The sequence below is a fragment of the Dysgonomonas sp. UBA7630 genome, assembly GCF_002483985.1.
In the GTDB taxonomy this organism is placed as follows: Bacteria; Bacteroidota; Bacteroidia; order Bacteroidales; family Dysgonomonadaceae; genus Dysgonomonas.
In genome coordinates, this window is the sequence record NZ_DLIY01000022.1 from 1 (window position 1) to 55574 (window position 55574).

The window sequence follows — 55574 nt, forward strand, 5'->3', positions numbered from 1 at the left end:
AAAAAGAGTTATCTTTGTATCGAATATAACCTACTTAAAAGAAAAATAAAAAGCTTTACCGCTTCACTATATGGCAAAAAAAACAGTCAGGAAAAAGAAAACTCAAGATAAAAGAACCTCTTTCATCGAATTCATAAAAAAAGAGCGTACAAAATTCTTATTGGGAGTCTGCCTCTCATTTTTTGGGGCATACATACTACTGGGAGAAATATCATTTTTCTTTACAGGAGCTGCCGACCAAAGTAAGGTAACAAATAAATTTTTTCTTGATCTTATTTCTCACAAACAGGAAATAAGCAACTGGACAGGTGTTGTAGGTGCATTCGTTGCAGAAAAACTTATAAACAATTGGTTTGGAGTATTCTCTTTGCTTATCCCTGTATATCTCATCCTGATGGGCTTGAAACTGATGCGTGTCGTCAATATTTCGGCTATCCGTTCATTCCTGCTTATGGCTTATGCCCTTGTGTGGGGTTCTATTACATGTGCTTTTATTTCGAGACTGATAAACGACGGAAGCAACATCCTTTGGGGTGGTGCTCACGGAATGGAGGTAGAAAGAATACTGGAAGCCGCATTGGGCATACCGGGCGTTATTATGATTATTATTCTTCTACTCATTATATTCCTTATCATTACGAAGAAAGCTTCTATGGAATTCTTCCGTGGACTATTTAAGAACCCACTAAAAAATCCTAATCAGGAGGAAGAAGATATAATTGAAGAGGAAGAAGAGGTATATGAAGAAGAGCTTCCAGCTGAAGAAAAGAAAAGCTGGTTTAGCTTTTTAAGGAGAAAGAAAAAAGAGGATGATCAATCGACTGAAACGGAGGACTTAGGAGAAGACTTCATATTGCCTACAGCTACTGCAAAGGATAAGAAAACAAAGGACAAGCCGGCAACGTCAATGAAGATCGACAACGACTTCGAGATTGTTATTCCTGAGGATGAAGAATTTACTCCCACACAAAATACATTTATTCCTCTCGCAAATCCTCAGCCTGTTACGAATACGGAAAATGTTCCGGACTTCTTACCCGAAGGCGAAGAGATGGAAGAATACGATCCGACCAAAGATCTATCCAATTTCCATTTTCCATCTACAGAATTGCTGAAGATATACGACATGACAGGCAAAGGTGTAGATATGGAAGAACAGAATGCCAACAAAAGTAAAATCATCACCACTCTACAAAATTATGGCATCGAGATCACATCCATCAAAGCAACTGTAGGGCCTACAATCACCTTATATGAAATAGTACCAAAAGCAGGTGTACGTATTTCTAAGATCCGTAACCTCGAAGACGACATAGCTCTTAGCCTCTCGGCTCTGGGTATACGTATTATTGCCCCTATGCCGGGTAAAGGCACAATAGGAATTGAGGTTCCGAACAAAGATCCTCAGATAGTATCGATGCAGTCTGTAATTGCCTCTCGCAAATTTCAAGAATGTGCTTTCGATCTCCCCGTTGCTTTAGGGAAGACAATCACGAATGAGATTTTCATGTTCGACCTATGCAAGATGCCTCACTTACTCGTAGCAGGAGCAACAGGACAAGGAAAATCGGTAGGATTGAATGCCATAATAACTTCGTTGCTATACAAAAAGCATCCGGCCGAAATGAAGATGGTGTTGGTTGACCCAAAGATGGTGGAGTTCAATATTTATTCAAGAATAGAGAAACATTATCTGGCAAAACTCCCTGACGCAGAAAAAGCGATTATCACCGATGTTACCAAAGTGACTCAGACGCTAAACTCTCTGACTAAAGAGATGGATGATCGCTATGAGCTGCTTATGAATGCCGGAGTGCGTAATATAAAAGAATACAATGAGAAGTTCCGCAAACGCCGACTAAACCCATTGAAAGGACATCGCTTTCTCCCCTATCTGGTTATTATCATCGACGAGTTTGGCGACCTGATAATGACTGCCGGAAAAGAGATAGAAATGCCTATCGCCCGTATTGCCCAAAAGGCTCGTGCCGTAGGTATGCACATGGTGATCGCAACACAGCGTCCGACAACAAATATCATTACAGGAACTATAAAAGCGAACTTCCCTGCCCGTATGGCTTTCCGTGTCACTTCGCAGATCGACTCCCGCACTATTCTTGATATGTCGGGTGCCAATCAATTGATCGGACGTGGAGATATGCTCTTCTCACAGGGCAGCGACCTTGTACGTATCCAATGCGCCTTTGTCGATACCCCTGAAGTGGAAGGTATAGCACAATATATCGGAAACCAACAAGGCTATTCGAGCGCATTCGAACTCCCTGAATATATAAGCGAGATGGGCGAAGACAAAGGTGGAAGTATCGACCTCAATGATAAAGACCCACTATTTGAAGAAGCTGCACGCCTTCTCGTAGTTCACCAGCAAGGATCTACATCGCTAATACAGCGCAAGTTCTCCATCGGGTACAACCGTGCAGGCCGCCTGATGGATCAATTGGAAGCAGCAGGGATTGTAGGGCCAACACAAGGCAGCAAGGCTCGTGATGTTCTTATTGCTGACGAATACAGCTTAGAACAGAAGTTAAATTCATTTGGCTAAGCCTCCTTAATGGTCAATATCATTCTGCCGGAAAAAAGACTAGCCAAGTTTAATATTTAAACCTTTAATGAATAACAAAGTCAAAGAAGCTAAACAATATAACCAAAGATGAAAACAAAGTTACTTTCCCTTATATCACTCTTAGTATTCACATTGAGCATTTCTGCACAAGATGCACGCTCGATCTTAGATAAAGCCGCCGAAACATACAACAAAGCCGGAGGGGTTGTAGCAAGCTTTACTTTAGACTCTAAAGACACGAAGGCTAAACTGGTATATAGCTACGATGGCAAGGCTTATATGAAGGGAGACAAGTTCAAGATAGAAATCCCCGATGCTATTACTTGGTTCGACGGTAAAACACAATGGGTGTATGTAAAAGATACTGAAGAGGTAAACATCAGCAATCCTACAGGTGCAGAGCTACAAGGAATAAGCCCTTCTATGCTTTTCAGTATTTATAAGAAAGGCTATAATCTATCCTACAAAGGAGAAAAAAGAATAGGAGGAAAAACTGTTTTGGAGATAGAACTGATTCCCCAAAAGAAGAATGCAGACATCACCAAAATACTGGTACAAATAGATAAAGCCAGCAATGTATTCTCAAAGATCACACTGACAGATAAAGCCGGCATACAAAATATCTTATCTATAAAAAGCTATCAAACAGGAACTAATATTCCCGATGCTACTTTTTCTTTCAATAAGAAAGATTATCCTAATGCAGAAATAGTAGACCTTAGATAACATAGATTGTGTTTATCATTACATAGAAAATACGAACCGAATAACCTTTGAAGATATAAGCAAATTCTATATATTTGTATAAAATATAAACAAAACATATAAAAATATAAGACATGAACGAAAAAGTACGTTGCCTCATTATTGGCTCAGGACCTGCGGGATACACTGCAGCTATTTATGCGTCGAGAGCAAATCTTTCTCCGGTACTATATGAAGGAATACAACCCGGAGGACAATTAACAACAACTACCGAGGTTGAAAACTTCCCGGGATACCCTGAAGGTATTACCGGCCCCGAACTGATGGAAGACCTAAAGAAGCAGGCTACACGCTTTGGCGCTGATATACGCTTTGGTATAGCTACAGCAGCACACTTCTCTTCTCATCCGCACAAAGTGACTATCGATGGCGAAAAAGTGATTGAAGCAGATACTGTTATTATAGCAACAGGAGCCAGTGCCAAATACTTAGGTCTATCAGACGAAACTAAATATGCAGGCATGGGAGTTTCTGCGTGTGCTACATGCGACGGATTCTTCTATCGCAAGAAGGTTGTAGCTGTTGTTGGTGGTGGAGACACTGCTTGTGAAGAAGCAATCTATCTGGCAGGACTAGCCGAAAAAGTGTATCTGATTGTACGTAAAGCACATATGCGTGCATCGAAGGTGATGCAAGACAGAGCTATGCAAAATCCTAAGATAGAGATCTTATTCGAATGCAACGCGACAGGACTTTTTGGCGAAAATGGCGTAGAAGGAGTACATGTAGTAAGACACCTCGGTGAACCAAACGAAGAAAAGTTCGATATCAAGATCGACGGATTCTTCCTTGCTATAGGACACAAGCCTAATACGGACATATTCAAGGCGCAGCTTAACCTCGACCCTGTAGGATATATTATCACAACACCAGGTACTCCGAAAACAGGAGTAGAAGGCGTTTTTGCCGCAGGAGACGTAGCCGACCCTATATATCGTCAAGCTATTACAGCTGCCGGAAGTGGTTGTCAAGCTGCGATAGAAGCAGAAAGATACTTAAGCGAAAAAGGCCTGTAAGGCATCTATATACTAAAAAAGAAAATCCGGATCATACGATTCGGATTTTCTTTTTATATCGTTCTATAAAGAATTACCTTCTCATATTCGGCATTTTGCCACCTTTCATCTGAGTCATCATCTTCATCATCTTACGAGTTTGGTCAAACTGCTTGATAAGCTTATTCACCTCTTGGATAGATGTTCCGCTACCTTTAGCGATACGCTCACGGCGACTTCCGTTCAGGATTTCAGGAGTTGAACGCTCTTTGGGTGTCATCGAATAAATGATAGCTTCGATACTCTTGAAAGCATCATCATCAATATCCATATCTTTAATAGCCTTACCAACTCCCGGAATCATAGACGCCAAATCCTTCAGATTACCCATCTTTTTGATTTGCTGTATCTGTCCGATAAAGTCGTTGAAGTCAAACTGGTTCTTTGCTATTTTCTTTTGTAGGCGACGAGCTTCTTCCTCATCGTATTGCTCCTGTGCTCTTTCTACGAGCGAAACGATGTCACCCATGCCCAATATACGGTCTGCCATACGCTCAGGGTGGAATACATCCAATGCGTCCATCTTTTCGCCTGTACCCACAAACTTGATCGGCTTGTCTACAACCGAACGGATAGAAAGCGCAGCACCACCACGCGTATCACCATCTAGCTTGGTAAGCACTACCCCGTCGAAGTTGAGCCTGTCATTAAATTCTTTTGCTGTGTTCACCGCATCCTGTCCTGTCATGGAGTCTACTACAAAGAGAATTTCGTCAGGTTTCACAGCATCCTTAATCGCTGTGATCTCTTTCATCATCTCCTCATCGATAGCCAAACGACCGGCGGTATCGACAATAACAAGGTCATTGCCATTTTGCTTTGCATGCTTAATTGCATTTTGAGCAATCTGTACCGGGTTCTTACTTCCCTCTTCCCAATATACAGGGACTTCGATTTGCTCTCCTAATATCTTCAACTGTTCGATCGCAGCAGGACGGTAAACGTCTCCGGCTACAAGCAACGGATTCTTACCTTTCTTAGACTTCAGCATCTTGGCAAGCTTTCCTGAGAAAGTAGTCTTACCCGAACCCTGAAGACCCGACATAAGGATTACAGCCGGATTGCTTTTCAGATGAACATCTGTAGCGGTTCCACCCATCAAGGCAGCAAGTTCATCATGAACTATCTTCACCATCAATTGCTCAGGCTTAACGGCAGTAAGCACATTCTGCCCCATTGCCTTTTCCTTCACAGTCTCGGTAAACTGTTTTGCTGTCTTATAGTTTACGTCGGCATCTAATAAAGCACGGCGAACATCCTTTAGGGTTTCCGCAACATTTATTTCGGTGATTTTACCTTCACCCTTCAGTATCTTAAACGAGCGCTCTAATCTATTACTTAAACTTTCGAACATATTATATGGTTGTTATTTATAATCAATTTACATGGGTGCACAAAGATATAAACTTTTGGTATAAAGTGAAAAACTCACTATGCTTTTCTTATATTTGAAGTCACAAAGAATGATTATGTCAGCACTATGGAATCCGTGGCACGGCTGTCACAAGATAAGCGAAGGTTGCAAACACTGCTATGTGTATCGTGGTGATGCAAGACGAGGCATAGACAGCACAGTTGTAACCCAAACAAAAAACTTCGATGTACCCATCCGGAAAAAGAGAAACGGAGAATACAAAATACCATCCGGCACAGAAGTATACACCTGCTTCACATCCGGCTTCTTCAACAAAGACGCAGATCAATGGCGTCCCGAAGCATGGCGAATGATACGAGAACGGAGCGACCTAACCTTTCTGATGATAACCAAACGCATCGACCAACTGACAGTAGGACTACCCGACGACTGGGGCGATGGCTACGACAATGTCACCATTTGCTGCACGGTAGAGAATCAGGATAGAGCTGACTACAGGCTGCCTATTTACAAAGCTGCTCCCATCAAGCACAAAATGATTATATGCGAACCTCTCTTGGAAAGGATAGACCTGAACCCTTACATCGGGTCATGGGTAGAGCATATTACAGCCGGAGGCGAATCGGGTCAAGATGCACGCCCTTGCAATTTCGACTGGATCATGGAACTGCACGAACTATGTATAGCAAATAACATATCATTCTGGTTTAAGCAAACCGGTTCGCGACTGATAAAAGATGGCAGGCTCTATAATGTTCCCAGAAGACTGCAACATGCCCAAGCACGCAAAGCCGGGATCAACTATAAACCGTAAAAAGTATCGACAAAAGCCTAAAAAGTGACAATTTAGCGAAAAATTTATTCATTATATATCAACCATTTACAATCAAAAAGTGACAAAAGTGACACTTTTAAGCATGTTGTAAAATGTCACCTTTTGTCACCCTGTTATATCAAAGAACTCTCTCTTATTAGATAAACTTTATAGCTGAAAATGCAAAAAGTAAATCAAGACAGATAGTTCTTAATAAGCTTACAATAGAACGGATCAGAATTTATATCCTACACTGATATATGCAGCCCGATTTTTGATTTTAGTATCTTTAAATACTTTGGTTAATCCATGATCGGCACCAAGGCTAACATTTATTTTATTTAAAAATTCAACACCTACAGCTCCGCCAATTCCAAAATCGAAACGATTGGTATCATCCCCAAAGAAATCCTGATCTTCAAATTGTTTTGCATCCGATTTTATTTTTCCGCCTACTCCATAAGCCAAATACGGCCCTGCACGGAATACGAGTTTAGTGCCGGGTGTTAAATCCAGTTTATATCCGGCATGTATAGGCAATTGAATATACATCGAATTATAGGTAACTTTATCCTTCGTGCCGGAAACATTAACTGGTACATTTTTACCTTTGGTTCCTTTCGTTGTAAACTCAAGTCCCGACATCAAATAAAAACTACTTGGCAATGCAAGCTCGGCAGTTAGCCCAATATTGAAACCAACCTTATTATCATCATCTACATTTTGCAACTCGGACAAATTCATTCCGGCCTTTACTCCTAGAGATACAGGCAATTGTGCAAACATACTAACGCTTGCTACCAAAGCAACAAGCAAAGCAAAAGAAATTTTAATAATTCTCATAATATTAATAAATTAGTTCTGGTTCTTAAGCACCCTAAATTAGACAAATAATTCTATTTGACAAAAAATCGGATCTAAAGAAAGCTTCATTAGCAGTAAGTTTTTTATGATGTATACGGTAAAAGAAGCCGACGAACTTCGTTACCCCAGTATAATAAAACCTTTATTTAAAAGATGTAAAAAGTTATCAAGAATAATTTTATTCTGACTACTTTAGCAATCTAAATGTATAACGATATAAATTAATAGCTAGATGAACACTCTTTTATTTTTAGGAAACTTAGGAACCGGAGAAATCATCATCATTGCCATTGTTGTTTTACTATTGTTTGGAGGAAAGAAAATTCCTGAACTCATGAAAGGATTGGGTAAAGGAGTAAAAAGCTTCAAAGATGGTGTAAATGGCCTTGAAGACGATATAAACGGAACTTCTGAAAACAAGTAATAATTTCTCAGAAAATTATTCTTTTGATATAGGCCCGGATTAGTTATAATCCGGGTTTTTCGATTTGTAAACAAAAGCGTTTTATTTCTGTTTTAAGTAATATGGATATATGTATAGATTTTGACGGGACATGTGTAACACATGAGTTCCCGAATATAGGAAAAGATATTGGCGCAATCCCTGTTTTGAAAGAACTAACGGATAAGGGTCATCGGCTGATACTCTTTACGATGCGCAGCGACCGCAAAAAGAAGAAAAAAATAAATGGCGAGGAGGTCATCGTTGAAGAAAACGTACTGACAGAAGCCGTAAAATGGTTTGAAGATAATGGCATACCTTTGTATGGCATCCAAAAAAATCCGACTCAACGGTTTTGGACATCATCGCCCAAGGCCTATGGACATCTTTACATAGATGATGCGGCTCTGGGTTGCCCACTTGTTCTAGATGATCCCACATCTGATAGGCCCTATATAGATTGGGTTCGAATAAGAGAAATACTGGTGGATTCGGGTGTTTTATAAATAAAGCAAGTTATAAAAAGGAATTACTCTCGTATTCTCATTTCCCTTCTTTTACCACAGAGTAAAAAGTGTCACACAGAGATCTTTCAATACAAGAAATACGTCATTATTTTTTACCAACGACTTAATTACTGTATAAAATGGGCAGAAGAATATTATTTATCATCTTAATGTTTGTTTCTCTAGGCTCTTTCGGTCAAGAGAAAATGGCTTTACGCACCGATGAGGTGAATGTATACTTTAAGGAAGCGGAAGTTGCTGCAAAGAAAAGTAAGAACCTTTGGGGTAAAAATATCTTTGGTCCTATAATGTTGATTAATCCGGCAACGAAAGAAATCTATGCGAATGTACAAGACTCGTTAGGCGAACTAAAACAAGACAATCATATCTATACCGGAATTTTCTCCAAAAAGGAAAATATCGCTAACACTTCTATCCGATGGAACGGAACAGATTGGGCTACAGTGATGCTGCCTTTGCCCGAAAATAAATATGATCGAATAAGTTTATTGCTTCATGAACGGTTCCATGTTGTGCAACCGGAACTGGGATTTAGCCAAAGTAATGGCAACTGTGCTCATCTTGACAGTAGAGATGGCCGGATATACTTGCGATTAGAATTAGAGGCTCTTAAAAAAGCAGTTTCGGCATCGACAACATCCCAGATTAATGAGCATGTGACGAATGCATTCATATTCAGAAAATACAGGCAATCTCTTTTCTCCGAGGCGGATACCGAGGAAAATAAACTAGAGCTCAATGAAGGCCTTGCCGAATATACAGGCGAAGCAAGTTGTGAAAGACCCGAAAAACAAAAGGGAGAACACTTTGTGAAGAATATTGATAGATCTATGAAAAACCCCACTTTTGTACGCTCTTTCGCCTATCAGACGATCCCTGCCTATGGTTATTTATTGGATAAGAGGAAGCAAGGTTGGAACAGAAGTATAAATGATAATACCAATCTCAGTAATTTTCTTATTGATGCTTTTCAAGTGAAAATTCCTTCAAGTTTGAAGGATGTCGTGAGCCAAATTGCGAACTCATATAATGGCACGGAGATTACAAATGAAGAGGTCATCCGCGAAGAAAAAATTCAGAAACTTATAGTAGAATACAAATCCAAATTTATCGAACAGCCTCATTTCGAAATAAAATTGGAAAAGATGAGGATAAACTTTGACCCACGTAACATTATGCCTCTTGAAAATAAAGGGACTGTATATCCTAACGTTAGAGTTATAGATGAATGGGGTACATTAACAGTTACCGATGGAGCATTAGTAAGTTCGGATTGGAAAACAATCACAATAACAAACCCGACTAATATGGATGGATATAAATTATCGGGGAATGGTTGGACGTTAGAGCTAAACAAAGGGTACTCAGTAGTTATTACAAACGGAAACTTTGGTTTGAAAAAAGATTAAAAACATTAAGATGAAAAAGATATTGATGGGGCATAATTTCAAGCGGGAAGATTTTGCCGGACTTGAAGGAAAGTTTATCATTATATACCCCGAAAACAAGCTGTTCACAAAAGATGAAATTTTGGAACGGATATCCGACATAGACGTATTCGTCCCTAATTTTTCGTTTCAGACAGATGCAGAGATTATAGATAAGGCAAAAAACCTAAAACTGATAGCCAACTATGGCGTAGGGTATAACAATATAGATGTGGAATACGCAGCCTCGAAAGGCATTGCCGTAACCAATACTCCCCAATCGGTACTAGAACCCACAGCCGAGTTGTGCTTTGCCCTGATGATGGCAACAGCACGTAAAGTAGCTTATTACAATCACAAGCTGCACTCAGGCGTCAGACTCGATTGGAGTATATATGGAGATTTGGGTGTTTCGCTTTATGGGCAAACGCTTGGTATATATGGCATGGGGCGTATCGGGCAGGCGGTTGCACGCAGAGCCTTAGCATCGGGCATGAACATCATTTATCATAATAGAAACAGGCTGCCAAAAGACATTGAAGAGAAGTATAACGCCACCTATGTAGATTTCGACACACTCCTCAAAGAGTCGGACGTGGTATCGCTTAACGCACCTGCCACAGCCGAGACTTATCACCTGATGGGAGAAGCCGAATTCAAGAAAATGAAAAACAGTGCTATACTTATCAATACTGCCCGTGGGCAACTGGTAGACGAGAAAGCTCTTGCCACAGCCTTGAAAATAGGAGAAATATATGCGGCGGGTCTTGATGTGTTCGAAAAAGAGCCTAAGATTCACCCTGAACTATTGGAATTGGATAATGCCATTCTGTCTCCTCATGCCGGAACAGGCACTTATAGCGCACGACGAGATATGGCTCACGAAGTGGTAAAAAATATAATCAATTTCTTCGAGGGAGGACAAATAGATAAGGTGAATTAGTTACAATTCACCTTTCTTTATTTTATTCAGCAGCCCATCGCAAGAATCTTCCAGCAGATCGAGAACCAGCTCGAAGCCATCAGCGCCCGAGTAGTAAGGATCGGGTACGTGATCGTGTACAAAGTCTTGCGAAAAATCCATCATACGGTATACCTTCTTTTCCGATTCCAAGTCGGGTGCCAGTCGCATTACATCACGATGATTGTTGTCGTCCATCACCAAGATAAGATCAAAATTATCGAAGTCGTTCACCGTGAACTTACGAGACAAAGAATCCAGCGTATACCCTCTCCGAGTTGCATGTTTTCTCATTCGTAAGTCGGGCAATTCATCGATATGATATCCTGACGTTCCCGCCGAATCAACCGCAATCTTATCAGTTAACCCCTGCTCTTTTACCATCGTTTTGAAAATTCCTTCCGCAGCAGGAGAGCGGCAGATATTTCCTAAACAGACGAAGAGTACTTTATATTCCTTTTGATTGTCAATATTTTGCATTTATTTTTTCGTTTTGGTTTATATTAATCGATTAATAACGATTTATACAAAGATATAACTATTTAGTTAGTACCCTAATTAGAGCACTTTTTTAGAACATCTTACAGATAAATTTCGTTCGGAAATTGATATGTAAATCCTGTTAATATTGAGTAATCAAAAAAGCTTAGTGCCCATATATTCTCTTTGTCATGCTGAGGTGACGAAGCATCCCGACTCTTTATAGCACCGAGATTCTTCACTCCGTTCAGAATGACAAAGGAGTAATATGAACAAAAAGAGTGTATGAATAAATTATTATCTGAGAATCATATATAATACTCTGCCATATCAATCAGCCCTGCACGCATCGCATATTTCGTTGCTTCGTGCACATTATTTATCTCCAGCTTGCGGAAGATATTCTTACGGTGGGTAATGATAGTATGAAAGCTAAGATTGCGATTCGCCGCAATTTCTTTTGTAGTACGCCCTATGGCTATTTCTTTCAGTATTTCTTTTTCTGTAGAGGTCAGTATATGATCCACAGTATCGGTAGGTGCTTTCTGTGCTTGCAGTAATTGGTTGGCAACCCTTGCACAAATAAAACGTTCGCCCCTTAATACATGAGCCAGCGCAATATTTATTTCATCGAGTCCCGACGACTTGAGAACAATACTGTATGCTTCGCTCGTAGATGTCAATCTGCGCAGGAAGTCATAGCTCAGTTCTTCGGAGAATAACAACCAGTTTACATGCGAAAAACGATAACCTACATTCAGCAAGTCATCTACGCTTATAAAATCAGACAGGGTATAATCCAGTATCACAACGGCTTCGGGGTGAGAGCTCAACAATCTTACCAGTTCGGATTTACTTTCCGTGAAAAGTACCGAAGAGGCTTTTTTTGTCTCACCTACCAGCGTCTCCATCCCGATACGGGTTATACCTTGCCGGTCTACGATTATAACATCTTTCTGTTCCATTTAGTCATTTGATGCAAAGAACAGTAAAGTTAGCTATTTCTGCTTAAAAAACTTATAAAAAAATAGCATTTGATAATCAATTGCATTATTCCAGTATTCTCCTGTATGTCCTCCCGGACGAACGATATAATCATGCTTGATATTTCGATATACCATTTCTTTGTGCAATTGCTCGTTTACCTGATAGAAAAAGTCGTCTGTTCCGCAATCGAAAATAATAGATAACGAGCCCGGTTCTATCTTATCCAATTGATTGATTACCGTATGGCTATCCCACAATTCGGAGTTCTCTTTATACGAACCTATACGCAGCTTCATATCCCAGTTGTTTGGGAAAGGGCGAATATCTAAACCTCCACTCATCGACCCGCACGCACCAAAAACATCAGGATGATTTATACCTAGCCACAAACCTCCATGACCACCCATGCTAAGCCCTGTTATCGCACGGCCTTTGGGTGAAGTTATTGTTTTATAATTTTGGTCGATATACTGCACCAATTCTTTGCTCACATAGGTCTCAAACTGAAACTTAGGATCGATAGGGCTATCCCAATACCAACTATTTTGTCCATCGGGACAAACAACGATCATCCCCAATCGGGTAGCATCTTGCGGTAGTGTTGGTTTGAGCGACACCCACGAATCATAACGTCCTGAGTAGCCATGCAGAAGATACAGTACAGGGTATTTAACCGTACCATCCTTCTTATATCCATCAGGAAGAATTATCACATTTTTAATACTTCGGTTCATTTTAGGACTGAATACCTCAATTGTATCCACAGTCTGAGCCTGTACAGAACACAAAGCAAAGATTGCAAGTAAAAATAAAACAGCTTGTTTTTTCATAATATTTTAGTCAATAATTATAATTCATGCTTCGTCAAGAAATCTGCAATAGCCTGCTCTACATACTCCTCTCCTCTTTTCATCGATTCGTCCAGGGAAACATTTTCAGGTTTAATGGGAATTATAAAATCAAAGACACAAGCATATAACTCCTGTGCTCCTTTTTCCAGATCTCCTGCAATAGCTATTACTTTTTTCCCTTCCGCTCGTGCTAGTTGAGCGACACCATAAGGGGTTTTCCCATATTGGGTTTGAGAATCGATTTTACCTTCACCCGTAAATACTACATCAGCCTTTTTTATAGCAGCTTTAAGATCGGTATAGTCAATTACAATATCGATCCCTTTCTGCAAACGTGCATTTGTAAACGTTAGCAATCCGGCTCCGAGACCTCCGGCGGCACCGGCTCCCGGGACATCTTTCACGTCTCTGCCCAGTTGATTTTTGATCACTTCTGCATAGTGTAGCAAGGCATCGTCCAGCGCACTTACCATTTCCGCAGTAGCTCCTTTCTGCGGTGCGAAAACAAAAGAGGCTCCGTTTTCTCCACACAAAGGATTGGATACATCACAGGCTGCCTCAATATCTATATCTTGTAATCGCTTATCTATAGACGAAAGATCTATCCTATCCAGTTCTCGGAGAGCTAATCCGCCAAACGGCAGATCTTTATTTTCTTTATCAAGAAATCTGACCCCTAACGCTTGGGCGAAGCCTGCGCCACCATCGTTGGTAGCGCTACCTCCTATTCCCAATATTATTTTTGTTACGCCTCTACTGAGGCATGCCTTAACCAACTCACCTGTGCCGTATGTAGTAGTCACAAGTGGATTGCGGCTACCCTTATCTATCAAGTAGAGCCCGCTTGCCGATGCCATCTCAATAACGGCAGTAGATCCGTCTCCCAGAATTCCATATTTGGCAGAAACAATACCTCCTAACGGATCTGTTACACGCTCTTCATATATCTTACCGTCGGTAGCATCTACCAAAGATTGCACAATTCCCTCTCCTCCATCTGCCATTGGTATTTTCGTGCATATTGCTTCGGGGTAGATTCTTTTTATACCTCTTTCCATCGCATCACACACTTGCTTGGCTGTCATGGAACCTTTAAATGAATCGGGAGCTAATACAAAAATTGGGTTTTTCACAGATTAGCAACTTCGTAGATTTACTTCACTCTTGTCCAGACCTGCGTCCTTCCAAAAGCCGAAATGCCGACATAGCCTCTTACTTTCAGTTTATCGTTTCCGTCAAGCGATACGGTACATTTATACAATTTACCATTCGAAGGGTCGAGTATCTTTCCGTCACTATATTCTTTGCCATCTTTAGATAAGCCTTTTAGAATCTCAAGACCAAGAACCGGTTTGTCTTTATCGGCCCCCGAACAATTCTGACACTTTATATTTTTTTTTGCCGGATTGAGTATCTCGATCACTTTCCCATAGATTTTACCGCCACGTTCGGTGATTTCTACAATCGATTTAGCTTCTTTGGTTTCATCATCAAATGTTTTCCATTTACCAACCACAGACTGTGCATTTGCAGTAAGGATAGAAATAAAGAACGCCGACAGCAATATTAGTTTTAATTTCATACAATAATTTTTTAATTGGTTATTCGTTTGCGAAAATAGTCAAAAATAAAGAATAGTTTATTTTGAAACTTTCTAAAAGTGAAGTCTGAAATAATAAATATTGTAAAGAGATTTAGTTCTCTTCCTTTTCTTGTTGTTTTCCAAAAGATTTCTTCACCCAGCGAGGAACAATTAATGCCCCCACCAAGAGGTAATTATAATAAGTAAGCAATCGCCACAAAAGAATCATCAGCGGCACAACCCCTACTAATGGTATGAATTCGCTCAGGTATTCTTTAAAGATAAACTCACTGAAACCGCTTCCTCCGGGTGTAGGACTTACTACCATCATAATCCACATCACAAACTGGCGGGCAAAGATAAGCAGGTTGTCATGCACAGTAAAGAAAGCCATAAAGATAGCATTGACTACCAGGTATCGTGAACCCCAAGACAAAATGGTAGCGAGTATCAGAGGCCACCAAAAAGAGAAGCCTTTTCCTCGTATTTCCCTCGAACTAATAACGAGATCATCGCCCGCCTTCACCGCACTTTTGTGCCATCGCCTCAAAAAAGGCAATCGAAAGAATTTAATAATAAGCCAGCGTATTGCCTGAGGTCTAAAAAACAGCCCAATTATCAGCAGTGTACACAGAACCATTTTTATGAGATAAGCGACCGCAAACAAAGCTAACACTCCGTTACCAAGAGCCGAATGGTCGGAAAACAAAGTATCGAAAGGGATAAGAAGAAGTAGAATAGGAAATGTAACAACAAAGTACATTTCGTCGAGTAACAACGTAACAAAAACCATTGCCGTACTTCGCCCGACAGGGATTTTCTCTTTTGTCAAGAAAACAACAGCCATTGTAGAACCTCCTACTACCGAAGGTGTTATTGCCGAACCGAATTCAGCCAATAGAGTGACTTTGATACATTGTATCCACGACAATTGCTTTTCGGTAAGATAGCGATAACGAATTGTAAAGCCGATATCACGCCCCAGCATAAAACAAAAGGCTATACATATCCAGAATACAGTATGTTCTGTAATGGTTATCTGTTTGAGATCAGACATGTCAAACTCGCGGCTAAGCATATATATGATAACTCCTATACCGATGAAGGTAGGCAGCAATATCTTCCATATACTAAATCCTTGAGATTCTTTTTCCATATTTAAAATCTGAAAACGTACAAAAATAAGAAAACATTTCGTCTTTTTCTTTTCTTTCGTACATTTACATAGCCGAACTCTTAATAACAAATGAACGATATGCAAAACAGAGTAGAAAAAGCAATCGCTTTATTCAACAGCGGTTATAATTGCGCTCAAGCTGTTTTTACAGCTTATGCGGATATATATGGCATCGATCCTGAAACAGCCCTGAAACTATCCTGTACATTTGGAGGCGGAATGGCCGGTACTCGCGAAATGTGCGGAGCTGTATCCGCCATGACAATGATAGCCGGACTGGAGACAGGAACGGCAAAAGCCAACGATCAGGAAGGAAAACAATATTCATTCGATAAAGCACAATACCTAATGAGTGAATTTAAGAAAGAAAACAAATCAGTCGTCTGTCAGAATCTCTTACTCGAGTTGGAGAAAGAACCCGAACCTGCCGATGGTAAAAAACGATGTTCTAAGTTCGTTAAGTTATCCGCCAAACTTATCGAAGAACATTTAATCAGAAAGAAATGAATTTTACGCTACACTCGGAAAGAATAAAACTAAGAGCAATCTTAGAAACCGATACTGAGACCATATACAATTATCGCTCGTTACCCGAAGTTGCCAAATATCAATATTGGGAACCTTTCACAATGCAGCAAACGAAAGACTTTGTTAGCCGATGCTGTAATCCCGATTTAGACGAAGAAGACCAATGGATAGGCTTGGCTATCGTGTATCAGGGAAAAGTGATAGGTGATTGTGCATTCAAGATTAGCGAAAATATAGCAGAAGTGGGTTGCAATATTTCGCCCGAGTATCAGGGCATGGGGCTAGCAAGAGAATCATTGAGCATTCTTATTCGTTATTTCCTTAAAAATAAAGATGTAAAAGAAATAATAGGGATCACCGATTCAAGAAACATCCCTTCTGTCAGGTTGATGCAATCGTTAGGTATGGTTAAAGTTCCTGACTTTGAAACCCTGATTATTTGCAAAGGCGAAGATTGCATCGAACACAAATATGCTATAAGAATACATGATTGAACGATATATACAAAAGAGCAAAGCTTTTATTTTCCGCTTATGGGAGAAGTATAAAGGAGCAAAAAAGAAATACCAAATAGGTATTCCGATTTGTCTCATTCTTCTTATCTGGTATATATTTTGTTTGCCTTTCCCCCTATTCCATGTACCATATAGTACAGTTGTATCCGACAGACACGAAGAACTACTTGGCGCACGTATTGCAGATGATCAGCAATGGCGTTTTCCGACAAGTGATTCCATCCCTGAAAAGTATAAGATCTGCCTGATAGAGTTCGAAGACCAGCACTTCCGTGCACATTGGGGAGTAAACCCTTTAGCAATAGCACGTGCTATAAAACAGAATATCAGCAGCGGAAAAATTATCAGCGGGGCAAGTACTATCACCATGCAAACCATCCGTCTGTCTCGGAAAGAGAATCGTACATTCGGAGAGAAGTTTATAGAGATGATATTGGCTACACGACTCGAATTTTCCTACTCCAAAGACGAAATACTCAATCTGTATGCATCTCATGCTCCGATGGGAGGCAACGTGGTAGGAATAGACGCTGCATCGTGGCGATACTTCGGACATCAAGCGGCAACACTATCATGGGCAGAAGCAGCAACCCTCGCCGTGCTCCCCAATTCTCCGAGCCTGATGCACTTCGGTAAAAACAGAGATAAGCTTCTGAACAAAAGAAACAAGTTACTGGAAACACTTCATCAGCGAGGTATTATAGAGAAAATAGACTACGAACTGGCAGTGGGCGAACCCTTACCCTTTCAGCCTTATGCACTACCCCAGATAACACCGCACTTAGTTACCCGCATATACAAAGAGGATGGAGGTAAACATATAACAACGACGATAGATAAATACCAACAGGAACAGACAGAATCTATCCTTAACCGCTGGAATGCAGAATTTGCCCAAAATGGAATTAAAAATATAGCAGCAATAGTTTTCGATGTAGAAAAGAATGAGGTTGTCGCCTATTGCGGGAACGTTGATTTCGAGAAAGATATCTCCGCCAATCAGGTAGACATCATACAAGCTCCTCGCAGTACAGGCAGTATACTCAAGCCTTTTCTCTATTGTGCTATGTTGCAAGAGGGAGAATTACTCCCCAATCAACTCCTACCCGACATACCGATCAATATAGGAGGGTTTGCGCCCAAGAACTTCAGCTTGCAATACGATGGGGCCGTTTATGCATCCGAAGCTCTTGCACGCTCCCTAAACGTCCCGTTTGTCGTATCTCTACGCAACTATAGCATACCCAAATTCTATAACCTGCTAAAAAAAGCGGGGATGACTACACTCAACCGTTCTGCCGACAATTATGGTCTGTCTCTTATATTAGGTGGTGCTGAAGGGAAACTATGGGATATAAGCTCTATGTACTTGAATATGGCGCAGCAATTAAACTTTTATAACGAAGACGGCAGATATTATGAAATGGGTCAACCCTCTTATATACTGAATAAAAATAATGGTGAGAAAGGCGACCGTATAAGGAATCCGTTATTTTCGGCAGGAGCAATCTGGCAAACATTCGATGCACTGACAAACCTAAACCGCCCCGAAGAAATAGATTGGCGGTCGATACCATCTATACAAAAGATAGCGTGGAAAACGGGAACCAGCTTTGGGTTTCGTGACGGATGGGCTGTGGGTGTAAATCCCAAATATGTAGTTGGAGTCTGGGTTGGAAATTCGGATGGAGAAGGACGCCCCGGGCTAACCGGTGCTCGTACTGCGGGCATGGTGATGTTCGACATATTCAGCTCATTACCGCAAAGCCGTTGGTTCGAAAGACCTGATCGAGATCTTGTAAGAGCAGAGATATGCCACGAAAGTGGATTTTTGAAAAGCATGAATTGCCCCGAAACAGAAATAGATACGATGTGGATTTGTAAAAAAGGACTGGAAGCAAAGCCATGCCCATATCACAAACTTGTGCACCTGTCGGAGGATATGCGTTATCAAGTTTACGAAAACTGCGCAGGCAGCAGAGGTATTGTACATACATCATGGTTCATTCTACCGCCATCGTGGGAATGGTATTACAAAGAGCAGCACCCTTCTTATCGTCCTCTACCTCCATATTCTCCCGAATGTATCAAAGATTCGGATGTGAAACCCATGGAGTTCATTTATCCTTTTCCGAATGCCCTCATTTCGCTACCGAAACAGTTGGATGGCTCTCCGGGACAACTTGTATTTGAGCTGGCTCACAGAAATCCTCAGAGCCGTGTGTTCTGGCATCTCGATGGGCAATATATTGGAGAAACTGAAATCTTTCACAAAAAAGAATATATTCCCGAAAAAGGAGAGCATACTTTGACCGTAGTAGACGATACCGGAGCTAGTCTTTCCACAAAATTTACAATAAAATAAAAAAAATAATACATCGCAAATAATTATACAACAATCAGTTACAAAATAAAATGAAAAATATTTTATTTTTTGCAACATTTATATGCAACGTTTTTAAAAGAAATGCATCTTTATAATATATTTTTTAGAAGACTTCTCAGCCTTCATACAAAACACAGTGTACAAAAACTATATTAAAAAGAGGTCGCAATTTAAAATATGCCCATATTAAAATCTGCGATTTAAAAAATAAAAAAAGTATCTGGAACCCCAGATACTTTTTTTTCTTTTATATAAAAGAGTAATTTCTTACTCTTCTTCTTTTTTAGGTTCTTCTGCAACAGGAGCTTCAGGCGCAGTAGCTTCTTCAACTACCGGCAAAGTTTCTGGTGCAACTTCCAAAGCTTCTACTTCTTCAGCTTTTTCTACCTTTTCTGCTTTTTCAGCTTTCGCTTTTTTTGCAGTTTCTTTAGCTTCTACAGCAGGAGCATCATCATCTTTTTTCTTCGAACGACGAGTTCTACCTTTAGATGCAGCTTTCTTCTCTTTCAACATGTTTTCGTTATAGTCTACTAATTCGATAAAACACATTGAAGCATTGTCACCTAAACGATTACCTGTCTTGATGATACGTGTATAACCTCCCGGACGGTCGGCTATCTTCTGCGAGATATTTTGGAACAGTTCTGTCACAGCAGCTTTGCTCTGAAGTTCCTGAAAAACCAAACGTCTCGATTGAGTTGTATCTTCTTTTGACTTAGTAATAATAGGCTCAACCACTTTTCTCAAAGCTTTCGCCTTTGCTACAGTCGTAAAGATGCGCTTATTAGGACTAAGTAACAAAGAAGTACACATATTGGATAACATCGCATTTCTGTGTGCACTTTTACGTCCTAAATGATTAATTTTTTTATTATGTCTCATGTCGCTTATTAATCTTTATCTAATTTATATTTAGAAATATCCATACCGAATGAAAGGCTCAGGCTATCCAATAACTCATCAAGCTCGGTAAGCGATTTTTTACCGAAGTTTCTGAATTTAAGAAGGTCATTCTTATTGAACTGAACCAATTCGCCAAGTGTTTCCACTTCTGCTGACTTGAGACAGTTAAGTGCACGAACCGAAAGGTTCATATCAGATAACTTAGTCTTAAGCAACTGGCGCATGTGCAGGATTTCTTCATCAAACTCTTCGTTACCATCTACTTCGTTTTGTTCAAGAAGAATCTTTTCGTCAGAGAACAACATAAAGTGATGAATAAGGATTTTAGCTGCTTCTTTCAAAGCTTCTTTTGGATGAATAGACCCGTCGGTTGCTATTTCTATTACTAATTTCTCATAGTCCGTTTTCTGCTCTACACGATAGTTTTCTATCGCATATTTTACATTACGGATCGGAGTATAAATAGAATCGATAGCTATAACATTAACATCGTCGGACAGACTACGATTTTCATCAGCAGGTACATACCCACGGCCTTTGTTAATATTCAATTCTATTTGGAAGCTTGCACTTTTGTCTAAGTGACAAATTACAAGATCAGGGTTTAATACTTCAAATCCTGACAGATGCTTCCCTATATCTCCAGCTTTGAATACTTCGGTACCTGAGACAGTAATACTTACCTTTTCTGTTTCAATCTCTTCTACGATTTGCTTGAATCGAACTTGTTTCAAGTTCAATATTATATTCGTTACATCTTCTATAACACCCGGTACGGTTGCAAATTCATGTTCGACACCGTCGATTTTTATAGAAGTGATAGCAAAACCCTCAAGAGATGAAAGCAGAATACGGCGTAAAGCATTACCCACGGTAATACCATACCCGGGTTCTAACGGACGAAATTCGAATTTTCCGAAGAAATCATCCGCTTCTAACATCAATACTTTATCCGGTTTTTGAAATGCTAATATAGCCATGAATTTAATTAATTTTTAGAATACAACTCTACGATCAACTGTTCTTTAATGTTTTCAGGGATATCCGCTCTTTCAGGAAGATGTAAGAATTTTCCTGTCATCGTAGCTTGATCCCACTCGATCCAAGGGTATTTGCTATGGTTAAAACCAGATAGTGCTTCGCCTACTACTTCAAGTGATTTTGATTTTTCGCGAACACCTACCAATTGGCCTGGTTTTAGTGAATATGAAGGAATATTTACCACAGATCCGTCTACTACAATATGACGGTGAGAAACAAGCTGACGTGCTGCTGCTCTTGTCGGAGCTATTCCTAGACGGAATACAACATTATCTAATCTTGATTCTAACATCTGAAGTAATACTTCCCCTGTGATTCCACGTGAAGCAAGAGCTCTGTCAAACATATTACGGAACTGTCTTTCGAGTACTCCGTATGTATATTTTGCTTTTTGCTTTTCACGTAATTGAATACCGTACTCGGACGATTTCTTTTTTCTTCCGTTACCATGTTGTCCCGGAGGATAGTTCTTTTTTGAGAGAACTTTGTCAGGTCCGAATATTGGCTCTCCGAATTTACGGGCGATTTTTGATTTTGGTCCAGTATATCTTGCCATTTTCTTTCTAATTAATAATGAAATGAAGCTAAAATTGTGCAGCCGCGACTACAGAGAGGGTTTTTGTAATCAAATCACAATTTAAGATCCAATTTTTAAATTTGATTAAACTCTTCTGTGTTTTGGAGGACGACATCCGTTGTGAGGAAGTGGAGTAACGTCAACGATTTCTGTTACTTCGATTCCTGCTGCATGGATAGTACGGATAGCAGACTCACGTCCATTGCCCGGTCCTTTTACGTATACTTTCACCTTTCTTAGTCCAAGGTCAAATGCTACTTTAGCACAATCCTGTGCTGCCATCTGAGCTGCGTAAGGAGTGTTCTTTTTTGAGCTTCTGAAACCCATCTTCCCTGCCGATGACCAGCTGATAACCTGCCCATCATTGTTTGTAAGCGATATAATGATATTGTTGAAAGAAGAATGCACATGAGCCTGGCCAATTGCATCCACCTTAACATTTCTCTTTTTCGCTGCGACTGTTTTTTTTGCCATATCAAATTAATTATTTTGTAGCTTTTTTCTTGTTAGCAACAGTTTTCTTTCTACCCTTACGTGTACGGGCGTTGTTCTTAGTACTTTGACCTCTCAATGGTAAACCGATACGATGACGGATACCTCTGTAACAACCTATATCCATCAATCGCTTGATGTTTAGTTGTACTTCCGAACGCAAGTCTCCTTCTACTTTAAACTGAGCAGCGATGATTTCACGCACAGCTCCGGCCTGATCATCGTTCCAGTCTTTTACCTTGATATCTTTATCAATACCTGCTTCAGCAAGGATTTTGTTAGCAGAGCTACGTCCGATACCATAAATGTATGTCAAGGCAATCTCGCCTCTCTTATTTTGTGGTAAATCGACCCCAACTATTCTTATTGCCATATATTTTTTAGATTAATTTGCAAAATTAATAAATTATCCCTGACGTTGTTTGAACTTAGGATTTTTTTTGTTTATCACGTATAAGCGACCTTTTCTTCTGACAATCTTGCAGTCAGCGGTACGCTTCTTAATTGATGCTCTTACTTTCATATCTTATGTTTTTTTTATTTGTATCTGAATGAAATCCGTCCTTTTGTTAAATCATAAGGAGACATCTCTACACGTACCTTATCTCCGGGAAGTATTTTAATGTAATGCATACGCATTTTTCCTGAGATATGTGCTGTGATTTCGTGACCGTTTTCGAGTTCTACACGAAACATAGCGTTTGATAGTGCTTCAACTATAACTCCGTCTTGTTCTATTGCCGATTGTTTAGCCATAAATAAATAAAAGGTTTTTTAAATTGCGTTACTTCCTAAAACAGCTTCTACAAATTCAAATGTAGATAATATGTCTGCTTTTCCCTGACGAATAGCGACTGTGTGTTCAAAGTGAGCCGAAGGTTTACGGTCACGAGTTCTTATAGTCCACCCATCATTTTCGAAAACGACATTCTTGCTTCCCATATTAATCATCGGTTCTATGGCGATGCACATACCTTTCTTCAACAAAGGACCTGTACCTCGTTTACCATAGTTAGGAACCTCGGGCGCTTCGTGCATCTTGCGACCTATACCATGTCCAACCAGTTCGCGAACGACCGAATAGCCACGTCTCTCGCAATATGTCTGCACAGCCTCACCGATATCTCCTATACGATTACCTTCTACAGCTTTTTCTATACCCAGATAAAGAGATTCTTTTGTTGTCCGCAACAAAGCTTTCACATCTTCCGCAACTTCTCCTACACAAAATGTATAGGCCGAATCGCCACAAAATCCGTTCTTCTCAGTACCGCAATCAACAGAGATCACATCTCCATCTTTAAGAATATAATCAGTAGGGAAACCGTGTACCACCTGATCGTTTACCGAAGCACATATAGCACCCGGAAAATCTACGGTTCCCGGAGCACCCTTGTATCCTAAGAAAGAAGGGATTGCTCCGTGATCGTATATAAATTCTTTAGCAATTTTATCTAACTGAGCAGGAGTTACCCCCGGCTTAATATGTTTAGCTACCTCGCCCAGGGTCATACCTACCAGGCGGTTAGCTTCACGCATCAATTCAATTTCTTCGTCTGTTTTCAGGAATATCATTTATAAACCTCCTTAATAAGCTGCGATCGAACCCGAACGTCCTTTGATTCTACCAGATTTCAATAAGCCATCGTAATGTCTCATCAATAGGTGGCTCTCAATTTGTTGCAGTGTATCCAAAACAACTCCCACAAGAATCAGCAACGATGTTCCCCCAAAGAATTGAGAAAACTCACGGCTTACTCCAAAAGTACTTGCAAATGCAGGCATGATAGCAACCAACGCCAAGAATAATGATCCCGGGAATGTTATACGGGACATTATCGAGTCGATATAGTCTGCTGTCTTTTTGCCCGGTTTGATACCCGGAATGAAACCATTGTTGCGCTTCAGTTCATCTGCCATCTGCACCGGATTGATGGTAACAGCAGTATAGAACCATGTGAAAGCAATAATAAGTACGGCAAGTACAACATTGTATACTACACTTGTATGATCGGTAAAAGACCCTAGAAAACCTGTTTTATCGGTAGAGAATCCTGCAAACATAACAGGCACCATCATGATTGCCTGAGCAAAGATGATAGGCATTACGTTCGCTGCATTTACCTTAAGTGGAATATACTGACGAGCTCCGCCATATTGTTTGTTACCCACTACTCTCTTAGCATATTGAACCGGTATACGGCGAGTACCTTGCACTAGTAATATTGCTCCGCAAACGACTAGTAACAAAAATACTATTTCTGCCAAAAACATAACCAATCCTCCCGCAGGGTTGCTCAATCGGGAAGTAAATTCACCGATCAGCGCATGTGGAAGACGTGATATGATACCCACAAGGATAATGAAAGAAACACCATTACCTATACCTTTATCTGTGATACGCTCTCCTAACCACAGAACAAACATACTACCTCCCGCAAGGATAATTGTAGAAGGAATAAGAAAATCCCATGAAGAAGGGGCTGCAGGTCCTAACGCTCCCAACAGGTATGCAGGTCCTTGGAATACAAGGATTGCCACTGTCAGATAACGTGTATATTGGTTCATCTTGGTACGTCCGCTTTCGCCTTCTCTCTGCAACTTTTGGAAATATGGTATCGCGATACCCAACAATTGGATAACGATTGATGCCGAGATATAAGGCATGATACCTAATGCAAAGATCGACGCATTGGCAAATGCACCTCCCGAGAACATATCCAATATTCCGAGCAAACCTCCGGCAGTCATCGAATGCAAGTTTGCAAGCTGCTGAGGATCTACTCCGGGAAGGATGATGTGAACTCCGAAGCGATAGATCACTACGAAAAAGAAGGTGATGAGGAGCCTTTTTCTAAGGTCCTCAATCTTCCATATATTTTCCAGTGTTTTTACCAATCCCATCTTACTTCAGTTTTGTTACTGTTCCACCTATAGCCTCAATAGCTGCTTCTGCTGACTTAGAGAAGGCATGTGCTTCTACATCAACTTTAGCAGTAAGGGCTCCGTTTCCAAGTATCTTTACTAATTGATTACCTGATAGGAAACCGGCTTCGATCAATGTTTGAACATCGATCTTAGTAAGTTTCTTAGCATCAGCTAAACGTTGTAAAACATCCAGGTTGATAGCTTTGTATTCAACACGGTTAATGTTTTTGAAACCGAATTTAGGCAAACGACGTTGAATTGGCATCTGACCTCCTTCGAATCCAAACTTTCTGGAATAACCTGATCTGGACTTAGCTCCTTTATGACCTCTTGTGGAAGTGCCACCTAAACCAGATCCGGTACCACGTCCGATTCTCTTTCCGGTTTTAGTTGATCCTTCAGCAGGTCTCATATTTGATAAACTCATATTTTATATTTTTTTATCTTACTAAACTAAATTACTCGACAACAGAAACCAGATGGCTCACCTTGTTGATCATACCTCTGATAGACGGTGTGTCTTCATGCTCTACAACACGATTCAACTTTCTAAGACCCAAAGCGTCTAATGTCATCTTTTGGTCTTTAGGACATTTGATTCTGCTCTTTACTTGTTTAACTTTAATTTTTGCCATAATAATTTTTTCTTTGCAAATTAACCTTTAAACACTTTTTCCATAGAAATACCTCTATTCTGAGCTACAGTGTAAGCATCTCTCAATTCGCCCAAAGCTTCGATAGTAGCCTTCACAAGGTTGTGAGGGTTAGACGAACCTTTCGACTTTGCCAATACATCTGTTACTCCCACACTCTCAAGTACGGCACGCATCGCACCCCCTGCCTTAACCCCTGTACCGGGAGCAGCAGGACGAAGCATAACTTCAGATCCACCGAAACGAGCGATTTGCTCGTGAGGAACTGTTCCTTTAAGAATTGGAACTTTGATAAGGTTTTTCTTTGCAGCTTCAACTCCTTTAGCAATGGCTGTAGTTACTTCACCCGCTTTACCTAGGCCCCAGCCTACGATACCATCTTCATTACCTACAACTACGATAGCGGCAAAGCTGAATGTACGACCTCCCTTTGTTACTTTAGTAACACGGTTGATAGCTACTAGTCTATCTTTTAGCTCGATGTCGTTTGTCGATTTTACTCTATTGTTAACTCCTGCCATTTCTATTAAAATTTAAGTCCACCGTTACGGGCAGCATCTGCCAATTCTTTAATTCTACCATGATACAGGTAACCGTTACGGTCGAATACCACAGTTGTAATACCAGCTTCCTGAGCACTTTTAGCGATAAGTTCACCAACTTTAGCAGCTATTTCTTTTTTAGGAGCTTTCTCTGATATTTTCAGAGAAGATGCTGCCGCCAAAGTTTTACCTGTCAAATCGTCGATAACTTGCGCATAAATTTGCTTGTTGCTTCTGAATACAGTCAGGCGTGGACGTTCGCTTGTTCCGTGGATCTTGCCACGTACACGCATCTTTATTTTATTTCTTCTTTCTGTCTTTGTTACCATGATTACTACAGTTTATGAATTATTTACCTGCGGCCTTACCTGACTTGCGACGAATAACCTCACCAACAAAGCGTATACCTTTTCCTTTGTAAGGTTCCGGTTTACGGAATGAGCGAATTTTCGCGCAGATCTGACCAATCAGCTGTTTATCACAAGATTCTAGTATAATTAGAGGGTTTTTGTTTCTCTCCGACTTAGTTTCTAGTTTCACTTCAGGAGGCAACATCATGTGGATGTTGTGTGTAAATCCTAAAGATAATTCCAGAAGCTGACCTGCATTTGATGCACGGTAACCAACCCCTACTAATTCCAACTCTTTGCGATATCCTTCAGAAACGCCAATAACCATGTTGTTAATCAATGATCTGTAAAGACCATGTAACGCACGATGAATTCTATCATCAGAAGGACGTGTCACAGACAACAATCCGTCTTCAACAGAGACTTTGATATCAGAATTAACTTCTTGCGATAGTTCCCCTTTAGGTCCTTTTACTGTAATTACGTTATCCTTGCCAACAGTAACTGTTACTCCGGCCGGAAGATTTACGGGTAATTTTCCTATTCTTGACATAACTTTCTATCCTCCCTCTTAATTAATAAACATAACACATTACTTCGCCACCAACTTTCAGTTCGCGAGCTTCCTTGTCTGTCATCACTCCTTTAGAGGTAGATACTACAGCTATACCGAGTCCGTTAAGGACACGAGGCATTTCTTTATACCCTACGTATTTACGTAGACCTGGAGACGATACGCGGATTAATTTCTTAATCGCGTTTACTTTATTTACCGGATCATACTTCAAGGCAATCTTAATTGAACCTTGAGGACCCTCGTCTACAAACTTATAGTTAAGGATGTAGCCCTTTTCCATGAGAATTTTTGTAATTTCTCTCTTCAAATTTGACGCCGGAATTTCTACAACTCTGTGTCCAGCCATGATAGCGTTTCTAACACGCGTCAAATAATCTGCTATTGGATCTGTCATGTTTAAATTGATTTAAATTAATTCCGCAACCGGAACAATATTTAATTCTATACTAAAATAATTTCTTACCAACTTGCTTTTTTAACTCCCGGTATTAATCCCTTAGAAGCCATTTCCCTAAATTGGATACGGGAAATTCCAAACTGGCGAATATACCCTTTTGGACGACCTGTAAGGCTGCAACGATTGTGCAGACGTACAGGTGAAGCATTCTTAGGTAGAGCTTGTAGCGCTTCGTAATCGCCATCGGCTTTCAACTGCGCTCTTTTAGCTGCAAATTTAGCAACCAGTTTAGCTCTTTTTACCTCGCGAGCTTTCATTGATTCTTTTGCCATCTTATATCAATTCTTTTTTTGCGTTTTTAAATGGTAATCCGAACTCTCTAAGTAAAGCATAACCTTCTTCATCTGTTTTTGCAGAAGTTACAAAGGTAATATTCATTCCCAAAATACGGCTAATGTTGTCGATATTAATTTCCGGGAAGATAATTTGCTCTTCGATACCTAGTGTATAGTTTCCACGTCCGTCAAGCTTACTTTCGATACCTTTAAAGTCACGAATACGAGGAAGTGCTACACGTACAAGTCTTTCAAGGAATTCATACATCTTTTCGTTACGCAATGTTACCATTACGCCAATCGGCATCTTACGACGCAACTTAAAGTTAGAGATATCCTTTTTAGAGTATGTCGCAACAGCTTTTTGACCTGTGATAGTTGTGATTTCGTTAACTGCTGTTTCGATAATTTTCTTATCTGCAACTGCAATACCAAGACCTTGGTTGATAACTATTTTCTTCAACACAGGCACCTGCATTGTTGACTTATAACCGAATTCTTTCATCAAAGAAGCAACAATACGGTCTTTATATTCAGTCTTAAGAGTTGTTGTATTGCTCATTATTTAATTTCCTCCCCTGATTTTTTAGCGTAACGTACTAGCTTACCATCTACTTCTTTACGGCCCACACGTGTAGGTTTTCCTGTTTTAGGGTCTACTACGTTCAGGTTAGAGATATGGATAGCAGCTTCTTTCTTTTCAATTCCTCCTTGAGGACTTTTAGCATTAGGCTTAGTATGTTTCGATACCATGTTAAGGCCTTCTACGATAGCGCGTTGTTTTTCTACAAAGACTCTCAACACACGACCGGTTTTACCTTTATCGACACCAGTATTCACATAAACTATATCGCCTTTTTTGATATGTAATTTACTCATTGCTTTTTAGTTTTTTGAATTATAGTACCTCTGGTGCCAATGAAACGATTTTCATGTTTGTTGCGCGAAGTTCGCGGGCAACCGGTCCGAAAATACGGCTTCCTCTGATATCACCTGCTGCGTTTAGCAATACACAAGCATTGTCGTCGAAACGTATATAAGAACCATCTGCACGACGGATTTCTTTTTTTGTACGTACGATCATTGCTTTTGTTACAGCACCTTTCTTAATATCACTCGAAGGGATTACATTCTTGATAGCAACCACAATCACATCCCCTACAGACGCATAACGTCTTCTTGTACCGCCTAATACGCGGATACATAAGCATTCTCTAGCTCCACTGTTATCAGTAACTACTAGTCTTGATTCTTGTTGTATCATAATTATTTAGCCCTTTCGATTATTTCTATTAATCTCCATCTCTTTGTTTTACTCAACGGACGAGTTTCCATAATACGTACTGTGTCGCCAATGTTGCACTCGTTCTTTTCGTCGTGAGCGTGATATTTCTTCGTTTTGTTAACGAATTTTCCATAAATAGGGTGTTTTTCTTTCCATTTTACAGCCACAGTGATGGTTTTATCCATCTTGTTACTGAAAACGACCCCGAATCTTTCTTTTCTTAAATTTCTCGTTTCCATCAGCTCTTAATTATTTTTTTAGTTCTCTTTGGCGCAACTCTGTAAGGAAACGTGCGATATCGCGACGTTTTTCTTTAATCTTAGTCGGATTGTCCAATGGAGATACACTGTGGTTTAACACCATTTGGTCTAACGCTGTTCTTTCAGCATCTAGTCTTTCATTCAATTCTTTGTCCGAAAGCTCTCTTACTTCTGCAATTTTCATACTTCTTAAGCGTTTTGAGTTAAGTCATAATCTCTGCGAACTACAAATTTTGTAGTTACAGGAAGCTTTTGTGCTGCTAGGCGCAATGCTTCTTTTGCCACATCATAAGATACACCTTCGATTTCGAATATGATTCTTCCTGGTGTAACGGGTGCAACGAAACCTTCCGGCGATCCCTTACCTTTACCCATACGTACTTCGGCAGGTTTCTTAGTGATAGGTTTGTCAGGGAAAATTCTAACCCAAACTTGTCCTTGACGCTGCATGTAACGAGTTACTGCAATACGAGCCGCTTCGATTTGGCGTCCTGTGATCCATTTGTTTTCCAGGGTTTTGATGCCAAATGAACCGAAAGCCAATTCATGCCCTCTTTGAGCAATGCCTTTCATACGACCTTTTTGCTGTCTTCTGAATTTTGTTTTCTTCGGTTGTAACATTTTACTTCAAACGTTTTTTAATTACTTTCTCTTATTTCTCTTGAAACCTTTTCCTTGGTCACCTCTGTCGTTGCGACGGTTGTCTCCACCTCTGTTACCAGAGTGTCCACCATCTTTGGCTGCTGTGAATGAAGGAGCAAGGTCTTTCTTACCGTAAACTTCTCCACGGCAAATCCATACTTTAATACCAATCAAACCAACTTTTGTTAGTGCTTCGGCATGTGCATAATCAATATCGGCACGGAATGTATGAAGCGGTGTACGTCCTTCTTTGTACATTTCGGAACGAGCCATTTCAGCGCCATTCAGACGACCTGATATTTGAATTTTGATACCTTCTGCACCCATTCTCATTGTTGAAGCAATTGCCATTTTGATAGCACGACGGTAAGCGATTTTACCTTCTACCTGACGGGCTACATTGTTGGCAACGATAACTGCGTCCAACTCTGGTTTTTTGATTTCAAAAATGTTGATTTGGATATCTTTATCTGTAATCTTCTTCAACTCTTCTTTCAGCTTGTCTACTTCTTGTCCGCCTTTACCGATGATGATACCCGGACGAGCTGTACAAACTGTGATAGTTACAAGTTTCAAAGTTCTTTCGATAACGATGCGAGATACACTAGCTTTAGCCAGACGGGCATTCAGATATTTACGGATTTTGCTGTCTTCCAACAAAGTATTTCCATATCTTTTGCCTCCATACCAATTAGAATCCCATCCACGGATGATACCTAAACGATTTGCTATTGGATTAACTTTTTGTCCCATCTGCTAATTAATTTTGATTTTCTTTATTAAGTGTATCTACGTGAAGGGTCACATGATTTGAACGTTTACGTATTCTGTAACCTCTTCCCTGCGGAGCTGGACGCATTCTTTTCAGCATGGCTCCACCATCTACGTTTACCAATGATACATACAACTCTCCACTTTCTGCTTTACGCTCATTTTTTGCTTCCCAGTTGGCGATAGCAGAGCGTAACAATTTTTCTATTCTTGCAGCAGCTTCTTTATTTGAGTATTTCAATACACCAAGAGCCCTAAATGCTTCCATTCCACGTATCATGTCGACAACAAGGCGCATTTTGCGTGGAGAAGTAGGAACATCATTCAGCTTGGCGAAAGCAATAGTCTTTTTAGCTTCTTTTCTTGCTTCAGCTACTATATGTTTTCTTTTACCCATTTTAATGTTTACTTTTTATTAATTTACTGGCTTCTGCTCCAATTATTTTTTCTTATTACCTCCGTGTCCACGGAATGTACGTGTAAGAGAGAATTCTCCTAACTTGTGTCCTACCATGTTTTCTGTCACATATACAGGAATAAATTTATTTCCGTTGTGAACAGCAATAGTATGGCCTACAAAGTCGGGGGATATCATTGAAGCTCTTGCCCATGTCTTAACCACAGCTTTCTTACCTGACTCATTCATGGCCAAGACTTTTTTCTCAAGCTTAACATTAATATACGGGCCTTTTTTTAACGAACGACTCATAATTTTCTATTGATTAATCAGGTTATTATTTTTTTCTTCTTTCGATTATGTACTTAGAAGAATGTTTCTTAGGAGCTCTAGTTTTGAGACCCTTAGCGTACAATCCTTTACGTGAACGTGGGTGACCTCCTGAAGCACGACCTTCACCACCACCCATTGGGTGATCGACAGGGTTCATTACTACACCTCGGTTGTGAGGACGGCGGCCTAGCCAACGAGAACGACCGGCTTTACCTGATTTCTCTAGTCCGTGATCTGAGTTGCCTACGCTACCGATAGTAGCTTTACATGTAGCAAGGATCTTACGTGTTTCGCCTGAAGGCATTCTTATGATTGCGTAGTTTCCTTCGCGAGAAGTTAACTGTGCAAAAGCACCTGCCGAACGAACCATTTTAGCTCCCTGACCAGGACGAAGTTCGATATTATGAACAACTGTACCGATTGGAATTTTTGCCAAAGGCAATGCATTACCAACCTCAGGAGCAGCATCAGCTCCGGATACCACTGTTTGACCTACTTCCAAACCTTCTGGTGCTAAGATATAAGTTTTAGCTCCGTCTACATAATACAACAAAGCGATACGAGCCGAACGGTTCGGATCATATTCGATTGTTTTTACAGTGGCTGGAATTCCGTCTTTCGTTCTCTTGAAGTCTATGAGCCTGAATTTTCTCTTATGACCGCCGCCGAGATAACGCATAGTCATCTTACCGGTATTGTTACGGCCACCAGACGCTTTTTTACCGACTACAAGGGATTTTTCTGGTACACTTGCAGTGATTTCTTGGAATGTACCAATAATTTTGTGTCTCTGCCCCGGTGTTGTGGGCTTTAATTTACGTACTGCCATTTTTTATTTAGATATTACTAAAAAAGTCTATACTTTCACCTTCTTTCAGGGTGATTATTGCTTTCTTGAATGCAGGAGTTTTACCTTTTATCACACCAGCTTTTGTGTAACGGCTTTTTAGCTTTCCGGAGTAGTTAATTGTATTTACAGACTTAACTGTTACGCCATAAAGCTCTTCTACTGCGTTCTTAATCTCCACTTTGTTTGCACTTGGAGCAACACGAAAACCGTAACGATTCGGAAACTTTTCTGAAATCGCGGTTTGCTTTTCTGTTAAAATTGGTTTTATCAAAATTCCCATAGTATTCTCTCCTTATGCTTTTAATAAAAGATTATCTATAATAGCAACCGAAGACTCAGCCAATACTAGACTTGTACAGTTAAGTATTGAGTAAGTATTTAAATCAGAAGCTTTTACAACTTTTACTCTTTCTAAATTACGAGCCGACAAATATACATTTTTATTTTGGTCTGGCAAAACTAGAAGTATCTTTTTATCAGCCACTTGCAAATTTTTAGCCAATGCTACAAAATCCTTAGTTTTTGGAGAGTCGAAAGACAAGTCTTCAACTACCAATATTTGATTTTCTTTTGCTTTAGCAGCAAGGGCAGATTTACGAGCAAGTACTCTTACTTTTTTGTTCAATTTGAAGCCATAGTCTCTTGGTTTTGGACCAAATACACGTGCTCCACCAACTAGTACAGGTGAATTGATATCACCACGGCGAGCACCACCTCCACCTTTCTGACGGATCAACTTACGTGTACTTCCCGACATCTCACTTCTTTCTTTAGTCTTGTGAGTACCTTGACGTTGATTCGCAAGATATAGCTTCACGTCCAACCAAAGAACATGATCGTTAGGCTCAATTGCATAAATAGCATCGTTCAACGCTACTTTTTTACCGGTTTCTTTACCGTTTTTATCTAATACACTCAGTTCCATTATCTTTCTATTCTAACGATTGAACCTTTACTTCCCGGTACCGAACCTTTTATTAACAAAAGATTATGTTCCGGAATTATTTTAATAATCACAAGGTTTTGAACAGTAACTTGTTTGTTACCCATCTGACCACCCATTCTTGTTCCTTTAAACACCTTTGCAGGGTACGAACAAGCTCCGATAGAACCCGGAGCACGAAGACGGTTATGTTGTCCTAGAGTAGCTTCACCTACCCCACGGAAACCATGGCGTTTAACAACCCCTTGGAAACCTTTACCTTTCGACACTCCAGTTACGTCAATAAAAGGGTCGTCCATTGAGAACATTCCGTCTACTGTAATAACGTCTCCTAGATTGTATTTCTCTTCATACTTGAACTCGGCCAAGTGTCTTTGAGGTGCAACCCCGGCTTTCTTGAAATGTCCGATTTCGGGCTTGCTGGTATGTTTGTCTTTCTTTTCAACAAAGCCTACCTGTACAGCCTCGTAACCATCTTTTTCAGATGTTTTAACCTGAGTAACAACACAAGGACCCACTTCGACAACAGTGCATGGAATATTTTTTCCCTCGGCACTGAATACGGATGTCATTCCGATTTTCTTTCCTAATAATCCTGGCATTTCTCTAAATTATTTATTTAAACTAATATAAATTTTCATCAAACTTTGATTTCTACTTCTACACCACTTGGCAATTCCAGCTTCATGAGTGCATCTACAGTTTTTGCTGTTGAGCTGTAGATATCGATCAATCTTTTATAAGAAGATAGTTCGAACTGCTCACGAGATTTCTTGTTTACGAAAGTTGAACGGTTGACAGTAAAAATACGTTTGTGAGTTGGTAACGGAATTGGACCGCTTACCACTGCACCTGTTGCTTTCACTGTTTTCACGATTTTCTCAGCAGACTTGTCTACCAATGTGTAATCGTACGATTTCAGTTTAATTCTAATTTTCTGACTCATCGTTTGTTTTTAGTTAATTATTAAAATAAATTCTATATAAAAATATTAAAGACTGCAATTAAGAGTCATTTACTAATTGCAGTCTCTTTTGTTATTTGATCAAATCAACGCGACCTTTAACCTCAGTTAATACCTGACGTGCGATAGATGGCGAAACTTCTTCGTAATGAGAGAATGTCATTGCTGACGTTGCTCTACCCGAAGTGATTGTTCTCAAAGAAGTCACATATCCAAACATTTCTGCCAAAGGCACTTTAGCTTTCACGATACGTGCACCTGAACGGCTAGACTCCATACCTTCTACCTGACCACGACGTTTGTTAAGGTCAGAAATCACATCACCCATGCTTTCTTCCGGAGTTACTACTTCCAGTTTCATGATAGGTTCTTGCAATGTAGGTCCGGCTTTCTCACATGCATTTCTGAAAGCAAGCTTAGCACAAAGTTCGAATGACAACTGGTCAGAGTCTACTGTATGGTAAGAACCATCAACAAGAACAACTTTCAGTTTATCTAACGCATATCCTGCAAGGACACCATTTTTCATTGCAGCAGCAAATCCTTTCTGAACTGAAGGGATGAATTCCTTAGGAACGTTACCACCTTTCACCTCATCGATAAATTGAAGGTCTCCTTCAAATCCTGGATCTGTTGGACCAACTTTAACAATAATATCGGCAAACTTACCACGACCCCCGGTTTGTTTTTTGTAAACCTCGCGAAGATCAACAGTTTGAGTAATTGCTTCTTTATATGATACCTGAGGACGACCTTGATTACATTCAACCTTAAACTCACGTTTCAGACGGTCGATGATAATTTCAAGGTGAAGCTCACCCATACCTTCGATAATAGTCTGACCTGAATCCTGATCGGTATGAACACGGAATGTTGGATCTTCTTCTGCAAGTTTTCCTAATCCTGTAGCCAATTTATCCACATCTTTTTGAGTGATCGGCTCAACAGCGATACCAATAACCGGTTCTGGGAAGTCCATAGATTCAAGTACGATAGGATTGTTTTCGTCACATAGTGTATCACCTGTGCGAATATCTTTAAATCCTACACCTGCACCTATATCTCCACAACCAATTACTTCTTTCGGATTTTGCTTGTTAGAGTGCATCTGGAACAAACGTGAGATACGTTCTTTCTTCTCGGAGCGGCTGTTATAAACATACGATCCGGCTGCTAATTCCCCCGAATAAACACGGAAGAAACACAAGCGTCCTACGAATGGGTCTGTTGCGATTTTGAATGCCAAAGCAGCCATTGGCTCACTTGGGCTTGGGTGACGAACGATAGTAGCACCTGTTCTTGGGTCTGTACCTTCGATAGCTACTGTATCTATTGGGCTAGGCAAGAATTTACATACAGCATCCAATAACGGTTGAACTCCTTTGTTTTTGAAAGAAGATCCACACAACATTGGATTGATCTGCATAGAAAGAGTACCGATGCGTAATGCTGCGATAATTTCATCTTCTGTGATTGAAGACGGATCATCAAAGAATTTCTCCATCAACGTTTCATCACATTCTGCAGCTTTTTCAAGCATTTTCTCTCTCCATTCTTGAGCTTCAGCTAGATATTCGGAAGGAATTTCGTCCAACTCGTAGTCTGCACCCATTGTTTCATCATGCCAGTACATCGCCTTCATTTTGATAAGGTCGATGATTCCCTTGAAGTGTTCTTCTGCTCCAATCGGAATCTGAACCGGACATGGGTTACCATTCAACATTTCTTTTATTTGGCGTACCACTTCAAAGAAATCTGCTCCCGAACGGTCCATTTTATTTACATAACACATACGAGGAACATCGTATTTGTCAGCCTGACGCCATACTGTTTCCGACTGAGGCTCAACACCACTTACAGCATCATAAGCAGCAATTGCTCCATCAAGAATACGGAGTGAACGCTCTACCTCTACTGTAAAGTCAACGTGTCCGGGAGTATCTATCAAGTTGATCTTAAACATCTCATTGTTATACTTCCAGCTTGCTGTAGTAGCGGCAGATGTAATAGTAATACCCCTTTCTTGCTCTTGCTCCATCCAGTCCATAGTGGCAGCGCCATCATGTACCTCTCCAATCTTATGAGTAAGACCGGTATAGAACAGGATACGTTCAGAAGTAGTGGTTTTACCGGCATCGATGTGCGCCATGATGCCTATATTTCTTGTATTCTTTAAACTGTCATTAACCTTTGCCATTGTTTTTTAACTCTTCCTTTTTGTTAGAATCTGAAATGAGCGAATGCACGGTTAGCTTCAGCCATTCTATGCATATCTTCTTTTCTTTTGAATGCGCCTCCTTGATTGTTGTATGCATCTGAGATTTCTGCGCCTAATTTGTCTGCCATAGTCTTACCACCTCTCTTGCGAGCATAAAGGATAAGATTTTTCATACAGATAGATTCTTTGCGGTCTGGGCGAATTTCGGTAGGAACCTGAAATGTTGCACCACCTACACGGCGTGACTTCACTTCTACTTGAGGAGTTACATTATCTAGAGCTGCTTTCCATATTTCGAGAGCAGTTTTTTCGTCGTTTGGTAATTTCTTCTTCACGATCTCCAATGCAGTATAGAAGATATCGAATGCAGTAGATTTTTTACCATCATACATTAAGTGGTTAACAAACTTTGTAACCTTTACATCACCGAAAACAGGATCCGGGAGGATCTGTCTTTTCTTTGGTTTTGCTTTTCTCATTTTTTTACTAAAAAATTTTGTTTTTGTTTTTGGTTGCCAATTTTAGATGCCTTCAAAAGTTCCGCCGAACTATTTACTCAACCTATATATAGCCTATCCAATAAACTTAAACCGTTTTAATACTTAATTAAAAATCTCGGTTAAAGGGATTGCCTCAGGTAATTATTTTTTCTTACCCTTAGCTGCAGCTGCCGCTGGTGCTCCCGGTTTAGGACGTTTTGCTCCGTATTTAGAGCGGCGTTGTGTACGACCATTTACTCCTGCAGTATCCAATGTTCCACGCACAATGTGGTAACGAACACCCGGAAGGTCTTTCACACGACCACCTCTAACAAGTACAATTGAGTGCTCCTGCAAATTGTGACCTTCTCCAGGTATATAAGCATTCACCTCTTTTGAATTTGTTAAACGCACACGTGCTACCTTACGCATCGCTGAGTTAGGTTTCTTAGGAGTTGTTGTATATACACGGATACAAACACCTCTACGTTGAGGACATGCATCCAATGCACGAGACTTACTCTTTTCAACCAAAACCGCCCGTCCTTTTCTTACTAATTGTTGAATTGTAGGCATGTTGTTTTAATCTTTAGAACTTTTTAAATTCAGTTTTTAATTATACATTTAATTAGCAAACAACACAAGAAACGAACGCTATTCGAATGACAATCAACTCATTGCCATCAGAACAAGCCCTTTTCATGCATTATTCGGGTTGCAAATGTAGACATAATCAGCTAATTACACAAATATTTGAAAAGAAAAGTAAACAAAAAAAGCAAGATGGAACGTGAATATTCCATCTTGCCACTAAAATCCCGTAGTTTTTATAAAATGCTTCTGTTAGAATGAAAAGTCCACTCCCGCAGCAAATACCTTGTTGGTACGTGAGAATACGTCTTTCCCAGCAAGATAAGCCTGAGGGTTGGTATTTGGTATTGCAACATATTTTGGATTGTCTTTTGTCCAATCTGAATATGTTGTCCAGAAGTAACCTACATTTATAAGAACGTTTTTGGCAACATTTACCGCACCACCTAAACCTATAGAATATGAGTTGATAGAGAAACTTAAATCTCTCTGATACTCATCTTTTACGCCATAGCGGGTGATTTGCCCTCCGGCACTTACCAAGAACATGTCATCTATTTTATACTCGGCTCCAAATAAATATTCATTTGTACCTCCGTTTATATGCTTTTGTTTATCATCTGCCATTTTAGCATCTGAGTCGAAAAAGTGGTGATAACCAACACTTGCCAATAGCTTCGGTGTAATCTGATAAGAAGCGCCTACTGTGAATAGAGCAGGAATATCGTGAGGAGTATTTACTCCATCTTTAAACAAGCCTGTATCATCAACTTTAGTTTTATTCTCTACGTTGAGAGCTGTACGAAACTCATATTTCATACCGACATTCAGGTTATTATAACTGAAGTTGAATCCAAGAATAGGAGATATACCCCATCCGGATTGTGATGAATCAAGATTTTTGTCAGCTACAGCTTTTGCATTAGCTTCATACGCCTGCCCTGCAATTACATATCCGGCTTGAACCTGCTGTATCTGCATTTGATTAAACTGCTCGGCATTGCCAATATTCAATCCTGCCCTTAGTTGGTCGGCCATCGCTTGCGACAGTTTTCCTGCAGTAATCAGTTGACCTACAGTATACGCACCGGCTCCACTTTCGATAAAAGGATTCAGATTTGCAGCAGTTCCCTTCGCCAACGAAGCAGCGTCATTAAAAAAGGTCTGAGCAGACATCATGCCTCCTGTAGGATTTAACATGGGGTGTTGAGGGTTAAAAGATATATTTCTCAAATGTCCCTCGTATCTATTATTTACTATATTAAGACGAAAACCGCCATATACTGAAAACATATTATTAATAGCATAACTTCCTCCGATCTGAGCACCATATATAAATGATGAACCACGCATATATGCATCTACCGAATAGTTATTTGTGGTGATTCCGCTCGCAGCAAGCAAACCGGGCAACATTGATATCGTTGATTCAAAAGAAGGCAACCCATCATTAAATGTAGCTTTACCGCCACCGCCTGTCACTGCAATATTTCCGGAAAGCACCCATTTACCTTTTTTGTATGCAGCCTGAATACTAGGAATGATAGGAGCCGAAGCTGTTCCCTTAAAACTTTTTGTAGCATCGCCACCAAACCCTGCAAATGGAGCAAAAGTGGAAGTTATCGTTCTTGTTTGAAAAGCACTCTGATTGGAAAAAGAAAAATGGAAACCATCGTTAAGTTTTACAAGCCCCGCAGGATTTGTATAAGCGGCGTCTATTTGTACAGATGCGTCACGAGCAACCATTCTGATAAAATGCGCACTCTGATTCGTATTGGTAAGAATACCTCCTGCAAAGACATGCGAGGTACTACACAGGGCTAAAACAGCAATAGCCAATGTCTTCTTCATATTCATTTGATATAATTAATTAAAATTGGGCACAAAGATATAAGGAATCTATTAGTTTCAAAAGAAACCATGTTAAAAATGAACATTATCTTATTGATTATCAAATAGATGTTGTCTATGCAACTAATATTTAAAGTTCAAAAATCCTCACATTATTTAAGAACCACAACACATTAACCATGTATTTTATCTTCGTTTGATATTGATATTTAGCGCAAAACAGTAAAAAAATAATAGATTTGCATAATCATTCATCAAAAGTAACATGAACAGATCCGCTCTCTTTCTTGCGCTAAGCATAGGGTTAATTACTTGTTTTCTTTCATGCATTAGCGGCAATGCTGAAAAAAAACTTTTTTATGAAGGGGTACTTTTCGAATACCCACATAGCTGGACTGTAGAAACAAACGAATTGCCCGGAGAATCCTATTCTATAAAAGGAAAAGAAGGAAATAACATTATATTCATAACATTTACAGAAAAAAGCACAGACTTAAAGGAAGTAATAGAAACGCATCAAAAAAATGTAGACAGAACAAAGTTTGAATACTCAGCAGAGAAAATTATTCCATCCAAATTTGGCAAATATGATGCATTATCTTCTAAATTTACGATCGTTAGGGATTCTAAAAAATCTTACGGAAACACGTTCGCTCTTAAAGCAGGAAATATGAGCTATCTAATCATAATACAAAGTGACACAGAAGATAGTCTGAACAAAAGCTTTGAGACAATTAAAAACAGCTTCGAAATAAAGACCAAACCTTAAAGTATAACATTGAGCAAGAAATCATCATATCAACAGATAATAAAGTCTACCACCATTTTTGGGGGATCTCAGGCGTTGATTATTCTCATTGGCATCATTCGAACCAAGATTATTGCCATATTGCTAGGACCTACGGGGATAGGCATCATCGGCATCTACCAATCTATTATAGACATGATGCGATCAGGATTCAGTCTCGGACTGGATACTGCGGGAGTAAAAGACATAGCCGAAACCGAAGTCCAAAAAGACCAGACAGCCCTCAATAGAGTGATATCACGCCTTAATATTTGGTTCAAATGGTCGGCAATCATAGGCTCTGTCATTTGCCTCATCTTATGCTATCCGATTAGTCTTTGGGCATTCGACAGCAACAAATATACTCTACCAATTGCAGGTTTGGCTATTTGCGTATTTCTTGCAATACTTACAACAGGCAAATCAACCATACTACAGGGGATGCGTAAAATTCCCGAGATGGCAAAATCTGCTGTATGGGGCAGCTTAATAGGCTTAATTATCACCATTCCTATATATTTTATGTTCGGGCTGGAAGGTATTATCCCTGCTTTTATCGTATCGGGAGGAATATCTTTTCTCTGTGTTGAATTTTATTACAGGAAACAAAATATAGAGAAAGCTAACATCTCAAATAAAGAAGCTTTCCACGAAGGATTAAACTCTCTAAAACTTGGAATTTACATTGTATCGGCAGCTCTTGTAAGCACTGTGAGCATGTTTCTTATCAGAACATACATCACACGAACCGATAATATTGAAGCGGCAGGACTATTTCAATCGGCATGGACAATAACAAATGTATATCTTGCACTCATACTCAGATCGATGGGATCAGACTTTTATCCTCGTCTTTCGGCAATAGCGAGCGAAAAGGATAAAATGAAAGCACTCATAAATGAACAGAGCTATATTGTACTGGTTATTGCTTCTCCTATTGTTATAGGCATGATGCTTTTCTCCGACTTCGCTTTATCAGTTCTCTATTCGGGAAAATTTTCGGGGGCGAATACGCTCTTATGCTGGCAAGTAGCAGGCTCATTTTTGAAAGTACTAAGTTGGCCGATAGCCTTTATTATGCTAGTGAAAAATAAAGGCTTTGTATTTTTTATATCAGAAGTCACATATTATAGTGTATATCTCTTCTCCGCCTATATACTCTACCCTCTGTATGGATTAGATGCGGCAGGAATCGCATATTTGGCTGCCTATATTGTATATCTGCCTCTTGTATACATTATCGGACGGAAGCTCTCAGATTTCAAATGGACTAATACGATTATTTCAATGATCCTGATTAATCTAATGCTGATTTGTATTACACTCTTTATTGTGATGCATATCCCGCAATACAAATATTTGGGAGGGATCACATTATGTGCCTCCATGCTGTATGCCTTCTTCAAATTGAAGAAAGTATTCAACTTAAAAGATTTAGGTAGTTGGTTTAAGAAAGAGTAATCACTTCTTTTTGCGCTCTTTCTCTATTTCTTTTACACGTGGAATAACCAGATTGTCTTCTATAAAAGTATGCGCCTCGAGTTCCTCTTCAGACATATAGAGCTCGGTAAGAACATTTACCATCAGCATCTGATCTGTCGTGCCCGGAACGTACTTTAGCAATATCTGTTTCAGATCATTTATTTTTCCCTCAATATCATTATGCCGTTCTTCAAATATATTGATAGAGTATTGCTTATTGGCATCTTTATCAATCAAAGAGTAGACATAAGGAAAAACAACATCATCCTCATACCTCATATGCTCCAATACTTCTTTGGTATAATTGTCGAAGAAATCAAGAACAACGGTTTGTAATGCTTTGTCTGTTTCGGGGAAAACCAATTCAAGCTTACGGCGAATATTCGGAAGCCTTCTTTCCAGAAAATAACTGTGTGAATTTTTAAGGTATCTGAGAAACGGTGCAAGAGGCAATTTGCTGAACACCTCTTGTATATTGGTTATACATTTATTTGATTGATAGTTTGCAAGGAATAGGAAACAATCTGTATCAAAATCATTTTCTTTACAAACTGACTCAACACTTTTTTCGCCGAACCCAAGCGAAATATTTAACCGATTGAGCAATAATAATAAGTGGTAGTCGGCATCTATAAGCTCCGACATTTTCATTTTCTTATTAAATATGATTGTTACATTCTGCATTGTGTACAAGTTTATTCGTCTTGATATTTTATTTCCGAAATATCCACTAATTTATTAATTATTGCATATATAGTCAATCCAGAAATACTATGAACTTTCAATTTGCGTGTAATATTTCTGCGGTGCGTAATAGCCGTATGAATAGAGATACTATGATGATCGGCTATTTCTTTATTACTCATGCCCTTCACAACACTTATCAAAATTTCTTTCTCTCTATCACTCAGCTCTTCGGTGTCTGACTGTCCTCCTGTTTCCTTCTCAAGACATTTAAGTAAAGTTTCTTCAATCTTCGATTCCGAATCATTTATACGTATAACTGCATCATAGGAACGATAAAACTGCTCATCAATAAGATTATAAACCAAAGCTATTATTGCTGTCTGTTTATCCAAATTGAGCTGCTGCCGGATATCATGCCTTGATGTATGCCCCAGCAACATGGGGTTGATAAGAACAGCATCCGGTTTGAGTATATTTATCTGATAATTTATATCTTCCATTTCTCTCAATTCTACAACTTTTCCGACGCTATTTAGCTGAGATAAAACATAAACCAGACCTTTACGAATAATATATGAAGTTTCGGCTACAGCCAGCACTTTCTTCGTTTTAGACATCTTTCGATAGTTTTCTTATATAGAATGATTCTTTATAAGTCACAAATTTCGTGATATTTTATTTTATAAACAAATGTTATATAATATAAATAATCCGGACTTGTGTTTCTAAACAATATTTATAGTAGTTTTGTTTATAGGATTTTTAATACATTCCTAATTTATGATCAACTTTAAGCAGATTACACTTTCTGATAAAAAAGTAATGGATGCCGCCTTTGCAGGAAACGAATACCGTGCCTGCGACTTTTGTTTTACAAACCTTTACGCATGGAATGCAAAATTCAAAACGGTGTACGCAATAGAACACCGTACAATATTTCTTAGGTTCCAGGATTCCGACGGACAGACGTACTATATGATGCCCATCGGGAAAATGCCACTTATAGATGCATTCAAATTAATAGAAGAAGATGCGAAAATAAACAAAATACCATTCCAGATGAAAGGCATCTCGTCTGAAATGTGGGAAAAAATACGCAACGAAATTCCGGGAGAGTTCAGATATCTGCCCGATCGCAACAATGATGAGTATATCTATTTGTCTGAGAAGTTAATTAACCTTTCGGGTAAAAAACTGCAAAGCAAGCGCAATCACATCAACCGATTTAAGGCAGACAACCCCGACTGGGAATATTTTCCTCTGACTTCCCAAAAAGAGCTGGAAGAGTGTGCATATATGCTCGACGAATGGGAAGAAGTGAATACCTCAAAAGCGGATTTCTCTCAACGATACGATTATATCGCAACCAAAATTATGCTCGAAAACTTCGAATATCTGCAACTTCGTGGAGGTGCGATCCGTGTTAATGGAAAGATCGTGGCATTCACAATAGGAGAGCAACTTACGGCTGATACTTTCGTTGTGCATGTAGAAAAAGCGTTCAGCGAAGTAAACGGCGCATATACAATTATCAACCAGCAGTTTATAAAACACGAAGCGTCTCAATACAAATATATCAACAGAGAGGAAGATATGGGTATAGCAAATCTTCGCAAGGCTAAAATGTCATATTACCCTGATCTATTATTAGAAGAAGGAATTCTTATTCCATTTGTGTAACATTATATTATCGTTCTCATGATACAATTCGCCAATGAGCAAACAGCAGAATTAGTACGTAGTATGTGGAAAATATGCTTCGAGGATACGGACGAGTTTCTCGATATCCTTTTCACATACAAATACAAGCATGAGAATACACTGATATATTTTGAAGAAGGAGAAGCGGTTGCAAGCCTTCAAATGTTGCCGTATACAATAAACTTTTACCGGCAGGAAATTCCTTTTGCATACATGGCAGGACTATGCACATTGCCCGAACACAGAAAAAAAGGCTACATGGCACAGCTGCTTCATGAAGCGCATAGGATACTTGCCAAAAGAAATATACCTCTTGCAATACTGATTCCTGCAGAAGAATGGCTGTATGACTTTTATAAGAAATACGAATATGAACAAGTATTTGATAAAGGAGAAAATATTATTCCTATCAAAAAAATACTAGATACATATTCCGATAATATCGATATGGCTTATCAAACGTTCGATCAATTATTCAGATTCAGAGACTTTTGTGTACAAAAAAGCAGGAATGACTTTGAGGCTATAGCCAAGGAGTACAAACTGGACGGATACCCCGAAAAGAAGGATCTACCCGGCATGGCACGTGTGATAGACACATGGACTCTTTTAGACCTATATGCAAAAGACAATCTATCTAAGAAATTCAGAATAAAAGTAACGGATTGTTCGCAGGAAGATACTCCTCAAATATATTCAATAGACTGTGGAAATGTAGAGTTGATATTAGAATCGGAAGGCTCTTTTGATATAGAAACAGACGTACGATTGCTGTGCAGGCTCTTGTTTGGCTACAAGGTTCATGAGCTTGAAGAAAAACAGCAACGATTCTTTCAAGACCATCAGCCTATTATGAATCTGATGTTGGAATAAAAGATTTTTTAAGAAGACTGATGTCTTTTCTGAATTATCTATCGAAGAAATAACTTATCTTTGAATTTTAGTAATATAGTATCGCATATATGCTCGAAAACTTTGGAATAAAAGATATAATTGATATACTATTGGTAGCTACAGTAATGTACCAATTATATAGGATTGTCTCCAAATCGGGCACAGGAGCCATATTCAATGGTGTATTGGCTTTTATGATCTTATGGATACTTGTATCTAAAGTTCTGGAAATGCGCCTTATGGGTGCTATCCTCGACAAATTTGTCGATATTGGACTCATCGTACTCATCATTATCTTCCAAGATGAAATCCGACGTTTTTTGATGACGCTCGGCTCCAATCGCACCTTTCGTTTCTTTGCTCGGTTCTTCAGTTCAAAAGAACGTGGAGGCCTCTCAGAGCCTGTTATTACCTCTCTGGTTTTAGCATGTATGAATATGGCCAAAACATATACAGGGGCACTTATTGTTATCGAACAAGAGATTAAGTTAGGACAATATGAAGAAACAGGCGAAGTCTTAGATGCCGAGATCAGTACCCGTCTGATAGAAAATATATTCTTTAAAAACACGCCTTTACACGACGGAGCTTTAATTATATCAGGAAACAAAATTAAAGCAGCCGGATGTATCCTTCCTATTTCTCAGAATCAGGAGATACCCAAATCTCTCGGATTAAGACACCGGGCAGCCCTCGGCATATCGCAAGAAACCGATGCCAAAGCGATTGTTATATCAGAGGAAAGAGGTAAAATATCCTTTGTAAGCGAAGGAAAAATACAAACGAATATATCCCCGGAAAGGCTACAGGAACTTCTCACTGAAACTATTTTGGTAAAAAAGAAGAAAACATAAACGATCGGATATACCATGAAAATGCCCATTAAAAATTTATTATTCCTACATGTTTCACTTCTATTTTGTTTTTCTTTATCTGCCGGAAATATTCAGATAAAGATAACGAAGAAATACTTGAACCTGCCTGTTTCACAAAGAGCAGAGAGAAAAAGAATGAGCTTTAGTGTAGACGGAAAAGAAGACAGATCATTTGTAATACGCCTATCTGCTCAGCCCGATTACTGGGTATTTTGCGATATGGCGGCTTATAAGGGTAAGACTATAAACTTCAGCTATGAGGGTGATCCATCAGGATTAAGCAAAATCTATCAGGATGACAGAATAGAAGGGCATGAAAACCTATATAAAGAAAAGAACCGTCCGCAATTTCACTTCACTACTCAACGAGGGTGGATAAATGATCCCAATGGATTGATATACTACGATGGTGAATACCATCTTTTCTATCAACATAATCCTTACGAACGTGAATGGGAAAACATGCACTGGGGACATGCCGTAAGCAAAGACCTGATACATTGGCAACAATTACCCGAAGCACTATATCCCGATCATTTGGGCACAATGTTCTCCGGCTCAACAATCATTGATTATGATAATACAGCGGGATATAACAAGAAAGACAATCCTGCGATGATAGCCTTTTATACAGCAGATAGCTCTGAAAAGCAAGTACAATGCATGGCTTACAGTCTCGACAAAGGGCGTACATGGACAAAATATGCGNNAAATATGACAAAAACCCGCTTATAGACTCAAAAGACAAATGGAATAGCAAAGACACACGCGACCCGAAAGTTTTTTGGTATGCTCCGTCAAAACATTGGGTAATGGTACTGAATGAAAGAGACGGGCACTCAATATACACGTCTAAAAATCTGAAAGATTGGAATTACGAAAGCCATATTACAGGATTTTGGGAATGCCCAGAACTATTTGAGCTACCGATAGACGGGAACAAAAACAATACCAAATGGGTGATCTATGGAGCTTCGGGAACATATATGCTAGGTTCTTTTGACGGAAAGACATTCACTCCTGAGGCTGGCAAATATTATTATACTTCGGGATCAATTTATGCTGCACAGACATTTACAAACATCCCCGACAGTGATGGCAGACGCATACAAATAGGATGGGGACGCATAAACCAACCCGATATGCCATTCAATGGAATGATGCTACTCCCTACCGAGCTAACTCTAAAAACTACAAAAGAAGGCACAAGGCTGATAAACAATCCGATAAAAGAGACAGAACAATTGTTTACCCCTGTTCAAAAATGGAGCAATCTGAAATCGGATGATGCCAACAACAAGATGAAAGAGTTCTACAACTCAGACTGCCTGCGCATCAAAACAACAATTAAGCTATCACATGCTACAGATGCAGGGCTCAACCTATTTGGTCAACGGCTGATAAATTATGATATGAATGGAAACATGCTGAACGGAATGTTCTATTCGCCACAAGACATGACGAGCATGGAGCTCACAGCAGATATTTATATAGATCGTACCTCTGTAGAAGTGTTTATCGACGGAGGAATATTCTCATATTCGATGGAACGCAAACCCGATAGCAATAATACCGAAGGGTTTCACTTCTGGGGGAATAATATTGAAGTCAAAAATATGGAAGTATATACAGTGAAATCGATTTGGTAGAATTACGGCTATTGCTGTTCTTCAAGAGAATCATACACCGCTTTTGATATTTGAGAAATTATACCGCAGTTCACATCATTGCTTTCCATCGAGTCGGCAACAAATACAACCAAAGAATAATATCGACCGTCGGGTAATTGTATGATTGCAATATCGTTTTCTGCGGCCTTCAACCCTTCGGCATTACGAAACGAGCTCCCTGTTTTGTGTGCGACGAATGTCCCTTCGGGAAGCAATGCTTTTATTTTATTTCCACCTGTAGTAGTCCCAGCCAACGTATCCCACAAAAAATCGTGGAAAGGCTGGGGTAAAATATCCTGTGTTCTAAACATTTCTAAAGCTTGTGCTGCAGTATAGGGGGTAGACCAGTTAGTATACTGTACTTCCCAAGGTCCGTGCATTTCTTCTTCTGTGGCAGCAATGGCAAACTCAGAGAGGCCAAGATCTCTTATATATCTATCCACTACAGCTGTACCTCCTACCAAGCGAAACAGTATATCACATCCATTGTTATCGCTCTTAGATACTGTATATCTGATAATATCAGCAACAGAGAGGTACATCTCTCCCTGCGGATAATCGTCCCTTAGTGGGCTGTGAGTATTGGGGAGTAAGTCACTTTTTTTCACATAAACCTGATGATCGAGTGTGAGATTATTCTTATTTAGATAGTCTAACACAGTCAATGCCAAATGAAATTTATATACACTTTGAGTTGGGTAACGAAAATTATTATTGATAGTCAACGTGTCTTTTCCATCCACAATGAGAGCAACTCCAACGGTAGCATCCTTCCCCTGAATTATTTTCTGAATCTTGTTTCTCAAAACCTCATTCTGTGAAAACACAGGAAAAGCAACCACTATGGCTGAAATAAGAAATAAAAGTTTCTTCATAAACATTAATCTATCAAACGTAATTGTTCTTTTAGTCGTAAAATTTCGTCCTGCATCGTATCTATCTTATCCAAAAGGTTTTGAATAACATCAATCCCCGCCACATTAATTGACAGGTCGTAATACCAACGTACATACTGATCCAAGTGCCTCAACTGCGAAATATGTATATACCGTTCGTTATCAACAATACTTACCTGTATCAGTCCTTCATTTTCAAGCTGCACAATAAAATCGGGCTCTACTTGATTTTGAATACAATATTCGTGTATAATAATCAGTTCTGAATTCATAACTGTGGCGCTTTAAATTAAGACTTTGCTAACTTTTCGAACAGTTCCCTCTGTTCTGCATTCAGATTGGTCGGGATTTTCACTGTATAGGTAATAATCAGATCTCCAAAATGTCCATCTTTTTTATATACAGGAAAACCTTTCCCTTTTAGACGAACTTTTGTCCCATTCTGAGTTCCGGCGGCAACTTTCAATTTTACTTTTCCTGTAAAAGTGTCTACCGTTTCCTCTCCTCCAAGCACAGCTTTATACAAGCTTAGATCTGCATTCGTATACAAGTCATTCCCTACTCTTTTGAATTTCGGGTCTTCTTGTATCACAAACGTAATATACAGATCACCGTTTGGACCTCCATTCCTACCGGGAGCTCCTTGTCCTGCCAGCTTTATTACTTGTCCGTCTGCTACCCCTGCCGGAATTGTTATCCGTAGATTTTTTCCGTTAAGAGTCAATGTTTGTTTATGGGTTTCAGAGGCATCACGCAAACTTAAGTGCAGCTCCGTAGTATAATCTTGACCCCTAAATGCGCTTGTCCGAGAACCTCTGGATGCACCTCTGCCGCCGAACAGGGATTCAAAAAAGTCAGAGAACCCTCCTTCGTCTTCACCGGAAAAGCTATATGCCCTTCCGCCAAAGTCGCCCCCGAAAGTGCTAGAATCAGCAAAACCTCCATTTTGAGCTTGTTGCTGACGGGCTTTTTCAAATTCTTCGGCATGCTTCCAGTTCTCTCCGTACTCGTCATACTTTTTCCGTTTTTCGGGGTCGGACAGAACTTCATTCGCTTCATTTATCTGCTGAAATTTCTTCTTTGCTTCCTCATCATTAGGATTTATGTCAGGGTGATATTTACGGGCTAACTTTCGGTAAGCCTTTTTTATATCATCGCCACTGGCAGTTTTAGATACACCTAAAATGCTGTAATAATCTATAAATGCCATATATTTTTCAATTATGAGTCAGAAGCATCAGAATATCAGCTCCTGACCGAATTTATTTTTTCTTTATTTTTAAGTTCGTTATATATCCTCAGACAAGCCCATGCATCGAGCGCAGCATACATTTTCTGTGAGTCAGAAAGTACATCTACTTCCCAGTTTGACAGGCGTTGCCCTTTTGATATCCTCTTTTCAAAAAGTATGCCATAAATACGCTGTAAGCCATTGTCTTCTATACCGTAATCTTTAACAAAAGACTGTAATTCGACGAAGTTAGCCGGAGCCAAACTCATCCGCTTGTGTATCGCCGAGAAGTCATCTTTCAGCGACAGCCCGATCTTCTTCACGGCAGGATTGACAAGAAGTTCGGCCAGACAAGCAGGAAACCCGATCAGATTGAGCCGGAATAGAAAACAAGTATCGATTGTAGACAACTGCATAAGTGCTATCTGATGCGTCACTCCCTTACGAAAAGCAGGGCGGGTCTCTGTATCAAATCCGATAGCTTCACATTTGCTAAGATAGTCGCATGCTTTCTTTGCTTCGGTTTCTTCTTGTATTACGATTATTCTACCCGGAAAAACTTCCTGTGCATAAGTAGACAATTCAGCTTTGGATATAGTGTTTACCATAATTCATTTGTATCAGCAGATTCGAGATCTTCATCAAGGTTATCATTTACTATCGTATATTTGAGTGAGTGCAAAGCTCTTAAAACATTTACCAGCTTCTGCCCCCAATATGACTTAAAATTCTCTATACAGAAATATAGTGCATCATTCATATTGTCTGTAACACCTCTTTCAAAAACTGTAATGAAGTTCTTCAAATCCTGATAGATATCCGAGAGATCTTCGCTTATACTGGCAGTAATAGGAGTGTCACTATATTTCATATCCTGAAGAAAAACCTCAAGATACGCATCATTATTCTGAAATACATCATATAGCTTTGAAGAAATATAGTTGTAATCTCCCTCCGTTACTGTTATCTCAGGTTCCTCGTCTTCATTTATGATATCTGTCTCGGGCACAAGAGAAGCTTTTAAGTAAAGCAGTGGAAGAAGCTTTGTAAGCTTATCTATCAATTCCGCTTCGCTTACATCTTCAAAGCTTTCAAAATAGCCACAATATTGTACTGCGACTGTTACAAATTCAATTGTATCACGAGAATAAACGATCTCTTTTAATTGGTTCTCCATTGTATATTTTAATTTTTCTGCCGTTTTAACGGCTCAATATATATTATCTAAATTGCATCCTGATCTACATAAAACAGATCGTTGATTTTTCTTTAAGTAACAAATTTAACCTATTATTTTGTTAACTGTATTGTTCGGATAATATATTTTATTATCACTAAACATTCATTAAGCAATATCAATAAATCCCTTATCCTTGCCAATCATCCCCCGTTTCTACTCCTTATTTGGATGCACTTGCTATTTGCCTTATCTTTGTACCTTATTTCAAATAATTAGTAAATATATTATACTCTATACTTTCTTACCGAAAAAGAGTATAATTCATTTTTTAACACTATAAAAATTAGCACGAAATGGGAGATACTCCAAATTGCCCTGCATGTAGCATGGAAAATACATATTTTGATGGTACTATGTTTATTTGCCCCGACTGTTTTCACGAATGGACAGGCGAAGCAAAAGCAGAATCAGACGATATGACACCACGAGACAGCAACGGCGCAGAACTACAGGACGGAGATGCGGTTACGGTAATCAAAGATCTGAAAGTAAAAGGATCATCGATGGTAATAAAAAGAGGTACAAAGGTAAGAAGTATCCGCCTTACAGAAGAACCAACTGAAGTGGATTGCAAGATAGACGGATCGAGCATTGTACTTAAAACATGCTTCTTGAAGAAATAAGAGCCTGCTAGCCCTTCCGTATTAAAATAAATAAAAGATATTTTTTTCTTTAGGTCTATTTTTTAACCTAATATAAGTCTTTTTTATTGGGAGGACTATATAACTTTGCATTCATTATGCAGTACAGCCTATTCCCTCAATATAAATATAAATTTTTCAGCCTTGGTAGTGGTAGCAGTGGAAATTGCTACTATCTGGGAACGAATGAATATGGTGTACTCATCGATGCCGGCATAGGAATACGTTCGATACAAAAAGCCCTGCGCGAATATGGTGTCTCATTCGATAAAATCATAGCCGTATTGGTAACCCACGATCATGCCGATCACATCAAAACAGTGGGGTGCCTCGGTGATAAATACAACATCCCTGTTTATGCAACAGAAACAGTACATAACGGCATCTTAAGAAACAGGGCTGTACGCGCAAGCTTGGTGCATTCAAGAAAGATTATAGAAAAAGAACAAACATTCTCTATCAGAGAATTTCAAATAACCGCCTTCGAGGTTCCCCACGATAGTATCGAGAATGTAGGGTACCACATTGAGTTCGACGAGCAGACGTTTGTATTAGTAACAGATATCGGACGGATTACCGATACGATAAAAGAATATGCCGCGAAGGCAAATCACCTGGTAATTGAGGCCAACTACGACGAATATATGCTTCAGGCGGGTAAATACCCCTACTATCTGAAACAACGCATAGGCAATGGAATGGGACATCTTAGCAACCGTCTATCTGCCCAGTTTATTGCAAGCATATACAGCGAAAACCTTCAGAACATCTGGCTTTGCCACCTCAGCCAAGACAATAATCATCCCGAAATAGCTTTTAAAGCTGTAGAACAAGCCCTTTATGACAATGGAGTGGTAGTAGGCAAGAACGTAAAACTAGAAACGTTGAGCCGCTATAAAGTATCGGGACTGAGAGAGTTCTGAGAGACATCTCACTAGCGTTGAACATCACAAGAAATATCACCTCTTTATTTTATTGAAGACTCAGCTTCAAATAATGGAAAAAGTAGATTGCAATAATCGCAGAAAATCTGTTACTTTTGTTACATCTTAGTAAAAGGGAGAATTGCATGAAAACAATTAATATAAAAGGAGAATTGCTAGAACTGTCGCAACCTATTGTGATGGGAATATTAAATATCACTCCTGATTCATTTTTTGCAGAGAGCCGCAAGCAGGGCGAACAAGAGATTGTTGCCCGTGTAGCAGAAATATTAACACAAGGAGGTAAAATTGTGGATATAGGAGCACAATCTACACGTCCTTCGTCTACATTATTATCGTCAAAAGAGGAGATAGAACGCCTAAAACCGGCACTGAATATTATAAATAAGGAATTCCCCGACGCCATTCTCTCGGTTGACACATTCTATAGTGATGTAGCTCGTTTTTGTGTAGAAGAACATGGTGTTGACATTATAAATGATATATCGGGAGGTGAAATGGACAAAAATATGTTCGATACCGTTGCCTCGCTCAATGTTCCTTATATACTTATGCACATGCGAGGCACACCTCAAACAATGAGCAAATTGACAGATTACGACAATCTGATTCAAGATATTTTTTACTACTTCTCTAAAAAAATAGCCGAGCTACACCTCAAAGGCGTAAACGATATTATAATAGATCCGGGTTTTGGATTCAGTAAAACTATCGACCAGAATTACGAGTTGATGGCTTCACTGAAAGGCTTCTCTATTTTCGATCTTCCTTTGCTTGTCGGCATTTCCAGAAAGAAAATGATCTACAATTTGATAGACTCAACAGCCGAAGCAAGCCTCAATGGCACATCCATCCTGAACACTTTTGCCCTACAGAACGGGGCTGACATATTACGCGTGCACGATGTAAAAGAAGCTGTAGAAGCAGTAAAAATCACTGAAAAACTAAAAGGGTACAGCTTATAGCAAATACCCTTTTCTGATTTTATTATTTTGGACTTATCCTTTTGAAGCGATCCATTGTTCTTAATACATCGTTTACGTAACGTGTCGTTTGTCCGGCTCTGAAGTATCCACTTTTACATACAGGGTCATTATAATATTCGGGATTTCCTTTCAGCTCCAAATATTTCTTCACATTCCCTTCCCATATATAAGGGTTAGCACCATATTTTTGAGCCAGAGCCTGCGCATCATTTATATGTCCATTTCCTCCATTATAAGCTGCAAGCAAGAATTTCTCCCGCTCCTCTATGCTACTTACTTTACCAAATATCTTGTCTAGCCTGTCGAGTAGCTCTACGGCAGCACCTATACTTAAATCGGGGTTCATGCGGTCTTCACTTTTTAGACCAAGAGACGCTGCTGTGCGTGGCATCAATCCCATTATTCCGGCAGCTCCCGCCCATGAGGTGAGATTATTCTGAAAGCGAGACTCATGATAGCATATCGCTGCCAAAAAACGCCAATCGTACTTTGTACCTTTAGCGTGCTTTTTAAACAGTTCGTCGTAAATGGAAATTGCGCCCTTAGGTAAATTCTTCGGGATTTCGTACTCACCCTCGAAAGTCTGCTTACTCAACTCGAAATACTTTTTAGTAATTCCTTTATAAACAGGAGTATTCCCATTCTGCTGGAACCATTCATTTAATGCTTTTGCCAACTGGGGAGAATCTTTCCGCACAGCCCATGATGAGCGTTGGTCGAAACTGATCTGAAGCGATATATCTATATTTCGATAATATGTTTTGTTCAACTTGGCAATATATTCATCACAGATTGTATATTTTATCTTTCCTTGAGATACCATTTCGATGAGGTCTTCACTGGTAATCGTATCCTCATTTACAGGATGAATGTTGATACCTCCTCCCAGTTCGGAATTCAGATTCAGCAAGCGTTGATAATATTTTGTATTGTCTTCCACATACACCTCTTTGCCGATCAAGCCCGTTACATCTTTTATTATAGTATCTCCCTTATTTGCCTGTTGGATTAATACCTGATGGGTTATTTGTTGCAGTCCGCAATATAGGATAGAATCTTTAAGTCCTGTCTGTATAGGTACGGCATAGGCGATGAGGTCGCCTTCACCATTATTCAGCATCTCCACAAGCTTGTTGGTATTCTCCGCTACCTTTACTTTCAATGTCAGCCCATAGTGGTCGCAGAAATCCTGAGCGAGGTCATAGTCATACCCCATAGGCTCTTCTTTGTATATAAAGTAAGATGTAGAGGTATTGAGCGTAATAATGGTTAGTTCCTTCTTTTGTTTGATCTGCTCAAAATCATAGGGAGTCTTCTGTTCTTTCTTTTTACAGGCCGAAAAGAGACAAAGAACTATCAGTACATATATACAACAGAATTTTCTCATGTTTTTATCAGTTGAGATTTAGGTATTATATATAATTAATCTTATTATAAAAATAAGATCAGGCTATCTTCGTATCTGTTTATATTCTGTAGCTCTCCTGTTTAAGAAGTACTGAACGAACCGAAACGAAGGCTTCCAATTTTATGAAAACCTCCGTATCAATTCCTATTTTTTATTATCAGAATTTCATGTCTTGCGAAATCATATTTTCAACTTTCGCGTTATATTCTTCAATTACACTATTTACTACATCTGCCGCTGTAGGAAGGTCTTCAATTAGTGAGCTGACTTGTCCTATCTCGAGTTCGCCTTCCGAAAGGTCTCCTTCAAAAATTCCTTTCTTAGCACGTCCACGTCCTAAAATTCCACGCATTTCTTCTGCTGTTGCTCCCCTGTCTTCTGCTTCCTGTACTGTAGTATAAAAATCATTCTTTATTAGTCGGGTAGGACTAAG

Annotated in this window: 70 protein-coding genes and 1 pseudogene (1 of these 71 running past the window's edge); 20 read left to right on the forward strand and 51 right to left on the reverse strand. The window is 39.5% G+C overall.

The annotated features are described in order from the left end of the window. The first annotated feature begins 70 nt into the window (after nt 1-70). The 3 genes from B3P17_RS09425 (at nt 71) to trxB (ending at nt 4365) form a co-directional block, all read left to right on the forward strand. Nucleotides 71-2563, forward strand: coding sequence for an FtsK/SpoIIIE family DNA translocase (locus B3P17_RS09425; RefSeq protein WP_252637957.1), 2493 nt, complete (start codon nt 71-73; stop codon nt 2561-2563). A 108-nt stretch (nt 2564-2671) separates the two neighbouring features. Continuing rightward, nucleotides 2672-3310, forward strand: coding sequence for a LolA family protein (locus B3P17_RS09430; RefSeq protein ID WP_252637958.1), 639 nt, complete (start codon nt 2672-2674; stop codon nt 3308-3310). Between the two features lie 113 nt (nt 3311-3423). Then, complete coding sequence (trxB, locus tag B3P17_RS09435; protein WP_291105284.1) at nt 3424-4365, forward strand: thioredoxin-disulfide reductase; 942 nt, start codon at nt 3424-3426, stop codon at nt 4363-4365. 73 nt (nt 4366-4438) lie between these two features. On the opposite strand, the gene ffh is transcribed toward trxB, so the two are convergent. Continuing rightward, nucleotides 4439-5758 carry a signal recognition particle protein gene (gene ffh / locus B3P17_RS09440; RefSeq protein WP_252637959.1) on the reverse strand — a complete coding sequence of 440 codons (1320 nt, stop codon included), beginning with the start codon at nt 5756-5758 and terminating at the stop codon, nt 4439-4441. A 115-nt stretch (nt 5759-5873) separates the two neighbouring features. Between ffh and B3P17_RS09445 the strand changes: the two genes are divergently transcribed. Beyond that, nucleotides 5874-6593, forward strand: a complete 720-nt coding sequence (locus B3P17_RS09445; protein ID WP_252637960.1) for a DUF5131 family protein — start codon at nt 5874-5876, stop codon at nt 6591-6593. A gap of 234 nt (nt 6594-6827) precedes the next feature. On the opposite strand, the gene B3P17_RS09450 is transcribed toward B3P17_RS09445, so the two are convergent. After that, on the reverse strand, nt 6828-7436 hold the full coding sequence (locus B3P17_RS09450; protein WP_252637961.1) for a porin family protein: 609 nt from the start codon (nt 7434-7436) through the stop codon (nt 6828-6830). Between the two features lie 253 nt (nt 7437-7689). On the opposite strand from B3P17_RS09450, the gene tatA reads away from it, so the two are divergent. From tatA to B3P17_RS09470, 4 genes are all read left to right on the forward strand, one after another. Further along, entirely contained in the window at nt 7690-7881 is a 192-nt protein-coding gene (gene tatA, locus B3P17_RS09455; protein ID WP_006841825.1) for a twin-arginine translocase TatA/TatE family subunit, read from the forward strand. Nucleotides 7882-7982: 101 nt separating this feature from the next. Then, on the forward strand, nt 7983-8405 hold the full coding sequence (locus B3P17_RS09460; RefSeq protein WP_135105535.1) for a hypothetical protein: 423 nt from the start codon (nt 7983-7985) through the stop codon (nt 8403-8405). Between the two features lie 140 nt (nt 8406-8545). Next, nucleotides 8546-9835, forward strand: a complete 1290-nt coding sequence (locus B3P17_RS09465) for a hypothetical protein (protein ID WP_252637963.1) — start codon at nt 8546-8548, stop codon at nt 9833-9835. A gap of 10 nt (nt 9836-9845) precedes the next feature. Further along, entirely contained in the window at nt 9846-10796 is a 951-nt protein-coding gene (locus B3P17_RS09470; protein WP_252637964.1) for an NAD(P)-dependent oxidoreductase, read from the forward strand. Here B3P17_RS09470 and B3P17_RS09475 read toward each other — a convergent pair whose 3' ends face one another. The 6 genes from B3P17_RS09475 to B3P17_RS09500 all read right to left on the reverse strand — a co-directional run bounded on the left by B3P17_RS09475 (nt 10797) and on the right by B3P17_RS09500 (nt 15870). Then, nucleotides 10797-11294, reverse strand: coding sequence for a low molecular weight protein-tyrosine-phosphatase (locus tag B3P17_RS09475; RefSeq protein WP_252637966.1), 498 nt, complete (start codon nt 11292-11294; stop codon nt 10797-10799). It abuts the gene before it with no gap. Between the two features lie 308 nt (nt 11295-11602). After that, nucleotides 11603-12259, reverse strand: a complete 657-nt coding sequence (locus B3P17_RS09480) for a helix-turn-helix transcriptional regulator (RefSeq protein WP_252637967.1) — start codon at nt 12257-12259, stop codon at nt 11603-11605. A 33-nt stretch (nt 12260-12292) separates the two neighbouring features. Continuing rightward, entirely contained in the window at nt 12293-13111 is an 819-nt protein-coding gene (locus B3P17_RS09485; protein ID WP_252637968.1) for an alpha/beta hydrolase, read from the reverse strand. A gap of 17 nt (nt 13112-13128) precedes the next feature. After that, on the reverse strand, nt 13129-14265 hold the full coding sequence (locus B3P17_RS09490; RefSeq protein ID WP_252637969.1) for a glycerate kinase: 1137 nt from the start codon (nt 14263-14265) through the stop codon (nt 13129-13131). 20 nt (nt 14266-14285) lie between these two features. Beyond that, the gene (locus B3P17_RS09495; RefSeq protein WP_252637971.1) at nt 14286-14714 is read right to left on the reverse strand and encodes a DUF2147 domain-containing protein; all 429 of its coding nucleotides are present in this window, start codon (nt 14712-14714) and stop codon (nt 14286-14288) included. A 112-nt stretch (nt 14715-14826) separates the two neighbouring features. Next, nucleotides 14827-15870, reverse strand: coding sequence for a lysylphosphatidylglycerol synthase transmembrane domain-containing protein (locus B3P17_RS09500; RefSeq protein WP_252637972.1), 1044 nt, complete (start codon nt 15868-15870; stop codon nt 14827-14829). A 99-nt stretch (nt 15871-15969) separates the two neighbouring features. Here B3P17_RS09500 and B3P17_RS09505 point away from each other — a divergent pair, with 99 nt between their 5' ends. From B3P17_RS09505 to pbpC, 3 genes are read left to right on the forward strand one after another with little or no spacing between them, the layout of a single operon-like run. Further along, complete coding sequence (locus B3P17_RS09505; protein ID WP_252637973.1) at nt 15970-16398, forward strand: C-GCAxxG-C-C family protein; 429 nt, start codon at nt 15970-15972, stop codon at nt 16396-16398. Then, nucleotides 16395-16913 carry a GNAT family N-acetyltransferase gene (locus B3P17_RS09510; protein ID WP_252637974.1) on the forward strand — a complete coding sequence of 173 codons (519 nt, stop codon included), beginning with the start codon at nt 16395-16397 and terminating at the stop codon, nt 16911-16913. The genes B3P17_RS09505 and B3P17_RS09510 overlap by 4 nt, the downstream gene beginning before the upstream one ends. Then, a complete protein-coding gene (gene pbpC, locus B3P17_RS09515; protein WP_252637975.1) occupies nt 16906-19299 on the forward strand; it encodes a penicillin-binding protein 1C in 2394 nt (797 codons plus the stop codon). The genes B3P17_RS09510 and pbpC overlap by 8 nt, the downstream gene beginning before the upstream one ends. A gap of 288 nt (nt 19300-19587) precedes the next feature. On the opposite strand, the gene rplQ is transcribed toward pbpC, so the two are convergent. From rplQ to B3P17_RS09685, 34 genes are all read right to left on the reverse strand, one after another. Then, entirely contained in the window at nt 19588-20202 is a 615-nt protein-coding gene (gene rplQ, locus B3P17_RS09520; RefSeq protein WP_252637976.1) for a 50S ribosomal protein L17, read from the reverse strand. An 8-nt stretch (nt 20203-20210) separates the two neighbouring features. Continuing rightward, entirely contained in the window at nt 20211-21203 is a 993-nt protein-coding gene (locus tag B3P17_RS09525; RefSeq protein WP_252637977.1) for a DNA-directed RNA polymerase subunit alpha, read from the reverse strand. An 8-nt stretch (nt 21204-21211) separates the two neighbouring features. Next, a complete protein-coding gene (gene rpsD, locus B3P17_RS09530; protein WP_006841810.1) occupies nt 21212-21820 on the reverse strand; it encodes a 30S ribosomal protein S4 in 609 nt (202 codons plus the stop codon). A 105-nt stretch (nt 21821-21925) separates the two neighbouring features. Further along, on the reverse strand, nt 21926-22315 hold the full coding sequence (rpsK, locus tag B3P17_RS09535; protein ID WP_006841809.1) for a 30S ribosomal protein S11: 390 nt from the start codon (nt 22313-22315) through the stop codon (nt 21926-21928). A 10-nt stretch (nt 22316-22325) separates the two neighbouring features. Continuing rightward, nucleotides 22326-22706 carry a 30S ribosomal protein S13 gene (rpsM, locus tag B3P17_RS09540; protein WP_135105522.1) on the reverse strand — a complete coding sequence of 127 codons (381 nt, stop codon included), beginning with the start codon at nt 22704-22706 and terminating at the stop codon, nt 22326-22328. Between the two features lie 33 nt (nt 22707-22739). Further along, the gene (gene ykgO / locus B3P17_RS09545) at nt 22740-22856 is read right to left on the reverse strand and encodes a type B 50S ribosomal protein L36 (RefSeq protein ID WP_006841807.1); all 117 of its coding nucleotides are present in this window, start codon (nt 22854-22856) and stop codon (nt 22740-22742) included. A 14-nt stretch (nt 22857-22870) separates the two neighbouring features. Then, entirely contained in the window at nt 22871-23089 is a 219-nt protein-coding gene (infA, locus tag B3P17_RS09550; protein ID WP_006841806.1) for a translation initiation factor IF-1, read from the reverse strand. 18 nt (nt 23090-23107) lie between these two features. Continuing rightward, nucleotides 23108-23908 carry a type I methionyl aminopeptidase gene (map, locus tag B3P17_RS09555; RefSeq protein WP_252637978.1) on the reverse strand — a complete coding sequence of 267 codons (801 nt, stop codon included), beginning with the start codon at nt 23906-23908 and terminating at the stop codon, nt 23108-23110. 12 nt (nt 23909-23920) lie between these two features. Further along, the gene (gene secY, locus B3P17_RS09560) at nt 23921-25237 is read right to left on the reverse strand and encodes a preprotein translocase subunit SecY (protein WP_135105520.1); all 1317 of its coding nucleotides are present in this window, start codon (nt 25235-25237) and stop codon (nt 23921-23923) included. 1 nt (nt 25238) lies between these two features. Then, nucleotides 25239-25688: a 50S ribosomal protein L15 gene (gene rplO / locus B3P17_RS09565; protein ID WP_135105519.1), complete on the reverse strand. Its 450-nt coding sequence runs from the start codon at nt 25686-25688 to the stop codon at nt 25239-25241. Between the two features lie 31 nt (nt 25689-25719). Further along, nucleotides 25720-25896 (reverse strand): 50S ribosomal protein L30, encoded by a 177-nt coding sequence (gene rpmD, locus B3P17_RS09570; RefSeq protein ID WP_252637979.1) that lies wholly within the window; start codon nt 25894-25896, stop codon nt 25720-25722. Between the two features lie 20 nt (nt 25897-25916). Next, entirely contained in the window at nt 25917-26435 is a 519-nt protein-coding gene (gene rpsE / locus B3P17_RS09575; protein ID WP_006841801.1) for a 30S ribosomal protein S5, read from the reverse strand. A 5-nt stretch (nt 26436-26440) separates the two neighbouring features. After that, nucleotides 26441-26785, reverse strand: a complete 345-nt coding sequence (gene rplR, locus B3P17_RS09580) for a 50S ribosomal protein L18 (protein ID WP_135105517.1) — start codon at nt 26783-26785, stop codon at nt 26441-26443. Nucleotides 26786-26804: 19 nt separating this feature from the next. After that, nucleotides 26805-27359 carry a 50S ribosomal protein L6 gene (gene rplF / locus B3P17_RS09585; protein ID WP_252637980.1) on the reverse strand — a complete coding sequence of 185 codons (555 nt, stop codon included), beginning with the start codon at nt 27357-27359 and terminating at the stop codon, nt 26805-26807. A 22-nt stretch (nt 27360-27381) separates the two neighbouring features. Next, nucleotides 27382-27777: a 30S ribosomal protein S8 gene (rpsH, locus tag B3P17_RS09590; protein WP_135105515.1), complete on the reverse strand. Its 396-nt coding sequence runs from the start codon at nt 27775-27777 to the stop codon at nt 27382-27384. A 65-nt stretch (nt 27778-27842) separates the two neighbouring features. Then, complete coding sequence (rpsN, locus tag B3P17_RS09595; RefSeq protein ID WP_135105514.1) at nt 27843-28112, reverse strand: 30S ribosomal protein S14; 270 nt, start codon at nt 28110-28112, stop codon at nt 27843-27845. A gap of 1 nt (nt 28113) precedes the next feature. Continuing rightward, complete coding sequence (gene rplE / locus B3P17_RS09600) at nt 28114-28677, reverse strand: 50S ribosomal protein L5 (RefSeq protein ID WP_252637981.1); 564 nt, start codon at nt 28675-28677, stop codon at nt 28114-28116. Continuing rightward, nucleotides 28677-28994, reverse strand: a complete 318-nt coding sequence (gene rplX, locus B3P17_RS09605; protein WP_006841795.1) for a 50S ribosomal protein L24 — start codon at nt 28992-28994, stop codon at nt 28677-28679. The genes rplE and rplX overlap by 1 nt, the downstream gene beginning before the upstream one ends. Nucleotides 28995-29013: 19 nt before the next feature. Continuing rightward, nucleotides 29014-29379, reverse strand: coding sequence for a 50S ribosomal protein L14 (gene rplN, locus B3P17_RS09610; RefSeq protein ID WP_006841794.1), 366 nt, complete (start codon nt 29377-29379; stop codon nt 29014-29016). A gap of 2 nt (nt 29380-29381) precedes the next feature. Then, nucleotides 29382-29639: a 30S ribosomal protein S17 gene (rpsQ, locus tag B3P17_RS09615; RefSeq protein ID WP_006800252.1), complete on the reverse strand. Its 258-nt coding sequence runs from the start codon at nt 29637-29639 to the stop codon at nt 29382-29384. Between the two features lie 10 nt (nt 29640-29649). Beyond that, nucleotides 29650-29844 carry a 50S ribosomal protein L29 gene (rpmC, locus tag B3P17_RS09620; protein WP_006841793.1) on the reverse strand — a complete coding sequence of 65 codons (195 nt, stop codon included), beginning with the start codon at nt 29842-29844 and terminating at the stop codon, nt 29650-29652. Between the two features lie 5 nt (nt 29845-29849). After that, nucleotides 29850-30281: a 50S ribosomal protein L16 gene (gene rplP / locus B3P17_RS09625; RefSeq protein ID WP_006841792.1), complete on the reverse strand. Its 432-nt coding sequence runs from the start codon at nt 30279-30281 to the stop codon at nt 29850-29852. 21 nt (nt 30282-30302) lie between these two features. Next, nucleotides 30303-31055 (reverse strand): 30S ribosomal protein S3, encoded by a 753-nt coding sequence (gene rpsC / locus B3P17_RS09630; protein WP_006841791.1) that lies wholly within the window; start codon nt 31053-31055, stop codon nt 30303-30305. A gap of 7 nt (nt 31056-31062) precedes the next feature. Continuing rightward, nucleotides 31063-31470, reverse strand: coding sequence for a 50S ribosomal protein L22 (gene rplV, locus B3P17_RS09635; protein WP_006841790.1), 408 nt, complete (start codon nt 31468-31470; stop codon nt 31063-31065). Nucleotides 31471-31512: 42 nt separating this feature from the next. Beyond that, nucleotides 31513-31782, reverse strand: coding sequence for a 30S ribosomal protein S19 (rpsS, locus tag B3P17_RS09640; protein WP_006800257.1), 270 nt, complete (start codon nt 31780-31782; stop codon nt 31513-31515). 25 nt (nt 31783-31807) lie between these two features. Continuing rightward, entirely contained in the window at nt 31808-32632 is an 825-nt protein-coding gene (gene rplB / locus B3P17_RS09645; RefSeq protein WP_135105511.1) for a 50S ribosomal protein L2, read from the reverse strand. Between the two features lie 7 nt (nt 32633-32639). Beyond that, the gene (gene rplW, locus B3P17_RS09650) at nt 32640-32933 is read right to left on the reverse strand and encodes a 50S ribosomal protein L23 (protein WP_006841788.1); all 294 of its coding nucleotides are present in this window, start codon (nt 32931-32933) and stop codon (nt 32640-32642) included. A gap of 12 nt (nt 32934-32945) precedes the next feature. Beyond that, entirely contained in the window at nt 32946-33578 is a 633-nt protein-coding gene (rplD, locus tag B3P17_RS09655; protein WP_135105509.1) for a 50S ribosomal protein L4, read from the reverse strand. Continuing rightward, nucleotides 33578-34198 (reverse strand): 50S ribosomal protein L3, encoded by a 621-nt coding sequence (rplC, locus tag B3P17_RS09660; protein WP_135105508.1) that lies wholly within the window; start codon nt 34196-34198, stop codon nt 33578-33580. Before rplC ends, rplD begins: the two co-directional genes overlap by 1 nt. 38 nt (nt 34199-34236) lie before the next feature. Continuing rightward, complete coding sequence (gene rpsJ / locus B3P17_RS09665; RefSeq protein WP_006841785.1) at nt 34237-34542, reverse strand: 30S ribosomal protein S10; 306 nt, start codon at nt 34540-34542, stop codon at nt 34237-34239. 91 nt (nt 34543-34633) lie between these two features. Beyond that, nucleotides 34634-36757 carry an elongation factor G gene (gene fusA, locus B3P17_RS09670; RefSeq protein WP_252637983.1) on the reverse strand — a complete coding sequence of 708 codons (2124 nt, stop codon included), beginning with the start codon at nt 36755-36757 and terminating at the stop codon, nt 34634-34636. A gap of 23 nt (nt 36758-36780) precedes the next feature. Then, nucleotides 36781-37257, reverse strand: a complete 477-nt coding sequence (gene rpsG, locus B3P17_RS09675) for a 30S ribosomal protein S7 (RefSeq protein ID WP_006841783.1) — start codon at nt 37255-37257, stop codon at nt 36781-36783. Nucleotides 37258-37419: 162 nt separating this feature from the next. Continuing rightward, nucleotides 37420-37833, reverse strand: a complete 414-nt coding sequence (gene rpsL / locus B3P17_RS09680) for a 30S ribosomal protein S12 (protein WP_006841782.1) — start codon at nt 37831-37833, stop codon at nt 37420-37422. Nucleotides 37834-38100: 267 nt separating this feature from the next. Continuing rightward, on the reverse strand, nt 38101-39699 hold the full coding sequence (locus B3P17_RS09685) for an aromatic hydrocarbon degradation protein (RefSeq protein WP_393924992.1): 1599 nt from the start codon (nt 39697-39699) through the stop codon (nt 38101-38103). A gap of 265 nt (nt 39700-39964) precedes the next feature. Here B3P17_RS09685 and B3P17_RS09690 point away from each other — a divergent pair, with 265 nt between their 5' ends. Both B3P17_RS09690 and B3P17_RS09695 read left to right on the forward strand, forming a co-directional pair. Continuing rightward, nucleotides 39965-40468 carry a hypothetical protein gene (locus B3P17_RS09690; protein ID WP_252637985.1) on the forward strand — a complete coding sequence of 168 codons (504 nt, stop codon included), beginning with the start codon at nt 39965-39967 and terminating at the stop codon, nt 40466-40468. A 9-nt stretch (nt 40469-40477) separates the two neighbouring features. Continuing rightward, nucleotides 40478-41947 (forward strand): oligosaccharide flippase family protein, encoded by a 1470-nt coding sequence (locus B3P17_RS09695; protein ID WP_252637987.1) that lies wholly within the window; start codon nt 40478-40480, stop codon nt 41945-41947. Here B3P17_RS09695 and B3P17_RS09700 read toward each other — a convergent pair whose 3' ends face one another. After that, nucleotides 41948-42652: a hemerythrin domain-containing protein gene (locus B3P17_RS09700; protein WP_252637988.1), complete on the reverse strand. Its 705-nt coding sequence runs from the start codon at nt 42650-42652 to the stop codon at nt 41948-41950. It lies immediately after the preceding gene. An 11-nt stretch (nt 42653-42663) separates the two neighbouring features. Then, nucleotides 42664-43272: a response regulator transcription factor gene (locus B3P17_RS09705; RefSeq protein ID WP_135105503.1), complete on the reverse strand. Its 609-nt coding sequence runs from the start codon at nt 43270-43272 to the stop codon at nt 42664-42666. Nucleotides 43273-43435: 163 nt separating this feature from the next. Between B3P17_RS09705 and B3P17_RS09710 the strand changes: the two genes are divergently transcribed. The 4 genes and pseudogenes from B3P17_RS09710 to B3P17_RS09725 all read left to right on the forward strand — a co-directional run bounded on the left by B3P17_RS09710 (nt 43436) and on the right by B3P17_RS09725 (nt 47774). Continuing rightward, entirely contained in the window at nt 43436-44335 is a 900-nt protein-coding gene (locus B3P17_RS09710; protein WP_252637989.1) for a DUF2156 domain-containing protein, read from the forward strand. Nucleotides 44336-44353: 18 nt separating this feature from the next. Continuing rightward, nucleotides 44354-45229 (forward strand): GNAT family N-acetyltransferase, encoded by an 876-nt coding sequence (locus B3P17_RS09715; protein WP_252637990.1) that lies wholly within the window; start codon nt 44354-44356, stop codon nt 45227-45229. An 89-nt stretch (nt 45230-45318) separates the two neighbouring features. Next, nucleotides 45319-46104, forward strand: coding sequence for a diadenylate cyclase CdaA (gene cdaA / locus B3P17_RS09720; RefSeq protein WP_006841774.1), 786 nt, complete (start codon nt 45319-45321; stop codon nt 46102-46104). A 21-nt stretch (nt 46105-46125) separates the two neighbouring features. Next, a pseudogene (locus B3P17_RS09725) lies at nt 46126-47774 on the forward strand (GH32 C-terminal domain-containing protein). Between the two features lie 8 nt (nt 47775-47782). Here B3P17_RS09725 and bla read toward each other — a convergent pair. The 5 genes from bla to B3P17_RS09750 are packed head-to-tail and all read right to left on the reverse strand — an operon-like array spanning nt 47783 to nt 51099. Next, the gene (gene bla, locus B3P17_RS09730) at nt 47783-48670 is read right to left on the reverse strand and encodes a class A beta-lactamase, subclass A2 (RefSeq protein ID WP_252637991.1); all 888 of its coding nucleotides are present in this window, start codon (nt 48668-48670) and stop codon (nt 47783-47785) included. Nucleotides 48671-48675: 5 nt separating this feature from the next. Next, a complete protein-coding gene (locus B3P17_RS09735; RefSeq protein ID WP_006841771.1) occupies nt 48676-48963 on the reverse strand; it encodes a chaperone modulator CbpM in 288 nt (95 codons plus the stop codon). Nucleotides 48964-48980: 17 nt separating this feature from the next. Continuing rightward, entirely contained in the window at nt 48981-49901 is a 921-nt protein-coding gene (locus B3P17_RS09740; RefSeq protein WP_252637992.1) for a DnaJ C-terminal domain-containing protein, read from the reverse strand. Between the two features lie 35 nt (nt 49902-49936). Beyond that, nucleotides 49937-50530, reverse strand: a complete 594-nt coding sequence (locus B3P17_RS09745) for a 3'-5' exonuclease (protein ID WP_006841769.1) — start codon at nt 50528-50530, stop codon at nt 49937-49939. Next, entirely contained in the window at nt 50524-51099 is a 576-nt protein-coding gene (locus tag B3P17_RS09750) for a DUF5063 domain-containing protein (RefSeq protein WP_252637993.1), read from the reverse strand. The genes B3P17_RS09745 and B3P17_RS09750 overlap by 7 nt, the downstream gene beginning before the upstream one ends. A gap of 356 nt (nt 51100-51455) precedes the next feature. On the opposite strand from B3P17_RS09750, the gene B3P17_RS09755 reads away from it, so the two are divergent. The 3 genes from B3P17_RS09755 (at nt 51456) to folP (ending at nt 53712) form a co-directional block, all read left to right on the forward strand. Then, on the forward strand, nt 51456-51785 hold the full coding sequence (locus tag B3P17_RS09755; protein WP_006841767.1) for a zinc ribbon domain-containing protein YjdM: 330 nt from the start codon (nt 51456-51458) through the stop codon (nt 51783-51785). A gap of 116 nt (nt 51786-51901) precedes the next feature. Beyond that, nucleotides 51902-52726: an MBL fold metallo-hydrolase gene (locus B3P17_RS09760; RefSeq protein WP_252637994.1), complete on the forward strand. Its 825-nt coding sequence runs from the start codon at nt 51902-51904 to the stop codon at nt 52724-52726. 146 nt (nt 52727-52872) lie between these two features. Beyond that, nucleotides 52873-53712: a dihydropteroate synthase gene (gene folP / locus B3P17_RS09765; protein ID WP_252637995.1), complete on the forward strand. Its 840-nt coding sequence runs from the start codon at nt 52873-52875 to the stop codon at nt 53710-53712. Between the two features lie 22 nt (nt 53713-53734). On the opposite strand, the gene B3P17_RS09770 is transcribed toward folP, so the two are convergent. Together B3P17_RS09770 and B3P17_RS09775 are read right to left on the reverse strand one after the other, a co-directional pair. Continuing rightward, nucleotides 53735-55120, reverse strand: coding sequence for a transglycosylase SLT domain-containing protein (locus tag B3P17_RS09770; RefSeq protein WP_252637998.1), 1386 nt, complete (start codon nt 55118-55120; stop codon nt 53735-53737). Nucleotides 55121-55298: 178 nt separating this feature from the next. After that, nucleotides 55299-55574 carry the final stretch of an NAD(P)H-dependent flavin oxidoreductase gene (locus B3P17_RS09775; RefSeq protein ID WP_252637999.1) on the reverse strand. It continues 678 nt past the right edge of the window, so 276 of the gene's 954 nt are visible here — the last part of the coding sequence; the start codon falls outside the window, past its right edge; its stop codon occupies nt 55299-55301.

Bases quoted from the DNA above. Each gene is read 5' to 3' on its own strand.
- B3P17_RS09425 (WP_252637957.1), top strand. From the start codon at position 71: ATGGCAAAAAAAACAGTCAGGAAAAAGAAAACTCAAGATAAAAGAACC.
- B3P17_RS09430 (WP_252637958.1), top strand. From the start codon at position 2,672: ATGAAAACAAAGTTACTTTCCCTTATATCACTCTTAGTATTCACATTG.
- trxB (WP_291105284.1), top strand. From the start codon at position 3,424: ATGAACGAAAAAGTACGTTGCCTCATTATTGGCTCAGGACCTGCGGGA.
- ffh (WP_252637959.1), bottom strand. From the start codon at position 5,758: ATGTTCGAAAGTTTAAGTAATAGATTAGAGCGCTCGTTTAAGATACTG.
- B3P17_RS09445 (WP_252637960.1), top strand. From the start codon at position 5,874: ATGTCAGCACTATGGAATCCGTGGCACGGCTGTCACAAGATAAGCGAA.
- B3P17_RS09450 (WP_252637961.1), bottom strand. From the start codon at position 7,436: ATGAGAATTATTAAAATTTCTTTTGCTTTGCTTGTTGCTTTGGTAGCA.
- tatA (WP_006841825.1), top strand. From the start codon at position 7,690: ATGAACACTCTTTTATTTTTAGGAAACTTAGGAACCGGAGAAATCATC.
- B3P17_RS09460 (WP_135105535.1), top strand. From the start codon at position 7,983: ATGGATATATGTATAGATTTTGACGGGACATGTGTAACACATGAGTTC.
- B3P17_RS09465 (WP_252637963.1), top strand. From the start codon at position 8,546: ATGGGCAGAAGAATATTATTTATCATCTTAATGTTTGTTTCTCTAGGC.
- B3P17_RS09470 (WP_252637964.1), top strand. From the start codon at position 9,846: ATGAAAAAGATATTGATGGGGCATAATTTCAAGCGGGAAGATTTTGCC.
- B3P17_RS09475 (WP_252637966.1), bottom strand. From the start codon at position 11,294: ATGCAAAATATTGACAATCAAAAGGAATATAAAGTACTCTTCGTCTGT.
- B3P17_RS09480 (WP_252637967.1), bottom strand. From the start codon at position 12,259: ATGGAACAGAAAGATGTTATAATCGTAGACCGGCAAGGTATAACCCGT.
- B3P17_RS09485 (WP_252637968.1), bottom strand. From the start codon at position 13,111: ATGAAAAAACAAGCTGTTTTATTTTTACTTGCAATCTTTGCTTTGTGT.
- B3P17_RS09495 (WP_252637971.1), bottom strand. From the start codon at position 14,714: ATGAAATTAAAACTAATATTGCTGTCGGCGTTCTTTATTTCTATCCTT.
- B3P17_RS09500 (WP_252637972.1), bottom strand. From the start codon at position 15,870: ATGGAAAAAGAATCTCAAGGATTTAGTATATGGAAGATATTGCTGCCT.
- B3P17_RS09505 (WP_252637973.1), top strand. From the start codon at position 15,970: ATGCAAAACAGAGTAGAAAAAGCAATCGCTTTATTCAACAGCGGTTAT.
- B3P17_RS09510 (WP_252637974.1), top strand. From the start codon at position 16,395: ATGAATTTTACGCTACACTCGGAAAGAATAAAACTAAGAGCAATCTTA.
- pbpC (WP_252637975.1), top strand. From the start codon at position 16,906: ATGATTGAACGATATATACAAAAGAGCAAAGCTTTTATTTTCCGCTTA.
- rplQ (WP_252637976.1), bottom strand. From the start codon at position 20,202: ATGAGACATAATAAAAAAATTAATCATTTAGGACGTAAAAGTGCACAC.
- B3P17_RS09525 (WP_252637977.1), bottom strand. From the start codon at position 21,203: ATGGCTATATTAGCATTTCAAAAACCGGATAAAGTATTGATGTTAGAA.
- rpsD (WP_006841810.1), bottom strand. From the start codon at position 21,820: ATGGCAAGATATACTGGACCAAAATCAAAAATCGCCCGTAAATTCGGA.
- rpsK (WP_006841809.1), bottom strand. From the start codon at position 22,315: ATGGCAAAAAAAACAGTCGCAGCGAAAAAGAGAAATGTTAAGGTGGAT.
- rpsM (WP_135105522.1), bottom strand. From the start codon at position 22,706: ATGGCAATAAGAATAGTTGGGGTCGATTTACCACAAAATAAGAGAGGC.
- ykgO (WP_006841807.1), bottom strand. From the start codon at position 22,856: ATGAAAGTAAGAGCATCAATTAAGAAGCGTACCGCTGACTGCAAGATT.
- infA (WP_006841806.1), bottom strand. From the start codon at position 23,089: ATGGCTAAACAATCGGCAATAGAACAAGACGGAGTTATAGTTGAAGCA.
- map (WP_252637978.1), bottom strand. From the start codon at position 23,908: ATGATATTCCTGAAAACAGACGAAGAAATTGAATTGATGCGTGAAGCT.
- secY (WP_135105520.1), bottom strand. From the start codon at position 25,237: ATGGGATTGGTAAAAACACTGGAAAATATATGGAAGATTGAGGACCTT.
- rplO (WP_135105519.1), bottom strand. From the start codon at position 25,688: ATGAGTTTATCAAATATGAGACCTGCTGAAGGATCAACTAAAACCGGA.
- rpmD (WP_252637979.1), bottom strand. From the start codon at position 25,896: ATGGCAAAAATTAAAGTTAAACAAGTAAAGAGCAGAATCAAATGTCCT.
- rpsE (WP_006841801.1), bottom strand. From the start codon at position 26,435: ATGGCAGGAGTTAACAATAGAGTAAAATCGACAAACGACATCGAGCTA.
- rplR (WP_135105517.1), bottom strand. From the start codon at position 26,785: ATGGTAACAAAGACAGAAAGAAGAAATAAAATAAAGATGCGTGTACGT.
- rplF (WP_252637980.1), bottom strand. From the start codon at position 27,359: ATGTCAAGAATAGGAAAATTACCCGTAAATCTTCCGGCCGGAGTAACA.
- rpsH (WP_135105515.1), bottom strand. From the start codon at position 27,777: ATGACAGATCCAATAGCAGATTATTTGACGCGTGTTAGAAACGCTATC.
- rpsN (WP_135105514.1), bottom strand. From the start codon at position 28,112: ATGGCAAAAGAATCAATGAAAGCTCGCGAGGTAAAAAGAGCTAAACTG.
- rplE (WP_252637981.1), bottom strand. From the start codon at position 28,677: ATGAGCAATACAACAACTCTTAAGACTGAATATAAAGACCGTATTGTT.
- rplX (WP_006841795.1), bottom strand. From the start codon at position 28,994: ATGAGTAAATTACATATCAAAAAAGGCGATATAGTTTATGTGAATACT.
- rplN (WP_006841794.1), bottom strand. From the start codon at position 29,379: ATGATACAACAAGAATCAAGACTAGTAGTTACTGATAACAGTGGAGCT.
- rpsQ (WP_006800252.1), bottom strand. From the start codon at position 29,639: ATGGAAACGAGAAATTTAAGAAAAGAAAGATTCGGGGTCGTTTTCAGT.
- rpmC (WP_006841793.1), bottom strand. From the start codon at position 29,844: ATGAAAATTGCAGAAGTAAGAGAGCTTTCGGACAAAGAATTGAATGAA.
- rplP (WP_006841792.1), bottom strand. From the start codon at position 30,281: ATGTTACAACCGAAGAAAACAAAATTCAGAAGACAGCAAAAAGGTCGT.
- rpsC (WP_006841791.1), bottom strand. From the start codon at position 31,055: ATGGGACAAAAAGTTAATCCAATAGCAAATCGTTTAGGTATCATCCGT.
- rplV (WP_006841790.1), bottom strand. From the start codon at position 31,470: ATGGGTAAAAGAAAACATATAGTAGCTGAAGCAAGAAAAGAAGCTAAA.
- rpsS (WP_006800257.1), bottom strand. From the start codon at position 31,782: ATGAGTCGTTCGTTAAAAAAAGGCCCGTATATTAATGTTAAGCTTGAG.
- rplB (WP_135105511.1), bottom strand. From the start codon at position 32,632: ATGGCAGTACGTAAATTAAAGCCCACAACACCGGGGCAGAGACACAAA.
- rplW (WP_006841788.1), bottom strand. From the start codon at position 32,933: ATGGGAATTTTGATAAAACCAATTTTAACAGAAAAGCAAACCGCGATT.
- rplD (WP_135105509.1), bottom strand. From the start codon at position 33,578: ATGGAACTGAGTGTATTAGATAAAAACGGTAAAGAAACCGGTAAAAAA.
- rplC (WP_135105508.1), bottom strand. From the start codon at position 34,198: ATGCCAGGATTATTAGGAAAGAAAATCGGAATGACATCCGTATTCAGT.
- rpsJ (WP_006841785.1), bottom strand. From the start codon at position 34,542: ATGAGTCAGAAAATTAGAATTAAACTGAAATCGTACGATTACACATTG.
- fusA (WP_252637983.1), bottom strand. From the start codon at position 36,757: ATGGCAAAGGTTAATGACAGTTTAAAGAATACAAGAAATATAGGCATC.
- rpsG (WP_006841783.1), bottom strand. From the start codon at position 37,257: ATGAGAAAAGCAAAACCAAAGAAAAGACAGATCCTCCCGGATCCTGTT.
- rpsL (WP_006841782.1), bottom strand. From the start codon at position 37,833: ATGCCTACAATTCAACAATTAGTAAGAAAAGGACGGGCGGTTTTGGTT.
- B3P17_RS09685 (WP_393924992.1), bottom strand. From the start codon at position 39,699: ATGAAGAAGACATTGGCTATTGCTGTTTTAGCCCTGTGTAGTACCTCG.
- B3P17_RS09690 (WP_252637985.1), top strand. From the start codon at position 39,965: ATGAACAGATCCGCTCTCTTTCTTGCGCTAAGCATAGGGTTAATTACT.
- B3P17_RS09700 (WP_252637988.1), bottom strand. From the start codon at position 42,652: ATGCAGAATGTAACAATCATATTTAATAAGAAAATGAAAATGTCGGAG.
- B3P17_RS09705 (WP_135105503.1), bottom strand. From the start codon at position 43,272: ATGTCTAAAACGAAGAAAGTGCTGGCTGTAGCCGAAACTTCATATATT.
- B3P17_RS09710 (WP_252637989.1), top strand. From the start codon at position 43,436: ATGATCAACTTTAAGCAGATTACACTTTCTGATAAAAAAGTAATGGAT.
- B3P17_RS09715 (WP_252637990.1), top strand. From the start codon at position 44,354: ATGATACAATTCGCCAATGAGCAAACAGCAGAATTAGTACGTAGTATG.
- cdaA (WP_006841774.1), top strand. From the start codon at position 45,319: ATGCTCGAAAACTTTGGAATAAAAGATATAATTGATATACTATTGGTA.
- bla (WP_252637991.1), bottom strand. From the start codon at position 48,670: ATGAAGAAACTTTTATTTCTTATTTCAGCCATAGTGGTTGCTTTTCCT.
- B3P17_RS09735 (WP_006841771.1), bottom strand. From the start codon at position 48,963: ATGAATTCAGAACTGATTATTATACACGAATATTGTATTCAAAATCAA.
- B3P17_RS09740 (WP_252637992.1), bottom strand. From the start codon at position 49,901: ATGGCATTTATAGATTATTACAGCATTTTAGGTGTATCTAAAACTGCC.
- B3P17_RS09745 (WP_006841769.1), bottom strand. From the start codon at position 50,530: ATGGTAAACACTATATCCAAAGCTGAATTGTCTACTTATGCACAGGAA.
- B3P17_RS09750 (WP_252637993.1), bottom strand. From the start codon at position 51,099: ATGGAGAACCAATTAAAAGAGATCGTTTATTCTCGTGATACAATTGAA.
- B3P17_RS09755 (WP_006841767.1), top strand. From the start codon at position 51,456: ATGGGAGATACTCCAAATTGCCCTGCATGTAGCATGGAAAATACATAT.
- B3P17_RS09760 (WP_252637994.1), top strand. From the start codon at position 51,902: ATGCAGTACAGCCTATTCCCTCAATATAAATATAAATTTTTCAGCCTT.
- folP (WP_252637995.1), top strand. From the start codon at position 52,873: ATGAAAACAATTAATATAAAAGGAGAATTGCTAGAACTGTCGCAACCT.
- B3P17_RS09770 (WP_252637998.1), bottom strand. From the start codon at position 55,120: ATGAGAAAATTCTGTTGTATATATGTACTGATAGTTCTTTGTCTCTTT.